This window comes from Nocardioides sp. W7, from assembly GCF_022919075.1.
Lineage (GTDB): Bacteria > Actinomycetota > Actinomycetes > Propionibacteriales > Nocardioidaceae > Nocardioides.
The window spans coordinates 3287973-3344293 of sequence record NZ_CP095078.1 but is presented as its reverse complement, the minus strand read 5'-3'; the positions used below and the strand labels follow the sequence as shown (position 1 = coordinate 3344293).

General features: G+C 69.0%; 51 protein-coding genes and 1 pseudogene (2 of these 52 cut by a window edge). 27 read left to right on the top strand and 25 right to left on the bottom strand.

Annotated elements, in window-relative coordinates:
* Positions 1 to 711 carry the 3' portion of a helix-turn-helix transcriptional regulator gene (locus MUB56_RS15855; protein WP_244927976.1) on the top strand. It extends 72 nt beyond the left edge of the window, so 711 of the gene's 783 nt are visible here — the last part of the coding sequence; the start codon falls outside the window, past its left edge; its stop codon occupies positions 709 to 711.
* Positions 712 to 765: 54 nt separating this feature from the next.
* Here the strand turns inward: MUB56_RS15855 and MUB56_RS15850 are convergent, their stop codons facing one another.
* From MUB56_RS15850 to MUB56_RS15840, 3 genes are all read right to left on the bottom strand, one after another.
* Positions 766 to 1623, bottom strand: coding sequence for a TIGR03620 family F420-dependent LLM class oxidoreductase (locus tag MUB56_RS15850; protein WP_244927975.1), 858 nt, complete (start codon positions 1621 to 1623; stop codon positions 766 to 768).
* Positions 1624 to 1886: 263 nt separating this feature from the next.
* Entirely contained in the window at positions 1887 to 3599 is a 1713-nt protein-coding gene (locus MUB56_RS15845) for a M28 family peptidase (protein ID WP_244927974.1), read from the bottom strand.
* Between the two features lie 209 nt (positions 3600 to 3808).
* Positions 3809 to 4378, bottom strand: coding sequence for a MarR family transcriptional regulator (locus MUB56_RS15840; protein ID WP_244927973.1), 570 nt, complete (start codon positions 4376 to 4378; stop codon positions 3809 to 3811).
* A gap of 81 nt (positions 4379 to 4459) precedes the next feature.
* On the opposite strand from MUB56_RS15840, the gene MUB56_RS15835 reads away from it, so the two are divergent.
* Positions 4460 to 4795: an SDR family NAD(P)-dependent oxidoreductase gene (locus MUB56_RS15835; RefSeq protein WP_244927972.1), complete on the top strand. Its 336-nt coding sequence runs from the start codon at positions 4460 to 4462 to the stop codon at positions 4793 to 4795.
* Positions 4796 to 5586: 791 nt separating this feature from the next.
* On the top strand, positions 5587 to 7641 hold the full coding sequence (locus MUB56_RS15830) for a phage holin family protein (RefSeq protein ID WP_244927971.1): 2055 nt from the start codon (positions 5587 to 5589) through the stop codon (positions 7639 to 7641).
* A 456-nt stretch (positions 7642 to 8097) separates the two neighbouring features.
* Here MUB56_RS15830 and MUB56_RS15825 read toward each other — a convergent pair whose 3' ends face one another.
* From MUB56_RS15825 to MUB56_RS15815, 3 genes are read right to left on the bottom strand one after another with little or no spacing between them, the layout of a single operon-like run.
* On the bottom strand, positions 8098 to 9741 hold the full coding sequence (locus MUB56_RS15825; protein WP_244927970.1) for a SulP family inorganic anion transporter: 1644 nt from the start codon (positions 9739 to 9741) through the stop codon (positions 8098 to 8100).
* 54 nt (positions 9742 to 9795) lie between these two features.
* Entirely contained in the window at positions 9796 to 10527 is a 732-nt protein-coding gene (locus MUB56_RS15820; RefSeq protein ID WP_244927969.1) for a ZIP family zinc transporter, read from the bottom strand.
* Positions 10528 to 10567: 40 nt separating this feature from the next.
* Entirely contained in the window at positions 10568 to 12094 is a 1527-nt protein-coding gene (locus MUB56_RS15815) for a DUF1254 domain-containing protein (protein ID WP_244932425.1), read from the bottom strand.
* Positions 12095 to 12349: 255 nt separating this feature from the next.
* On the opposite strand from MUB56_RS15815, the gene MUB56_RS15810 reads away from it, so the two are divergent.
* Positions 12350 to 12703: a carboxymuconolactone decarboxylase family protein gene (locus tag MUB56_RS15810; RefSeq protein ID WP_244927968.1), complete on the top strand. Its 354-nt coding sequence runs from the start codon at positions 12350 to 12352 to the stop codon at positions 12701 to 12703.
* A 5-nt stretch (positions 12704 to 12708) separates the two neighbouring features.
* Here the strand turns inward: MUB56_RS15810 and MUB56_RS15805 are convergent, their stop codons facing one another.
* On the bottom strand, positions 12709 to 14943 hold the full coding sequence (locus tag MUB56_RS15805; protein ID WP_244927967.1) for a LuxR C-terminal-related transcriptional regulator: 2235 nt from the start codon (positions 14941 to 14943) through the stop codon (positions 12709 to 12711).
* Between the two features lie 165 nt (positions 14944 to 15108).
* Here MUB56_RS15805 and MUB56_RS15800 point away from each other — a divergent pair, with 165 nt between their 5' ends.
* The 5 genes from MUB56_RS15800 to MUB56_RS15780 all read left to right on the top strand — a co-directional run bounded on the left by MUB56_RS15800 (position 15109) and on the right by MUB56_RS15780 (position 18627).
* The gene (locus MUB56_RS15800) at positions 15109 to 15648 is read left to right on the top strand and encodes a potassium channel family protein (protein WP_244927966.1); all 540 of its coding nucleotides are present in this window, start codon (positions 15109 to 15111) and stop codon (positions 15646 to 15648) included.
* A gap of 116 nt (positions 15649 to 15764) precedes the next feature.
* Complete coding sequence (locus MUB56_RS15795; RefSeq protein ID WP_244927965.1) at positions 15765 to 16202, top strand: hypothetical protein; 438 nt, start codon at positions 15765 to 15767, stop codon at positions 16200 to 16202.
* Between the two features lie 38 nt (positions 16203 to 16240).
* Positions 16241 to 17362, top strand: a complete 1122-nt coding sequence (locus MUB56_RS15790; RefSeq protein ID WP_244927964.1) for an AI-2E family transporter — start codon at positions 16241 to 16243, stop codon at positions 17360 to 17362.
* Positions 17359 to 18219, top strand: a complete 861-nt coding sequence (locus tag MUB56_RS15785) for a YhjD/YihY/BrkB family envelope integrity protein (RefSeq protein WP_244927963.1) — start codon at positions 17359 to 17361, stop codon at positions 18217 to 18219. Before MUB56_RS15790 ends, MUB56_RS15785 begins: the two co-directional genes overlap by 4 nt.
* A 78-nt stretch (positions 18220 to 18297) precedes the next feature.
* Positions 18298 to 18627, top strand: a complete 330-nt coding sequence (locus tag MUB56_RS15780) for a carboxymuconolactone decarboxylase family protein (RefSeq protein ID WP_244927962.1) — start codon at positions 18298 to 18300, stop codon at positions 18625 to 18627.
* A gap of 63 nt (positions 18628 to 18690) precedes the next feature.
* Here MUB56_RS15780 and MUB56_RS15775 read toward each other — a convergent pair whose 3' ends face one another.
* The 3 genes from MUB56_RS15775 to MUB56_RS15765 all read right to left on the bottom strand — a co-directional run bounded on the left by MUB56_RS15775 (position 18691) and on the right by MUB56_RS15765 (position 24188).
* The gene (locus tag MUB56_RS15775; protein WP_244927961.1) at positions 18691 to 20400 is read right to left on the bottom strand and encodes a SulP family inorganic anion transporter; all 1710 of its coding nucleotides are present in this window, start codon (positions 20398 to 20400) and stop codon (positions 18691 to 18693) included.
* Positions 20397 to 22769, bottom strand: coding sequence for an arylsulfatase (locus MUB56_RS15770; protein ID WP_280637291.1), 2373 nt, complete (start codon positions 22767 to 22769; stop codon positions 20397 to 20399). The genes MUB56_RS15775 and MUB56_RS15770 overlap by 4 nt, the downstream gene beginning before the upstream one ends.
* 120 nt (positions 22770 to 22889) lie before the next feature.
* Positions 22890 to 24188, bottom strand: a complete 1299-nt coding sequence (locus tag MUB56_RS15765; protein WP_244927960.1) for a cation:proton antiporter — start codon at positions 24186 to 24188, stop codon at positions 22890 to 22892.
* A 185-nt stretch (positions 24189 to 24373) separates the two neighbouring features.
* Between MUB56_RS15765 and MUB56_RS15760 the strand changes: the two genes are divergently transcribed.
* Complete coding sequence (locus MUB56_RS15760) at positions 24374 to 25477, top strand: AI-2E family transporter (protein ID WP_244927959.1); 1104 nt, start codon at positions 24374 to 24376, stop codon at positions 25475 to 25477.
* 41 nt (positions 25478 to 25518) lie between these two features.
* Here MUB56_RS15760 and MUB56_RS15755 read toward each other — a convergent pair whose 3' ends face one another.
* Together MUB56_RS15755 and cls are read right to left on the bottom strand one after the other, a co-directional pair.
* Positions 25519 to 25920, bottom strand: a complete 402-nt coding sequence (locus tag MUB56_RS15755) for a DUF2550 family protein (RefSeq protein ID WP_244927958.1) — start codon at positions 25918 to 25920, stop codon at positions 25519 to 25521.
* A 297-nt stretch (positions 25921 to 26217) separates the two neighbouring features.
* Positions 26218 to 27651 (bottom strand): cardiolipin synthase, encoded by a 1434-nt coding sequence (cls, locus tag MUB56_RS15750; RefSeq protein ID WP_244927957.1) that lies wholly within the window; start codon positions 27649 to 27651, stop codon positions 26218 to 26220.
* Between the two features lie 110 nt (positions 27652 to 27761).
* Here cls and MUB56_RS15745 point away from each other — a divergent pair, with 110 nt between their 5' ends.
* Positions 27762 to 28280 (top strand): LURP-one-related family protein, encoded by a 519-nt coding sequence (locus MUB56_RS15745; RefSeq protein ID WP_244927956.1) that lies wholly within the window; start codon positions 27762 to 27764, stop codon positions 28278 to 28280.
* Here the strand turns inward: MUB56_RS15745 and MUB56_RS15740 are convergent.
* Entirely contained in the window at positions 28277 to 28837 is a 561-nt protein-coding gene (locus MUB56_RS15740; RefSeq protein ID WP_244927955.1) for a DUF1269 domain-containing protein, read from the bottom strand. The genes MUB56_RS15745 and MUB56_RS15740 overlap by 4 nt on opposite strands.
* Before the next feature lie 240 nt (positions 28838 to 29077).
* On the opposite strand from MUB56_RS15740, the gene MUB56_RS15735 reads away from it, so the two are divergent.
* From MUB56_RS15735 to MUB56_RS15725, 3 genes are all read left to right on the top strand, one after another.
* Positions 29078 to 29485 (top strand): hypothetical protein, encoded by a 408-nt coding sequence (locus tag MUB56_RS15735; RefSeq protein ID WP_244927954.1) that lies wholly within the window; start codon positions 29078 to 29080, stop codon positions 29483 to 29485.
* A gap of 1196 nt (positions 29486 to 30681) precedes the next feature.
* Positions 30682 to 31914: a GAF domain-containing SpoIIE family protein phosphatase gene (locus MUB56_RS15730; RefSeq protein WP_244927953.1), complete on the top strand. Its 1233-nt coding sequence runs from the start codon at positions 30682 to 30684 to the stop codon at positions 31912 to 31914.
* Positions 31915 to 32429: 515 nt separating this feature from the next.
* Positions 32430 to 33479, top strand: coding sequence for an IS110 family transposase (locus MUB56_RS15725; protein ID WP_244927952.1), 1050 nt, complete (start codon positions 32430 to 32432; stop codon positions 33477 to 33479).
* Positions 33480 to 34868: 1389 nt separating this feature from the next.
* On the opposite strand, the gene MUB56_RS15720 is transcribed toward MUB56_RS15725, so the two are convergent.
* The 3 genes from MUB56_RS15720 to MUB56_RS15710 form a co-directional block, all read right to left on the bottom strand.
* Entirely contained in the window at positions 34869 to 35162 is a 294-nt protein-coding gene (locus tag MUB56_RS15720) for a hypothetical protein (RefSeq protein WP_244927951.1), read from the bottom strand.
* 318 nt (positions 35163 to 35480) lie between these two features.
* Positions 35481 to 36761, bottom strand: a complete 1281-nt coding sequence (locus MUB56_RS15715) for a PP2C family protein-serine/threonine phosphatase (RefSeq protein ID WP_244927950.1) — start codon at positions 36759 to 36761, stop codon at positions 35481 to 35483.
* Positions 36762 to 37191: 430 nt separating this feature from the next.
* The gene (locus MUB56_RS15710) at positions 37192 to 37920 is read right to left on the bottom strand and encodes an ANTAR domain-containing protein (RefSeq protein WP_244932424.1); all 729 of its coding nucleotides are present in this window, start codon (positions 37918 to 37920) and stop codon (positions 37192 to 37194) included.
* A 161-nt stretch (positions 37921 to 38081) separates the two neighbouring features.
* Between MUB56_RS15710 and MUB56_RS15705 the strand changes: the two genes are divergently transcribed.
* The gene (locus MUB56_RS15705) at positions 38082 to 38834 is read left to right on the top strand and encodes a response regulator transcription factor (RefSeq protein WP_244927949.1); all 753 of its coding nucleotides are present in this window, start codon (positions 38082 to 38084) and stop codon (positions 38832 to 38834) included.
* A 265-nt stretch (positions 38835 to 39099) separates the two neighbouring features.
* On the opposite strand, the gene MUB56_RS15700 is transcribed toward MUB56_RS15705, so the two are convergent.
* The 3 genes and pseudogenes from MUB56_RS15700 to MUB56_RS15690 form a co-directional block, all read right to left on the bottom strand.
* Positions 39100 to 39885, bottom strand: coding sequence for a PRC and DUF2382 domain-containing protein (locus tag MUB56_RS15700; RefSeq protein WP_244927948.1), 786 nt, complete (start codon positions 39883 to 39885; stop codon positions 39100 to 39102).
* 194 nt (positions 39886 to 40079) lie between these two features.
* Positions 40080 to 40466: pseudogene (locus tag MUB56_RS15695) on the bottom strand (DUF2382 domain-containing protein); the annotation flags it as partial.
* 47 nt (positions 40467 to 40513) lie between these two features.
* Positions 40514 to 41176: a YrzE family protein gene (locus tag MUB56_RS15690; protein WP_244927947.1), complete on the bottom strand. Its 663-nt coding sequence runs from the start codon at positions 41174 to 41176 to the stop codon at positions 40514 to 40516.
* A gap of 646 nt (positions 41177 to 41822) precedes the next feature.
* Between MUB56_RS15690 and MUB56_RS15685 the strand changes: the two genes are divergently transcribed.
* Positions 41823 to 42137 carry a VOC family protein gene (locus MUB56_RS15685; protein ID WP_244927946.1) on the top strand — a complete coding sequence of 105 codons (315 nt, stop codon included), beginning with the start codon at positions 41823 to 41825 and terminating at the stop codon, positions 42135 to 42137.
* Between the two features lie 1201 nt (positions 42138 to 43338).
* Here the strand turns inward: MUB56_RS15685 and MUB56_RS15680 are convergent.
* From MUB56_RS15680 to MUB56_RS15655, 6 genes are read right to left on the bottom strand one after another with little or no spacing between them, the layout of a single operon-like run.
* Positions 43339 to 45207: a choice-of-anchor M domain-containing protein gene (locus MUB56_RS15680; RefSeq protein ID WP_244927945.1), complete on the bottom strand. Its 1869-nt coding sequence runs from the start codon at positions 45205 to 45207 to the stop codon at positions 43339 to 43341.
* A gap of 59 nt (positions 45208 to 45266) precedes the next feature.
* A complete protein-coding gene (locus MUB56_RS15675; RefSeq protein WP_244932423.1) occupies positions 45267 to 46127 on the bottom strand; it encodes an anchored repeat-type ABC transporter permease subunit in 861 nt (286 codons plus the stop codon).
* Positions 46124 to 46879 carry an anchored repeat-type ABC transporter ATP-binding subunit gene (locus MUB56_RS15670; RefSeq protein ID WP_244927944.1) on the bottom strand — a complete coding sequence of 252 codons (756 nt, stop codon included), beginning with the start codon at positions 46877 to 46879 and terminating at the stop codon, positions 46124 to 46126. The genes MUB56_RS15675 and MUB56_RS15670 overlap by 4 nt, the downstream gene beginning before the upstream one ends.
* Positions 46876 to 47802 (bottom strand): choice-of-anchor M domain-containing protein, encoded by a 927-nt coding sequence (locus MUB56_RS15665; RefSeq protein WP_244927943.1) that lies wholly within the window; start codon positions 47800 to 47802, stop codon positions 46876 to 46878. The genes MUB56_RS15670 and MUB56_RS15665 overlap by 4 nt, the downstream gene beginning before the upstream one ends.
* A gap of 30 nt (positions 47803 to 47832) precedes the next feature.
* On the bottom strand, positions 47833 to 49389 hold the full coding sequence (locus tag MUB56_RS15660; protein ID WP_244927942.1) for an anchored repeat ABC transporter, substrate-binding protein: 1557 nt from the start codon (positions 49387 to 49389) through the stop codon (positions 47833 to 47835).
* Entirely contained in the window at positions 49382 to 52105 is a 2724-nt protein-coding gene (locus MUB56_RS15655) for a TIGR03773 family transporter-associated surface protein (protein WP_244927941.1), read from the bottom strand. Before MUB56_RS15655 ends, MUB56_RS15660 begins: the two co-directional genes overlap by 8 nt.
* Before the next feature lie 161 nt (positions 52106 to 52266).
* Here MUB56_RS15655 and MUB56_RS15650 point away from each other — a divergent pair, with 161 nt between their 5' ends.
* The 11 genes from MUB56_RS15650 to MUB56_RS15600 form a co-directional block, all read left to right on the top strand.
* Positions 52267 to 52860 carry a sortase gene (locus tag MUB56_RS15650; protein WP_244927940.1) on the top strand — a complete coding sequence of 198 codons (594 nt, stop codon included), beginning with the start codon at positions 52267 to 52269 and terminating at the stop codon, positions 52858 to 52860.
* A 124-nt stretch (positions 52861 to 52984) separates the two neighbouring features.
* The gene (locus MUB56_RS15645) at positions 52985 to 53518 is read left to right on the top strand and encodes a hypothetical protein (RefSeq protein WP_244927939.1); all 534 of its coding nucleotides are present in this window, start codon (positions 52985 to 52987) and stop codon (positions 53516 to 53518) included.
* A gap of 22 nt (positions 53519 to 53540) precedes the next feature.
* Positions 53541 to 54056, top strand: a complete 516-nt coding sequence (locus tag MUB56_RS15640) for a GTP-binding protein (protein ID WP_244927938.1) — start codon at positions 53541 to 53543, stop codon at positions 54054 to 54056.
* A gap of 50 nt (positions 54057 to 54106) precedes the next feature.
* Positions 54107 to 54289, top strand: a complete 183-nt coding sequence (gene rpmF, locus MUB56_RS15635) for a 50S ribosomal protein L32 (RefSeq protein WP_244927937.1) — start codon at positions 54107 to 54109, stop codon at positions 54287 to 54289.
* A complete protein-coding gene (gene rpsR / locus MUB56_RS15630; RefSeq protein WP_244927936.1) occupies positions 54286 to 54546 on the top strand; it encodes a 30S ribosomal protein S18 in 261 nt (86 codons plus the stop codon). The genes rpmF and rpsR overlap by 4 nt, the downstream gene beginning before the upstream one ends.
* Positions 54543 to 54665 (top strand): type B 50S ribosomal protein L36, encoded by a 123-nt coding sequence (gene ykgO, locus MUB56_RS15625; protein ID WP_244927935.1) that lies wholly within the window; start codon positions 54543 to 54545, stop codon positions 54663 to 54665. The genes rpsR and ykgO overlap by 4 nt, the downstream gene beginning before the upstream one ends.
* 24 nt (positions 54666 to 54689) lie before the next feature.
* On the top strand, positions 54690 to 54926 hold the full coding sequence (gene rpmB / locus MUB56_RS15620) for a 50S ribosomal protein L28 (RefSeq protein WP_244927934.1): 237 nt from the start codon (positions 54690 to 54692) through the stop codon (positions 54924 to 54926).
* Entirely contained in the window at positions 54926 to 55096 is a 171-nt protein-coding gene (gene rpmG, locus MUB56_RS15615) for a 50S ribosomal protein L33 (RefSeq protein WP_244927933.1), read from the top strand. Before rpmB ends, rpmG begins: the two co-directional genes overlap by 1 nt.
* The gene (gene rpsN, locus MUB56_RS15610) at positions 55096 to 55398 is read left to right on the top strand and encodes a 30S ribosomal protein S14 (RefSeq protein ID WP_244927932.1); all 303 of its coding nucleotides are present in this window, start codon (positions 55096 to 55098) and stop codon (positions 55396 to 55398) included. The genes rpmG and rpsN overlap by 1 nt, the downstream gene beginning before the upstream one ends.
* Positions 55399 to 55429: 31 nt before the next feature.
* The gene (locus MUB56_RS15605; protein ID WP_244927931.1) at positions 55430 to 55711 is read left to right on the top strand and encodes a DUF1490 family protein; all 282 of its coding nucleotides are present in this window, start codon (positions 55430 to 55432) and stop codon (positions 55709 to 55711) included.
* Positions 55695 to 56321: the beginning of an HAD-IC family P-type ATPase gene (locus MUB56_RS15600; RefSeq protein ID WP_280637290.1), read on the top strand. Its footprint extends 855 nt past the window's final position; 627 of the gene's 1482 nt are visible here — the first part of the coding sequence; it begins with the start codon at positions 55695 to 55697; its stop codon lies beyond the right edge, outside the window. Before MUB56_RS15605 ends, MUB56_RS15600 begins: the two co-directional genes overlap by 17 nt.

Here is a 56321-nt window from a genome sequence, read left to right as displayed (position 1 = left end):
AGTCAGCTGGAGCTCTCGGTCAGGGCCGACATCTCCACGCGCCACCTGAGCTTCGTCGAGACCGGGCGTTCCAAGCCGACGCCGCAGATGATTCTCAGGCTGACCGAGCACCTCGATGTGCCGCTCCGAGAGCGCAATGAACTGCTTCTCGCGGGTGGATTCGCGCCGGTGTACCCGCGACACGAACTGGACGCGCCCGAGCTTGCCAGCATCCAGGCCGCCCTGCGGCACGTGCTCGACGGCCACGATCCGTTTCCAGCGCTGGTCATCGACCGCTACTGGGATCTGCTCGACGCCAACTCTGCGGTCTCGATGCTCACTGCCGGATGCGCGGCGCATCTGCTGGAACCGCCGGTCAACGTGTTGCGGCTGAGCTTGCACCCCGAGGGAATGGCGCCGCGCATCCTCAATCTCGGCCAATGGCGTGCCCACGTCCTGGAACAGCTACGCCGGCGTTCCGAACAGACTGCCGATCCGCGCCTGGTCAGCCTGCACGCCGAGCTGCTGGCGATGCCGGGTGGAGTGGACCATACGCCTCCCACCTCGGTCGTCGTACCACTGCGGATCAGGAACGGGGACGGCGAACTGGCGTTCTTCTCGGTCACTTCGTACGTTCAGACCGCCGCCGACGTCACAGTGGAGGAGTTGGCGATCGAGTCCTTCTACCCAGCCGACGCCGCAACGGCCCGAGCCTTGCACGGCCGTACCTGACGTCGAGCGGGATCTCGACGACGCCGTCACCGAGGAGCCAGACCGACACCTCGGTCACCGCGAGCGGAGGGCCGTGGCGATCTGTCCCATGACGTCGACGACCTCGACAGCGTCGTGGATGGGGTGGAGGGGGACGTGGTCGGCGCCGGCGTCGAGGTGCCGATCGACCTCGGCGGCGATCGCGTCCGGTGTCCCTTGGGCGACCATGGCATCGAGGAGACGCTCGCTGCCGCCTGCTACGAAGTCAGCGTCCTCGAACCCGAGTCGACGGAAGTTGTTGAGATAGTTCTGCATCCCCATGTCGAGGTAGATGGCCAGGCCCTCACGAGCACGACGCAGACCTTCCCCGCGGTCGGAGACCAGCGCCACCTTGTGCTCGGGCGCCAGCAGAGGACCCTCGCCGAGGGTTGAGCGTGCGGACCGGGTGTAGTCGGGGTTCACCAGGTACGGATGGGCGCCAGCGGCCCGCTCCGCGGACAGCCGGAGCATCCGCGGCCCGAGCGCGGCGAGGACGCGCCGGTCGACGGGGACCCCTTCGCGGTCCAGCACATCGAGGTAGTCGTTCATGGCCTGGTACGGCTTGACGGCCTGCGCACCGTTGGCCTCGCGGTGACCGGCGCCGATCCCGAGCAGGAACCGACCGGGAGCCTGGTTCTCGAGGCGGTGGTACGCCGCGGCGGTGGCCTGGGCGTCCGAGGTCCAGATGTTCACGATGCCGGTGGCGACCGAGAGGGTCTGCGTCGCAGCAAGTGCGATCCGAGCGCCTTCGAGGACCTCGCCGTTCGCGCTTCCGAGCCACAGGGCACCGTAGCCGTGGGCCTCCAGGCCGCGGGCGATGTCGGCGGTCACCATCGTCTCGCTGAGCCACACGCCGTAGGTGCCGAGGGAGACTGGGGTTGCTTGGTCGCTCATGTGGTGAACAACTTCTTGCGTGGCCGATCTTGTTCCACCGACGGGCCTGCCACCGATCGCCGGGGTGGACCGCGCAGGACATCCCGCCTCCTCTGCGAGATGGACTCCTCGTACGTCGAGAACGTCATCGCGTTGCCTCACGGGTTCCGAGACCAGTACTTCTCCGGAACCCGACGACGGTGGTCCCGGCATCAACGGCGGCGCTCGCTGCTCGGTCACCGAGCAGCGAGCGCCCCAGTTGGTGCGGACGTGCGGTCAGCGGCTCACCGCCCGCGGGCCTTCAGACCGGCGACGTGGTGCCGGTCGTGGTCCTGGCGCTGCCAGGACTGCCACTTCTTGCCGTGGCCCTTCTTGCCGCCCTTGTGGTGGCCGTGGCCGGTGCCGGGCTTGGTCACCACGCCGTTGACCGTCGAGGTGTCCTTGGCGAAGGTCAGCACCGCCGTGGCGATCGCGTCGGAGTTCACGTCCAGCGCACCCACGTTGATGTTGCCCTTGAGCCAGTAGTCCTCGTCGAGCTGGTCGTAGAGCGCCTCGTCCTGGCCCTCTCCGGTGAGGTTGTCGCACGGCTGGTGGTAGCACGGGTCGTACGCCGCGCCCGCCACGCCGCCGTACAGCGCGGCCTCCTCGTCGGTCTTGACGCCCTCGGCGCCGGTGAACAGGCCACCGGCCGGGATCCCGACCGCGATGAACGGCCCGTAGTCGGAGCGACCGGAGAACTCGCTGTCCTGGAACGGCTCCCCGCGCCTGGCGTAGAACTTCTCGAAGACGTCCTCGATCTGCGCCGATCCCTCGGGGATGAAGCCCTCGGCCGCGGTGCCGCCGGAGTTGTCGCCGTCGTACACGCCGAACATGTAGTTGGGCGAGGCGACCATGTCGAAGTTGAGGTAGAGGGCGATCGCCTCGGCCTGCTCCTCGCTCAGCTCGGCGACGTAGTGCTCGGAGCCGAGCAGGCCGCTCTCCTCCGCGCCCCACCAGGCGAACCGGACCTTGTTGGCCGGCTTCACCTTCGCCATCTCCTCGGCGACCTCCAACAGCGCGGCGCTTCCCGAGCCGTTGTCGTTGATGCCCGCACCGTCCTGGACGCTGTCCAGGTGGGCTCCGGCCATCACGACGTTGTCCGAGCGGCCCTTGCGGGTCTCGGCCAGGACGTTCCAGCTGGTGCGCTCCTCGGTCGTGTACTCGACCGTCACGGTGACCGTGGCGCCCGGCGTGCCTGCCAGGTTGACCCCGGTGTCGTACGTCGCGAAGACCGCGGGGATCGTCAGCCCGGTCGCGTCGCCGATCATGCCGACCAGCCCGGTACGTCCCGGCTGGCCCTCGTTCATGATCACCACACCGGCCGCACCCGCCGCCTGGGCGTTGAGCGCCTTCACGGTGAAGCCACAGGTGCCGCGCTGGAGCAGCGCGATCGAGCCCGCGGCGAAGCCGGCGAAGTCCTCGACCTCACAACCGCTGGAGTTGGTGCCGATCGGCGCGGTCGGGTCGAGCACCAGGCCGACCGGGACCAGGGCGCCGGTGGCGGTGCCCTCCGGCGAGCCGGTGTCGAAGGTGTTGCGCAGGAAGTCCTGCTCGTCGACGAACTCGGTGGGATCCGGGCTGACCCGGATCAGCTCGGAGTTCTCCTCGAAGTAGTCGAAGGTGAACTCCTGAACCGTGGGCCGGTAGCCCGCGCGCCGCAGCTTCTTGACGACGTACTCGACGGAGGACTCGTAGCCCGGCCGTCCGGCCGCGCGGTCGCCGTCCTCGTCGGCGATGCCCTGGAGGGCTCGGAGATGCTTGAGCACTCCCTTGACCGTGACGGCCTTGGTGAGCTTGCGGACGGAGTCGTTGTTCGAGTGGTGACCCGAACCGTGTGAGTCGTGGCCGTGGTGGTGGCCGCCGCGTGATGGGTCGGCGTACACCGGGACGGTGGCGGCCGCGCCGAGCACGGCCAGCGTGACACCTGTCGCGGTGAGCGCCCTGAGGGATCTGGACATCGTTGTCGGTCTCCTTCGTCAGGCCCGGCGGGGGGTACCGGGTCCAGCGAGGCTAGGACGACGCGCCCCCGGTTGAACAGGGCGCCGAGCACCGCACCGCCCGCCACCGGGGGCGGACGAATCAGATATCCCCAGAATTGGGGACGCCGGGCCGTGGCCGGCACGCCGGTGGAATGGCTCCTCCCAGGCTGCCTGGGTCTCAAGAGGGGTCAATTGGAGCGCGCAGCGTTCGTGGGTGGCTGCCAACCGTCCTCGTCGCGGATCGATCGAGCGATACGTCGGCTGATCTCACGCAGTTGCCGCGTCTGCGCTTGCGTCAGCGGTTCGAGAACGAGTCGGTGGACGATGGCTGCGTGACCTGGGGTGGCATGGTCGACCTTCTGCAGTCCCTTGTCGGTGAGGATCGCCAGGGTGTATCGCCCGTCTGCGGGGTCGGTCTCGCGTCGTAGCCAGCCTTTGGTCTCCAGGCGCGACGCTGCGCGGGACAGTCGGGACAGCGAGCTGTTGGCGTGGCTGGCCAGAACACTCATCCGGAGCGTTCGGTCGGGCGTGTTGGCGAGCGCGTACAAGACGCCGTACTCGAAGTGCGTCACGTCGGCATCACGCTGCAACTGGGTGTCCAGCGCGGCTGGAAGCCACTCCAGAACGGTGGCCAGAGCGGCCCAGGTCTCGAGGTCTTCACCGCTGAGCTCTGCGGGGGCGCTGGGGTCCGACATGGCAGCAGAGTACTGGACCTCCCAGATCTCGCGTCGCCTCGATGACTTGATCAGGAAAGTCATCCCACCTAGCCTTCACTTGACGGAGCAAGTAACAAGGAGGTCGGGCGCAACGGCCTACTTCGACTGGATGATGAGGAAGACATGGATCTGCAACTGTCGAGCAAGACCGCCTTCGTGAGCGGCTCGACACAGGGAATCGGCTACGTGATCGCCGAGGCGCTCCTCGGAGAGGGGGCGTCGGTCATCATCAACGGACGCACTGTCGATCGGGTCGAAGCGGCCGTGGACGAGCATCCGGAAGCGCACTCCTGCTGCTGCCCCGAGCACGTCTCCGAGTCCGTCCGCAAGGTCACGAAAGGCGGGTCACACGTCTGCGCGCCGACGTACTGCCACCGCTACCGGCCGGCCGCCCGACAGGGGCACGGTGTGCGGTCCTCCACCAACCACCTGGGGTTCCGGTGCGTGCGAGACGCCTGACCTGACGATCAGGTGTCGTCGACCGTGAAGCGACCGGCCTGTTGATCGGTGGTCGCGGCGCCGGCCCGGCCGACAAGTGCGTTGACGCGATCGACTCGTCGCTGCGAGCGCGCTTGACCAGCGATTTGATCCAACGTCGACATCGAGAAGCTCCGCGGCTCCCGACGGCGGCGACTGGTCTGTCGGCCGTCCGACAATGGTCGAGAACGGGACCACTGTCGTCGAACGCCCCCGTACAGCGCGTGCTCACCGGCAACGGCAGCTCTAGTGGCCGCGCGTGTGGTGCGACACCTGCGCCGACGTCGGCAGCACGTCGAGGAGGTCCCCGCCCTACTGCCCCAAACCACCGGAATGATCGTTCGTGCACCTCACTCTGCGTGAGATCTGGGCGTCGAAAGAGCTCTCCAAATCCGAGTCAGCCATGCTTGCAGCTGCCAGCATGGGTCCACGAGTACAACCACTACCGGCCCCCGCTCAACCATCGGGAAAGCGCCCATCCACCAGATTGGACGACCTGGCTGGCATCACAGTTGGCTCTTGCTCGGGACGGGTGCACACCGTCCCCTGTCCGACACTCATGAGCCGACGGGCCGCGAAGCGAGCGTCGGTGTTGGAACGAAGGCTCGGCGATGTCAATTTGGCGACTGCGAGGTCACCACGTCGGGTCGACCCTGCGCCAGGGGGAAGGTTGTGAGCCCCAGAAATCGGGGACGTCCGCCAGTCGTCTTGGGCAGGCCAGTTCACGCAATGTGCGCGGAGCGCCAACCGCGCACCGTCGATAGCGTCACGGCATGGCAGAGGACGCACGACTACCACGAGAACGAGGTCTGCGATGGGGCGACGTCGGACGCGCCCTGATCAGCCTGGCCGGAGCCAGCATCGGGTTGATCATCGCGTCGTGGTTCATCCCGGGCTTCGACGTGGACAACCTCGAACAGGCGCTGGTCGCGGGGATCCTGATCACGGTCGTCGGTGCGGCTAGCCGGTTCCTGCTGGTACGGGGGGCCGTGTGGCTGGGCTGGGTCGGCGCAGTCCTGCTCGGCCTCTTCGCGCAGGCGTTCGCGATCTGGATCGTCGTCTACGCACCGCAGGGCGGCGGACTCGACGACCTGGGTTGGTCGCTCCTCGGGTCCTGGATCGTCGCTGCCGTCGCGACGCTGTTCGTGTGGGTGGCCACCGCCGGTACCGACGACGCGGTGACCGCGTCGCTGCTGCGCCGCAAACGTCTCCAGCGCAACCGCCGCCCCATCGACGACCCGGACCTCCCCGGCGTGGTCTTCGTCCAAGCCGACGGCGTGCCGTACCCGGTCCTCGAGTGGTGCGTGCGCGCCGGCACCCTGCCGACCCTCTCCCGGTGGATCCGCGGCGGGTCACACCAGATGGTCGAGTGGCGCCCGATGCTGCCCGCCACCACGCCGGCGAGCCAGATGGGCATCCTCCACGGCACGATCGACGGCATCCCGGCGTTCCGTTGGGTCGATCGGCCCACCGGCCGGGTGTTCGTCGCCAACAAGCCCGGCGACGCGAAGGACATCGAGGCGCTCCACTCCGACGGGCGCGGGCTGCTCGTCGACGACGGGGTGTCGGTCAGCAACCTGTTCACCGGCGATGCCCCTACCGCCTTCGCGACCATGAGCGCGGTCGACCGCACCCGCGAGACCAAGGAGGCGCGGCGCACGATCTCGGAGTTCCTGAGCCGACCGGCCGGGTTCGCCCGCAGCCTGTCCCGAACCGTCAGCGAGATTGGTCGCGAGCGCTTCCAGGCGAGCCGTTCGCGACGTCGGGACGTACGGCCCCGGGTGCACCGGGGTTGGGACTTCACCCTCGAGCGGGCCGGCATCAGCGGCGTGCTGCGCGACCTCAACACCACGCTGGTCACCGACGCGATGCTGCGCGGCCGGCGTGTGATCTACGTCGACTACGTGGACTACGACGCCGTCGCCCACCACGCCGGCATCCTCCAACCGGAGTCACTGTCCGCGCTCGAAGGCATCGACGCGGTCCTCGCACAGATCGAGAAGGTCGCCGCGGTCGCCGAACGGCACTACGAGATCGTCGTCCTCTCCGACCACGGACAGTCGCAGGGTGCGATCTTCGCCGATCGGTACGGCGAGGACCTGGCCACCCTGGTCGCCCGTCTGGCCGATGTCTCGGTCGTCGCCACCGAGAGCGACGAGGGCAGCGGAACGCTGAACTCGATGGTCGCCGGCTCGGCTGACACCGACACCGTCTTCGGGCGCGCCATGGACCGGGCCTCGGACCAACTGACGCCCGAACCGGTCAAGAACGTGGCTCCGGCCGAGGGCGACCGCTTCCTGGTCTTCGGCTCCGGCAACCTTGGGCTCGTCTACGTGGCGGGCGAGAAGCGTCGCCTGGCGCGCGACGAGCTGGACGCCCGGTTCCCCGCTCTCATCCCCGGGCTGGTCGCGCACCCAGGGGTCGGGTTCGTCGTCGTCGACACCGTCGAGCACGGGCCGGTCGCCCTCGGACCGGGCGGGGAGCACCGCGTCCGCGACGGGGTGGTGGTCGGCGTCGACCCGCTCGCCCGCTTCGGGCCTTACGCCGCGGCGTTCGTGCTCCGGGCCGCGAGCATGGCCGAGACTCCCGACCTCTACGTGAACAGCCTGCTCGACGAGCTCGGCGAGGTGGCGGCGTTCGAGGGACTCGTCGGCTGCCACGGCGGTCTCGGCGGGTGGCAGGATCGCGCCATGGTGGTGCACCCGGTCGGGTTCGAGGTGCCGGACGAGATGGTGGTCGGTGCCGACTCCCTGCACCGGGTGCTGGTCGGGTGGCTCGAGCGGCTCGGCCACCGCACCTCCCTGTCCCACACGGCCGACCATGCCTGAACAGCCGCAGCGGTGCCGCTCGTCGTGGTTCTTCGTCGAGGTGCACGGGTCTCGATCAGTCCGTTGATGGCACCGGACAAGGGTCCATCAGCAGCTCCGGGCGTGGCCGCTCGGTGATGACCCCGGAACACCTGGTCGAGGATCGCCTCGACGTCCATCTGCTCCTCGAGTGCGGTCGTCACCTTGGTCGCGATCGCGGCCTGTACCGCCGGGGAGTCGACAAGTGGTCCGACGGTGTCGACGTACCGTGCTGTGTCGTTGAGGGCGCGCTGTCCCTAGTACGAGACGACCGCAGGTGTGGTGAGGAGGCCGGCGAGCACGACGCACACGGCTGCTGCGAGGGCTCTGCCACTCCGAGCTGAGGATGTTCCTGCCGGCGTCGCGGGCGCCGGGTTGTGAGCGATGCTCATTCGGTCTCCTAGGTCGGATGCCGGTGCTGACAGACGGTGCGGGAAGTCAGGTGGTGGGCCGGACGACCCAGGCTTGGGCGTCATGAAGGGCTGCCCAGGTCGATTCACCGAGGACGGGTGTGGCACCGAAGGCCCGATCGGGGGGCGAGAGCGAGACCGGCACGGTCCGAGCGAGGAGCTCGGCCATGTGGGGGTCGAGTCCGGACACGTAGAGCCGACCTCCGGCGGCGCTCAGCTGCTCGGCGTAGGCGGCGACAACGCGGAAGAACGTCGCGCCGAGCGAGGTGCGCCCGCGCAGGCGAAGCACGACGGCGGGCGCCCGTGACTCCCCCACCTCCGGCAGCCGGGCCTGCAAGGTGCGCGCGCCGGCGTAGAAGAGGCTGCCGTAGACGTCGAGGACGGTCACCTGGTGGCTGGACAGGGTCGGCGGGTCGGGCTGCTCCGTGAACTGGTGGTCGTCGGTGGGGACGAGCTCGACGACGGTGAGGTCCATGGTCTCCCGGTTGAGCTGCAGCAGCAGTGAGATGACGACTCCGACGGCGACCGCGGTCGCTACGGGCAGGATCAGGGTCGCGGCGAAGGTGGCGGCCATCGCGATCTGGGACATCCGGCCGGTGCGCCAGATGGTTGCGACCTGATCCGGGCGGAGCGCCCCGACAGCGGCGAAGATCAGCACCGCGGCCAGGGTCGGCATGGCGACCAGCCCGACGACTCCGGCGAAGACGACCAGGATGACCCCCATCCACAGGCCCCCGAGGATGGACGCCCACCGGGTCCGCGCCCCGGCCGAGACGTTCAGGGCAGTTTGCCCCACCGATCCGCCCACGGGCAGACCACGGACGAGACCTGAGGCGAGGTTGGCCACGCCCTGAGCGAGGAAGTCCTGGTTCATGTTCGAGGGCCGACCGTCGGCGTTGGGCGCCGACTCACTCACGCCTGCCCCCTGGACCAGCACGATCACCGCGATGGCGAAGGCGTTGGCGACGAGATCGACCGAGATCAGGCCCAGGTCGGGAAAGGATGGCACCGGCAGCGACCGCGGGATCGCGCCCTGGTCCTCGACTCGGATCACGTCGGCGCTGGTGAGGATCACGACGAGGGTGGGGATGACGAGGGCGACCAGCGCGCTCACCGTGTTCAGGCGGGTCCGCGCCAGTCCGAAGAGGATGACCAGGGCACCGATCCCAGTCAGCAGCGACGCCACGTTGATGTTGCCAGGATGGGTGATGACGTCGAAGGCCTTGGCGAGCGAGTTCGCCCCTTCGGCGGCGTAACCGGACAGGTCACCGAGCTGCCCGCAGATGATGTTCACCGCCACGCCGGTGAGGAAGCCGGTCATCACCGAGTGCGAGACGAAGCGGGTGTAGCGCCCCAACCTCAACAGCCCCGCAGCAACCATGACCAGGCCGGTCATGACGGTGAGCAGGAACAACGCCTCCGGACGCTCCTCCCTATCCAGCCCCGACACCGCCGAGCCGGCGGCCAGTGCTGCGGCCGTTGTCGCCGTGATCACCATCAACCGTGTGCTCGACGTCAGTCCGCCGGCCACCGGACCCGCGAAGCTTGCGTAGAGACCGTAGACGGGGTTCACGCCGACCAACACGGCTGACGCCATGCCGTCGGGCACGCTGCTGATCGCGCCCGGGAGGCCGGCGAGGGCGTCCTTGCCGACGTACCGGCGTTCTGGCATGACGGACCGCACCCAGGACCGGAAACCCGCCGAGAACCCCGTGTCCACCGGACCTCAACCGATGCTGTGGATCGCGAACGCGACCGAGAAGCCGAGCGTGGTGACGACCCCGACCAGCTTGCCGCCACGCTCGTACGCCTCGGGCATCATCGTGTTGGCCAGCATGGTGAGGATCGCCCCCGCCGCGAACGCCAGGACGAAGGCGACCGTGCCGGGCGAGGAGTCCTGGAAGAGCCCATAGCCGGCCACCGAGGCCAGCCCCGAGACCCCGGCGATACCGACCCACATCCCCAGGATCCGCGAGTTCTTCCAGCCGCTGCTCGCCAGGCCCGTGGTCGAGGAGATCGCCTCGGGCAGGTTGGAGATGAACACCGCAGCCAGGTAGGCGGCACCGACCGCGCCGCCCTCGAAGATCGTCAGGCCGATCACCATCGACTCGGGGATGCCGTCCAGGACCGTGCCCAGCACGATGGCCAGCGGGGAGCCACCTTCCTGGTCCCCGTCGGCGTCCTTGCGGTCGGCCCCGCCGAGGCCGGAGATCAGCCGGTCACCGCCGAAGAAGACGCCGCAGCCGAGGAAGAGACCCATCGCGACCCAGCCGTCACCGGACGACTTCTCGGCGGCCTCCTCGATCAGGTCGAAGGCGACCGCGCTGATCAGGACCCCGGCTCCGAAGGCCATGATCAGCGCGATCAGCCGGAGGCTCAGGTGCAGCCAGATCGCGAGCAGCGCACCGATGACCAGCGAGGACGATGCCAGCAGTCCCCAACCCAGTGCCTCCAGCATCTCGGGCCTCGTCTTATCGTCGTCTTTCGCCGCTCGCCGGCTAGGTCGCCAGCTCGACTTCCCCGATCCGCCACGACTTGTCGAAGAAGGGCTGGAGCGGGCTGTAGAGCCGCAGGATGACGAACCAGCCTCGCTCGGGATCGGTCTGGATCCAGTTTCCGCGAGGAACGCCGTCGGGCTGAACGGGCGAGAAGTGGACGAGGGTGCTGCCGTCCGAATCAGCCTCGGCCGCCGGGGACGGGTACTCCTGGCTGCCGGCCCGGGGATAGAGCTGATCGGTCTGCAGCATGGAGCGGGTCTGGTTGTCGTAGAGCGTGAGCGACCAGAACCGGGCCGCCGGGATGTCCTTTGGCAGTCTCACCTGGTAGGTCTTCGCGCCGGCGAAGGGTTCTCCGGCTGCGTCGACGTTCGCGATGAGGTATTGCGACCCGACCCCGGTCAGCCGCATGCACATCGCTGGGGTGATCACGGTCGCGGTGTAGAACATCGAGGTGCGGGAGTGGAGCCTACGGGCGCCCTGGTTCGGGTAGGGCTTGACTCCTTCGGCAGTGATGTCGGGCGGCGGGTTGGTGAAGTCGAACCCGCCGACGAACAGCATGTTCCACCAGGAACTGTCATCGCTGTAGTAGCGGAAGCCATCGCTCGGATGGGCACCCATGCCCACCGTTCGTGACGCCGCATTTCCTACCGCCGCTGCCTCGTCGAGGATCTTGCGCAACCGAGCGTCGGGCGCGAACTTCTCGCCCTTGACGATCCCGATCGCGGCGAACTGACCGGCCAGCTCGGTGTCGAGGGCCTCGGCCGGCTCCAGTTGCACCAGCGCATCAAGCAGGTCGAAGTGGCCAGCATCCGCGGGGGGCAGGGTGTTCATCGCCAGACCAGTCCCCTCCACGAATCGAGGACTCCGTGGGGCCGCCGCTTGGCCGAGGGGACCCTTCCCCGTCAGGTAGGCGCCGATGCTGCTGCCTACGCCACCGGCGGCGTAGGGGTAGATCTTCAGCTGCTCCTTGATCTTGTCGACGGTCGGGGCAGGACTGTTGCCGGGGTTCTCGTTGATGAACGCCCGGCCCACCAGGTCCACGTGGTGGGTACGCGAGTGCCGGACGTAGTAGCCACCCTCAGGCAGTGGTCCGTCGTAGTCGGGCCCGACCAGGAGGTAGGTGCCGCCCTGGCCACGGTCCGCGCCGGGGAGGCCGAAGTCGGTGATCCAGCCGAACCACATGTCGTCGATCGCGCCGAGCGTGTCGGCCGGTGTCTCCACCACCAGCGGTCCCTGTGTGAGATCGAGGAATGTCCAGAAGTAGACCGTGTCCGCGTTCGGAGTCAGGAAGAGCGAACGCGAGTCCATCAGCTCCGAGCAGATGAGGACGTCGCCGTCCGAGATCCCGGCTGCGAGGAAGCCCTCCCGGATGGCGTAGGTCGACACTCCCTGAATGGTGTTCATGAACGCCTCGACGCCGTGCAGGTAGTCGAGGTGGTCGCGCAGCGTCTCCGCAGCCTTCGCGGTCGGATAGCCGTCGGTGAACTCCAACGCTCCGATCGCGGCCTCGACCTTCGACGGTGTCATCACGGTTTCAGGCACTGGCGTCCTGGTCACATCAGCGGGCATGGCGATCTCCTCCGGCTCGGTCTCTGCCAGGAACGTAGGTTCGTTCGGGGTCGAGGGGCATCACGCTGATCGCGTGAACCGGCGGACCGTGCGATTCACGTGATGTGCGTGACGCAGGCGAGAACGGTCCCGACTTCAATGGGGGGATCGGCACGGACCGACGCCGCGGCTTCACTGGACGGCCTCGGACGTGCTGCAGGGAAGGACAGGGTCTTGGACTACGACGACCTGCTGCGTCGGCTCTCCCTCCACGACGAGCGTGTGGTGTCGGATGCGGGGGCCGGCTCCGGCGCCGCCGTTCCCACCTCGGGCGCCGGCCTCGACCCGAAGACGCTCGCCCTGGTGCGGCTCGCCGCCCTGGTGACGATTGGTGGGTCGGTGCCCTCCTACGGCGCTCACGTTGATGCGGCGGTCGATGCGGGCGCGTCGGTTGCGGAGATCGTTGAGGTGCTGCTCGGGGTCGTACCGGTTATCGGGCTTCCCCGGGTCGTCACGGCGGCACCGCAGCTCGCCCTGGCGCTGGGTCACGATGTCGAGGACGACTTCGGGTCTCTGCCGAAGGGGTGAGGCGGTTAGCCGCCGAGGAGACCGATCGAGGTGGCGCGTTCCACTGCATCGTTGCGCGAGGTGACGCCGAGCTTGCGATAGATCGAGGTGACCTCGGAGCTGACGGTGTTGCGGCTGACGAAGAGGCGTTCCCCGATCTCTGCGATCGTGAGGTGGGTCTGCAGGTACGGCAGGACCCGGAGCTCTGCGCCGGTCAGCGGGGCTGCTCCGGTCGCCTCGATCAGGGCGTTCGCCGACAATGTCTCGCGAACCGCTGCCACCTCGTCGAGGAGCGTGCCCATGGCGGGGCGGCGCAACAGGATCTCGTCGATCTCCCTCACCAGGTGGCGAGCGGCCACCTGATCGCCCCGTGCCGCGTGGGCCCTGGCCAGCTGGACCCGGGCCCGCACGGCGTAGAACGGGAGGACGAACGAGCACGAGGGCCGTCCGCGCATGCCCCGCGTCAGCTGCCGGTCCGCCTCGGCCAGGTCCCCGCGACGGATCGCGAGGCGAGCCGCCACCGCGAAGGCGAGCACGCTGACGGCATAGTCCTGGAGCCGGTGCTCGTCGATGAGGGCGAGCGCCCGCTCGACGTGCTCGGTCGCCTGGTGCCACTCCCGGTCGTCGATCGCCAGCAGCGCGAGCTCGGCCTCACTGTCGACCACGGTGTCGGTGTTGCCCACCGCCCTTCCGGTTCCGGCCCCGTCGATGAACATCGCCCGCGCTCCGTCGACGTCACCGGCGAGCAGGTGGGCGTGCCCGAGCAGCACCAGGGCGTTGTCGCGCCACGGGCTCCAGGGCGGTTCCTGGGCCACGGCGAGGGTGGCGTCGGCCATCATCTGCTCCGGTCCTGCGGGGCACATGCAGGCGCGGAGCATCGCCCGCGCGGACTCGAACGACGCCGTGCCGTCCAGGGGCACCTCGTCGTACGTCGCCGCGTCCGCGGTCGCCGCCCACCTCTCCGCCGCCGTCTGCCCGGTCAACGCGGTGGCCCAGCCGGCCAGCACCGCCAGCGGTGGATGGCCCTCGATCGCGGTGTCCCCCAGGGCCGCGAGCCATCGCAGGACCGTCGACATCTGACCGGCGTTGTAGGTCGGCAGGATCAGCTCGGTCACCAACCGGACGCTGCGGTCCACCTCGCTGGTGTTCAGCAGGTGCTCGAGCGCGAGCGCGGGTGAGCCGTTCGACTCGTACCAGTCGGCGGCGCGCAGATGCAGCTTGGTGATCGCCTCCGGCTCGACGCGTCGGAGCTCGCTGAGGAGGAATTCGCGGTACATGCCGTGGTAGCGAAACCACTCGCGGTGCCGGTCGAGCGGGACCAGGAACGAGTTGGACGACTCCAGGACCTGCAGACGCTCCTGACTGTGGACGTCACCGAGGACGGCGTCGCACAACGGTGCAGACAGCTGGTCCAGCACCGCCGTACGCCGCAGGAACCGCTGGAGCTTCTTGGGCAGCAGCATCAACGACTCGCGGTACAGGTAGTCGGCGACATAGCGGTCGGCACCCGTGACGACGCCCCGCTCGAGGTCGTGGCGGGCGATCATCGCCGCGAGATGGAGGCCGGCGGGCCAGCCCTCGGTGCGCTCGGCCAGGTCGGCCACGACCTCGGTCGACACCTCCACGTTCGCCCCGGCGAAGACCTGTTGCGCGCCGGCAACATCGAGGACCAGGTCCGCGGCTCCGAGCTCGATCGCATCACCCGACGACCGCAGCCGGGCCAGGTGGGGTTGATCGGCCCGGCTGGCCGCGACCAGCTGGGATCCGTCGGGGATGCCGGCGACCACCACGCCCAGGGCGTCCTGGCAGGCAGGTGTGCGGAGCACGTGCAGGTCGTCGAGCATGAGCACGAACGGCTCGGAGCTCGACCGGAACGCCGACGCCAGGCGGGGCGCAGCTCGTCCCAGCACGTCCACGCACAGGCCGCCCATGTCGGCGACGAGGTCCGAGCTCGCCGGCGACACCCGGGTGAAGGCCGAGGCCAGCAGCGTCAGCAGGAGCGCCGGATCGTCGTCATAGCGGTCCAGGGACACCCAGCCGACTCGTCGCTCCTCGGTCTGCGCCCACTGCGCCAGCAGGGTCGTCTTGCCGTAGCCGGCAGGGGCCGTCACCCCGACCACACGGCAGTCGCTCGCCCGCGCGGGCTCGATGATCGGAGTGCGGCTGACCGCACCCGACCGTGGTCGAGGGACCTCGAACTTGACCTCGAGCAATGCACGTTCGAGGCCGAGCGCCACTGGCACCGCCGTGCGGTCCTCCACGGTGGCGAGCCTACGAAGCGGCACCGGAAGGCGCCCTCACCCGCAGGGGGTGAGCGCGCTGGAAGTTCACGTGATCGGCGTGATGCGGCGCGCCCGCGTCCCGGGTGCGATCGGGGTCAGCCGCACCCGGGAGGCAGGAACCGTCACGACCATGTGGAGCTGCAGATGGAGCACCTGACTGACCGTCGGCGCCGATGGCTGATCACCCGCGGCCTGCTCCACGCCCTTGCTAGCACGCTGGTCATGGTCGGGCTCTTCTACCTGCTCCCGCTCGATCGGCGCTCGGAGGGTTTGGTGTACGCCGTCCTCGTCATCGGGGTCATCCTGTTGACCGTGATGACCGCGTGGCAGGTGCGCGCCATCGAGAGCTCGCCGTTCCCTGCCATCCGCGCCGTGCAGGCTCTGGCGACCGCGGCACCCCTGTTCCTGCTGCTGTTCGCCTCGACCTACGTCGCCCTGAGCGCCGAGGACGAGGCGGCCTTCACCGAGCCGCTGTCCCGCTCCGATGCGCTCTACCTCACGGTCACCATCTTCGCCACGGTCGGCTTCGGCGACATCTCCGCCCAGAGCGAGACCGCCCGGCTCGTCGTGACTACCCAGATGCTGCTCGACCTCGTGGTCCTGGGGCTCGGCATCAACGTGATCCTCGGCGCCGTGAAACGTGGCAAGGCCACCCCCGAGACGGACCCCGCGACAGAGCCCTGACCGAAGGGTTTCACGCAATGAGCGTGATTCATCAGCGGGGGACGGCGGGTTCGATGAGGGATGCCCGTCGCCCCAATAGCGCGGCGACCACACATGCGAACCAAGGAGCCCCGGCCATGACCGGACAACAGCCTGCATCGACGTACCAGACGAGGCCCCATCGGGACGAGCCGCCCAGTGCCTTCGCGACCGGCCTCATCCTCTTCGCCGGCATCTTGATGATCCTGGCAGGGGGGTTCCAGACCCTCGCCGGCGTCGTCGCCGTCTTCCAGGACGAGTTTTACGTGACCACCCGCAACTACCTGTTGCAGTTCGACGCCACCAGCTGGGGCTGGATCCACCTGCTGATCGGTCTTGTGGTGCTCTTCGCCGGCTTCGCGGTGATGTCGGGGAAGACCTGGGGACGGGTCGTCGGCATCACCTTGGCGGTGCTCAGTGCCCTGTCGAACTTCGCCTTCATCCCGTACTACCCGTTCTGGTCGCTGGCGATCATCGCGCTCGACGTCTTCATCATCTGGGCCCTGGCCGCGCACGGACGCGACGTCACCCGCTGACCGGCGAACCCCCACCTGCAGGCATGACAGGAGATCCGATGACGACTGCAACGACGTCGGCCGCGGACGCCGTCCGACGATCCAGACCGTTCGCGCTGACTCTCCTGTTCGGGGTAGCCGCCTTCACGATCGTGTTGGCCGGCGCCAGGTCCGTCGCCGACATCTTCGGGCCGGTCTTCCTGGCACTGGTCATCACGATCAGCCTGCATCCGATCCGCCTCTGGCTCGAGCGCCGGGGCCGGCTTCCGGGATGGGCGACCTCGCTCGTGATGCTGGTCGCCGCCTACGCACTGCTCGTCGTCCTCACCCTGGCCCTGATCGTCGCGGTAGCTCGGCTGGCTGACCTTCTCCCGCAGTACACCGACCAGATGCAGGATCGCGTCGAGAGCGTGGGCAACAGCCTGCGGGACCTCGGTGTCAAGCAGGAACAGATCGACGCCGCGACCGGCTCGATCGACCCGGGACAGCTCGTCGACGCCGCCATGTCGGTGCTGTCCAGCACGCTGGGAGTGTTGAGCAACCTCTTCTTCGTGTTCACCGTCTTGCTGTTCGTGGCCTTCGACACCGACTCCACCCGCCGGAGCCTCAAGGCTGTCGGCAAGCGCTTCCCCGACCCGGTGGCTGCGCTGGACAACTTCGCACGAGGGTCCCGCAACTACATGGGTGTCTCGGCGGGGTTCGGGCTCGTCGTGGCGATCATCGACGGCGTCGTCCTGCAACTGATCGGCGTCCCAGGAGCGTTCGTGTGGGCGGTGCTCGCGTTCGTCACCAACTTCATCCCCAACATCGGCTTCGTCATCGGCCTGATCCCACCCGCCTTGATCGCACTCCTCGAGGGCGGACCCGACCTGATGATCGCGGTGATCGTGGTCTACAGCGTGATCAACTTCCTGATCCAGTCGGTCATCCAACCGCGTGTGGTCGGCGACGCCGTGGGACTCTCGGCGCTCCTCACCTTCCTGTCCCTGGTGTTCTGGACCTGGGTCATCGGTCCGCTCGGCGCCCTGCTCGCCGTGCCCCTCACGCTGCTCACCAAGGCCTTGCTGGTCGAGGCCGATCCGCGCACCTGGTGGGCGCTGCCCGTCATCTCCGGCAGACCGGAGGCCGAGGTCGAGCCCGAGGTCGAACCGGAACCAGTCGAGCAACCTTCGTCGAGATGATGTCGGAGCGACTGCACCGCGTGCAGACCTGGCTTCGCACGCGGTGGCTCGGCCGGATCGTCGTCAACGGACTCGACTCCTTCCTCAGGCTCGACATGTTCGACCGGTCCATGACGATCGCCGCCCAGTTCTTCACCTCGGTGTTCCCGATCCTCATCCTGCTCGCGACCTGGGCAGCCAGCCGGGACACCCACGAGATCGCGGACGCGATGGGGATCCCCGATGAGACGCGGTCGGTGCTCGAGGACGCGATCCAGGGCTCGGGCAGCGCCAGCTTCGGCGCCGTCGGCGTCGTCATCGTGCTCGCCTCGGCGACCAGCCTGTCCCGAGCCCTGATCCGCGCGTACATGGCGATCTGGGCAGCTCCGAAGCCCAAGAGCGGGTTGGGTTCGGCGTGGCGGTGGCTGGCCGCCGTCCTGGTGCTCACCCTCGCCCTCGTCGCCGTGCGCGCTGCGAGCGAGCCGTTCGACATCCACCCGCTCCGAGAGGCGCTCCCCCTGATCGCGACCGTGACCCTCAACCTCGCCGTCGCGCTGTTCGTCCCGTGGGTGCTGCTGGCCGGCGAGGTTCGTCCGCGGATGCTGGCGCCCGGGGCCGTGCTCTTTGCCTTGCTGATGCTCACCGTCCGCCCGGCAACCGCTGCCTGGCTGCCGAACGCGCTCGAGGTCAGCGCGGACCGCTACGGCCCGATCGGGGTCGCCTTCACCTACCTGGCCTGTCTCTACACCGCTTCTCTCTGCTTCCTGGCAACAGCCGTCCTCGGTCAGGTGATCGCCACGGACGAGGGCACGTTCGGCCAGTGGATCCGGCGTACGAGGGCCACGAAGACCGAGGACGGAATCGCGCACTCTGCGTGATGTCTCCGGCCGCCACGAGGCGAAAGGTAGGACCTGGCGTCGAACACGTCGCCGCCCCCGCCTTCACCAGGAGAAACCATGTCGGAGACCACGTCAGAAACCCCCATCGTCGACCTGCTGGCCAGCATGACCGCGGACTCGCTAGACGCTTCCAGCCTCGACGAGCAGGCGCTGATGCTCGTCCGGCTCGCCGCTCTGGTGGCGAGCGGTGCACCGTCGGCGTCCTACGCGCTGAACCTGGCCGCGGCCGGAGAGGCCGGCCTGGATGCCGAGGACGTGCGCGGCGTCCTCGCCGCCATCGCACCCATCGTCGGGACCTCGCGGGTCGTCGCGGCCACCGGTCGCATCGTGCTCGCGCTCGGTGTCGCCATCGAGGTGATCGCGGAGGAGCTGGAAGACGAGGCCTGAGAACGAACGACGACGGCCCGTGCACCCCAGACGGGCGCGCGGGCCGTTCGCTGCGTCAACCTGTCAACGGTCTGCCTGGTCGGTCTCGTGCATGGTCGGTTCACCGTGATCGCGGATCACCTCGTCGACCGTCGGGAAGATGGCGGGCTCTCCGTGGTCGCTGGCGCGTCGCAACACGTCTCTGACCTGGCCGACCTCTTGGGCCAGGACGAGATCGACACCCTGACGGGCCAGATCTGCCTTGAGCTGGACCAACATGTCGACGGCGGACACGTCGATCGCCGGCGACGTCCGCCCGTCGACGACCACGAGCGTGGTTGTCCCGTCCACCAGCGCCCGGATCTGGTCCTGCACGTAGTCGGCGTTTGCGAAGCACAGCGATGCCTCGACCCGGACCACGACGACGCCGTCCGGCCCTGCGAGCTCCGGGCGACCACGCGCGTCGACCCAGTTGTCCCCCTCCCCTGGCAGCCTCCGCAGCTGCGTCACGTGAGGACGGGAGGTCCGGGCCAGGAGGAGGACCAACGAGACGAAGATCCCGATGATCAGCCCTGGCAAGGTCTCGAAGAGCAGCACTCCGAACATGGCGGCCAACGCGGCCACGAAGTCGGCGCGGCTGGCGTAGCGATAGATGCGTGCCAGCCGCCCGGTCTGGACTCGGTACAGACGTCGCAGCGAGGCGAGGTCGATGAGCTCGATGACCGCGATGATCACGACAGCCGCGAGGGTCGGCTCGGGGAGCTTCTCGAAGAGACCGGTCAGGAACAACAGCGTCACCACAGTCAGCGCAGACACCGTGAGCGTCGACAGCTGCGACTTCGCCCCGGCGCCGCCGTTCACGGCCGTCTTGGAGAGGCTGCCGTTCACCACCATCCCCGAGCACAGTCCCGACCCGAGGTTGGCGGCACCGAGTCCGATCAACTCTCGGTCGCTGTCGATGTGGTAGCCACTCTTGGCGGCGTACTCCTTGGACGCAGCCAGTCCTTCGGCGAAACCGACCAGCATCACGCCGACGGCCAGACCCAGCAGCTCGAGGAACTGGTTGCCGGTCATGTCAGGGATCCCGAGGCTTGGCAGCCCCGACTCGATCTCCCCCACGACAGCGACCCCGTGCTCGGCCAGGTCGAACACGTAGACGGCCAGCACCCCGAGGCCGACCACGACCAACGACCCGGGTACCAGGGGCATCCAGCGCTTCAGCACCACGAGGACGACCAGGCTGGCCAACCCGACCGCCAGCGTGATCCCACTGGTGTCACCTAGGTGCGTCACCAGGTGCCAGAGCTGCTCGAAGAAGTTGCCGCCGCCCTTCTCGACGCCGAACAGCTTGGGCAGCTGTCCGATCATGATCGTCAGGGCGAGGCCGATGATGAAGCCCTTCAGCACCGGCCCGGAGATGAACGAGGCGAGGAACCCCAGCTTCAGGAAACCTGCCCCCAGTGCCAGCGCTCCCACCGCCAGGGCGAGGCCGGCCGAGAGCGCAATGTAGTCGTCGCTACCACCGGCGGCGACGGTTGCCACCGCGCCTGCCGAGAGCGCGGCGGTCGCCGACATCGGCGCCACGACCAGGTGGCGGGAGCTCCCGAACAGCGCGTACAGCGCGAGCGCCGGGACCGCGGCGTACAGGCCGACGACCGGTGGAAGTCCAGCGATCGTCGCGTAGGCGAGCGACTCCGGGATCAGGACTGCCCAGACCGTGAGGCCGGCGACGATGTCACCTCGCACCCAGCCGCGTTGGTAGCCGGCGAACGACGTGAGGACGGGCCAGCTCACTGGCGGGCCATCGCGATGCGGAACCGTTCCTCGGGCGAGATGAAGTGATCGTGGTCGTCGCCCTCGAGGTCGATCTGGACCCAATGGATCTTGCCGGTGAACTTGCTGGTCGCCGCCGTGTAGTCAGCGGTGACGGTGGTCCCGGACTCGTAGCCGATGTCCGTCGTCTCGTCGGCAGAGAAGACGATCGCCTGGGTGCCGTCGACCCGCCCTGTGCCGACGGACGTGCCGTCGTAGTACAAGGTGACCTCTCCGCCCTTGCCGATCCCGCCTCCGTCGTACTTGAACTCCATGCGAACCTGTTGGGCCCCCGACGGAATCGGCGAATCGGCGACAGCGGTGAACTCCTGGATGCCGAGCAGGTTGTACGAGAACCTCAGCACGCCGTTCTTGACATGCATGCCCCAACCGCCGAACCGGCCGCCCTGCGCGATGATCACGCCCTCGGCGCCACCCTCGGGGACATCGAGGTTCGCTGTGACCGAGAAGGACTTGTTCTTGATGCTGACCACGCTGTTCTCGGACAGCCGGCCCATCCCGGCGAAGAGCAGCTGCGTGTTGCCTTGGATGAGGGTGGGCCGACCCGCGATGTCAGGGTTGCCGCGCTCGATGAGGCGGTCGTCGATGGGCAGCACGTTGTACTTGGTGGCCTCGATCAGCCAGAGCCGTTGCAGCTTGGCGAGCCGCTCAGGGTCGTCGGCGGCCAGGTCGCGGGCCTGGCTGTAGTCGACGCTGCCGTCGTAGAGCTCCCAGACGTCGTCGTCCAGTGCCACCAGCTCGCCGCCGACCATCACCCACGGGGTGCGGTGCTTGGTCACCGCGCTCCAGCCCTTGTGGTAGATCCCGCGGTTGCCGCACATCTCGAAGTACTGCAGGTCGTGACGCTCGGGCGACTCAGCCTCGTTGAAGCTGTACAACATGCTCGTGCCCTCCATCGGCGACTGCATCACGCCGTTGACCATGGTGGGCTCCGGCAGCCCCGCTGCTTCGAGGACAGTGGGCGCGACGTCGATGACGTGGGCGAACTGCGACCTCAGTCCGCCCTTCTCCTCGATCCCGGTCGGCCAGTGCACGATGGTGCCGTTGCGGGTGCCGCCCCAGTGCGACGCGACCTGCTTGGTCCACTGGAACGGGGTGTTCATGGCCCACGCCCAACCGACCGAGTAGTGGTTGTACGACGACGGCGAGCCGAACTCCTCCATCTTGGACAGCATGAACTCGGGGGTCTCGAGGTCGGCCATCCCGTTGAAGTTCGCCATCTCGTTGAACGCGCCGTTCATCGTGCCCTCGGCCGAGGCACCGTTGTCACCGATGATGTAGTAGATCAGCGTGTCGTCGAGGACCTCCAGGTCCTCCAACGCGTCGATGATCCGCCCGACGTGGTGGTCGGTGTGCTCGAGGAAGCCGGCGTAGACCTCCATCTCACGTGCCAGCACCGGCTTCATCTCGTCGGGCATGTCCTCCCACGCCGTGATCTCGTCGTGGCGGGCCGGCAGCTCGGCCTCGGCGGGGATGATCCCCAGCTCCTTCTGCTTGGCGAAGGTCCGCTCACGCTGAGCGTCCCAGCCGTCGTCGAACATCCCGGCGTACTTGTCGGCCCACTCCTTGGGCACGTGGTGCGGGGCGTGGGTCGCACCCGGTGCGAAGTAGACGAAGAACGGCTTGTCGGGCATCAGCGCCTTCTGCTGCCGTACCCAGTTCACCGCGTGGTCGGCCAGGTCCTCGGTCAGGTGGTAGCCCTCCTCGGGGGTCGCCGGCGGCTCGACCGGCGTGGTGCCCTCGTAGAGCGCGGGGTCCCACTGGTTGTTCTCACCTCCGATGAAGCCGTAGAAGGTCTCGAACCCACCGCCACCCGAGGGCCAGGCGTCGAAGGGACCCATCGGGGAGGTCTGCCACACCGGCACCTCGTGGCACTTGCCGAACTGGGCGGTCGAGTAGCCGTTGAGCTTCAGCGTCGTCGCGAGTGGAGCTTTCGTGTTCGGCCGCAGCGAGTTCTGCCCAGGCGCCGAGGTCGCCGTCTCGGTGATGCTGCCCATGCCGACCGAGTGGTGGTTGCGACCGGTCAGCAGCGCCTGCCGCGTCGGGGCGCAGAGCGCGGTCGTGTGGAAGCGGTTGTAGCGCAGACCGCCCGCCGCCAACCGTTCGGCGTTCGGCGTGTGACACGGCCCGCCGAACGCGCTGCTGGCGCCGAAGCCGACGTCGTCGATCAAGACGACCAGGACGTTCGGTGCACCCTTCGGCGGGAGCAGCGGCTCGATCGGAGGGTACGCCGTGTCGGGGTCCTTCGCGTCGTACGTGGTCAAGCCCGGCGCCGGACGGTCCGGGATCGGCAGCATCGAACGGGCGTGGCGGTCGGGTGAACTGGTCATCAGGAGATCTCCGTTCCGTGCCTGGCTTGCGGTCACCAGCAATCGTGGACGTGACCGGCGCGAAGAACGTCACGCAGGCTGCGTGAACTTCTCGGCTCCGCGCCGGACCATCGACACCGCTCACGAGGCGTTGGCGGACGGGGTCTCCGGCGAACCCTGCTCATGGGCGAGGCGGCGCGAGCGGATGATCGCTCCTCGAACGTTCTCGGCCTCGGCCTGTGACAGCCGCACGTACCGGCGTCCCAGCGGACCTGCCGTCACCCCGTGCAGCACGACGCTCAACATCACTGTGAGAGCCACGGTGGCGACGGCCCGCTCCACCAGCGCTCCCTCGCCCAGCTCCTCGACGGCCAGGAGGGCGAACACGATCGAGGCGAGACCGCGTGGACCGAACCAGCCCATGAAGACGATGGTCCGGCTGGTCAGCCCGGTCCCCAGGAGCGCGAGCGCGACCGGCAGCATGCGCACGACCGTGAGGCTCAGCACCGCGTAGACGGTCGTCTCGAGGTCGAGGTTGTCGAGGACCACCGGGACCAGTGCCGCACCGAAGATGAACCAGACCACCAGCGCCATGACCTCGCCGAGGAGCTCGGGCAGCTCGGTTGCGACATGGACCGGTGTGACCTCGCGCTGGAGCGTGGCGCCGAAGCTGATGCCGGCGACGAACGCCGCGATGAAGCCGTTGCCGTCGAGCGACACCGCCAGGGCGAAGCTGCAGAAGGCGGCAGCGAGGGTGGCGATGCGGCGCCCGCCGTTCTCCACCCATCCGCGCCGCGCCGCCAGGTTGATCAGGAGGGTGCTCACGACCCCGACCACCAGGCCGACCAGCAGGCCGATGACCAGCTGCTGCAGCGCTCCCCCGGACTCGCCGTTCCCAGCAGCACCCATCTCCGTTGCCACCGCGGCCAGGGCGAGGCCGACAACGGGCGTGGCGATCCCGTCGTTGAGACCGCTCTCCACGTTCAGCGCGCGTCGCAGCCGGATCGGGACCTTCTCGTCGTTGATGACCTGGGCGCTCAGCGCGGCGTCGGTGGGGGCCAGGGTGGCGGCGACGAACAGGGCGAGCGCCCACGAGTAGCCATCGAGGAACCACGCGGCCAGCACCGTGCCCATCGCGATCGACAGAGGAAGCCCGATGGCCAACAGGCGGGTGGGGACTCCGAGGTCCTGTCGCAGGGTGGCCACGTTGACCCGCGCCGCGTCCGAGAACAGGAGGAGGGCCAGCGTCAGTTCCGTGATCAGGTGCAGTGCGGGCGTCTCGACGCTGAGCTGCAGCACGCCCCAGTCGGGGTTGGCCAGGAGGAAGCCGGCAACGGTGAAGACCAGCGGACTCGTGAGGTTCGCCCGGGTCAACAGGTCCGACACCACGGCCCAGCCGAGCACGAGAAGGGTCAGCACCGCGAAGGTGGTCTCCGACATGCACCTCACCTCGCCGAGCCCGGCGGCCGCGCCGACCGCTGGCCGCTCCTCCTGGACCATCGCCCCGACGCTCCCTCGTCGCCTCACCCAGGCTGCGTGATCTTGCGGGGACCGCTGGTCGATTCACTCGATCTGCGCGATGCGACCGCCCGTGCCGCCCCGTTGAATCGGACCGGAGGTGGGTCATGGAGGATCTGGAGGCCGCACCCGGCGATCGCTCCGTCTTCAGCTGGGTCCCCCAGGTCGGGATCGGCGCGTGGAGCTTCGTCGGGTTCGTGGTGGCGACGACGATCGTGGTGTGCGCGATGGCCGCGGTGAGCGAGATCGTGCTCCCGCTGACGTTCGCGGCCGTGCTGGCGGTGGTCTTCAAGCCGATGGCGCGTCGTCTCGAGCGCTACGGCTTCAACCCGGTCTTCGCCGCCGGCGTGATCGTGCTCGGCCTGCTAGCGCTGACGGCCGGCGTGGTCGTCGCGACTGTTCGCGGCATCGTGCAGCAGACGGCCGAGATCGGCGCGTCGGTGGACGACGCCGCGGCGAACGCGGCCGCCGCCTTCGAGATCGACGAGGCGATGGTCGAACACGCCCGCCAGGCTGTGGAGGAGATGGCACCCCTCGCGACCGGTGGGTTCGTCACCGAGATCCTGTCCGGCGTCAGCACGGGGGTCGGCCTGGCCAGCGGGCTGATCCTCGGCGCGCTGATCATGTACTACCTGCTCAAGGACGGCTCGCAGCTCCGGCGTTCCGTCATCGCCCGACTCGACCCGGTGATCAGGGAAGAGGCCGACGGCTTCGTCGGCTACAGCTGCCGGACCCTCCGTGACTATGGGCGTGGTCGCACCGCGCTGTCCGCGGTCGTGGCTGTGGTCATCGGCGTCGCAGCTTTCCTGCTCGGGCTTCCGCTCGTGTTCACCATCGCCGTGGCCAACTTCATCGGCGGCTACATTCCGTACGTCGGCGCCTTCCTCGGCGGTGGACTGGCCGTGATCGTCGCGCTCGGTGACGGAGGGCTCGACGTGGCCGCCGTGATGCTCGTGCTCGTACTGGCAGCCAACCTGATGCTGGAGAACTTCGTGGAGCCGAAGGTCATGGGTCGCACCCTCGACATCCACCCGCTCGTCGTCCTGGTCGTCACCGCTCTGGGTGGTCTCGTCGGCGGCATCGTCGGCCTCATCCTGGCGGTGCCCTTCACCGTGATCGCCGCGGACGGCATCTCACGGCTCCGCTCCAGGGGGACCCTGGACAAGGTCGCCGACGCCGCCCAGCCGACCTTGAAGCGGATGCTCGACTGACGGTGGATCTAGGCCTTCCCGTTCAATGAGCACCGGAGGAGCTACCGGTACGGCTCCAGCAAGCGTTCCGTGTCACTCGCCTGGGCGGCCACCTCGAGGATGGCCCCGCCAGCTCGCAGACGGATCAGGGTTGGCTTGTCGCCGAGGTGTTTGACTTCGCCGGGTAGACCATGCCGCTTCTCTTCGAGATCGTCAGCGGGTATCAGCTCATTGCGCAGCAGGAAGGGTGCCTTGGTCCACACCAGGACGTCTCGCACCCAGTGGCCGTAGCCGCGGCGCCATTTCGGCGCGAAGCCGTCCAGGTCTCCGTCGGCGAGGCGAATGGCCCCCTTGAAAGCGCCGGGACGCTTCTTGACCCAGCGCTCACGCGCCAACACGAAGGCGAGGAACACCAGGAGGACGGCCAGATCTACCCCGAGCAGCGCCAGGAGCGCGATCAGCATGGCTCGTCCGACGAGTTCACAGGTACTTGACGACTGGGCCGCCGATGCCCTGGCTCGGATGAGTTCGCCATCTGTACCTCCGGCTCCTGGAAGCTGCTCTGGATCTACTGCTCACAAGATTGCTGATGACTGCCGGTTGTGACGTCACGCAGGGTGCGTGAACCTCACAGGGGCACCGGTAGTCGCGATGGGCGGTCGCCCACCCGCGGTGCCCGAAGCACTGGCACCGCGATCACCTCCGTATCGCGCAACTCCACAACCACCGGCTCCCAACGCAGGCGCCGGTTCTGGCGGGCGCTACTGCAGGGCAGCGGTCAGCCGCATCACGTTGTCCCAGTACGACGCCTTGCGGGGGCGGGCCAGCCAGTCCTCGAGGAGCAACTCCCGGGAGATCGCCCGGTAGTGGTCCTCCACCTTGCGCATCTCGGTGACGACCTCGGGTCCGAGGAGCATGACGGATACCTCGTAGTTCAGGCCGAAGGAGCGCATGTCCATGTTGCTCGATCCCAGCACCGCGACGTCGTCGTCGACGCTGAAGCACTTCGTGTGCAGGATCGCCGGCGCCGGGTACATGTAGATCCGCACGCCGGCGCGCAGCAGTGCCTCGTAGTAGGAGCACTGGGCGTGGTAGACCATGAACTGGTCCCCAGCCTCGCTCACGAACAACTCGACGTCGACGCCGCGCTGCGCCGCCGTGGTGATGGCGTAGAGGAGTGACTCGTCCGGCACGAAGTACGGGCTGGTGATCGACAGCCGGCTCTGTGCCGAGTACAGCAGGGTCGTGAACGCACGCAAGTTGTTCTCGGTCGAGAAGCCCGGGCCGCTGGGGATCACCTGCCCCTCGATCTCACCGGCCGGTACGGGTGCCGTGACGAGCTCGTCAACCAGCTTGACCTCTGTCTCGCTGTACCAGTCGGTGCAGAAGAGCAGGTTGAGGGCGCTCACCGTCGGACCCTCGATGCGGGCCACCAGCTCCACCCACTCTCGGCCGAGCTTGTGGTTCGCTGGTTTGTTGTAGCCGGGCTCGATCAGGTTCTGCGAACCGGCGAACGCGACCATCCCGTCGATCACCAGGATCTTGCGGTGGTTGCGCAGGTCGATGCGGCGCTTGAACGGCGCGACCGGCAGCATCGGGTGCCACTCGATGCCGGACGCGTCCAGCTTGGCGGTGAACTCCTTGTACCCGGGGATGCCCTTGGAGCCGAGATGGTCGAAGAGCAGGCGGACCGTCACGCCGCGCTCGACGGCCCGCGCCAGCGCCTCGTAGAACGGCCCGGTGACGTCGTCCCAGGCGGTGATGTAGAACTCGACGTGCACCCAGTTGGTGGCCTTGTCGATCTCCGCGGTCATCGCAGCGATCGACTCGCGGTAGACCGAAAACAGGTCGACCCGGTTGCCGGGCATCGCCGGCTGCGCCCCCAGGTTGCGGTTCAGGGTGGCCACCGACCGCACGTACGCCGGTCCGGGGAAGTCCTCCTCCATGGTGGGTACGTCGGCCGTCCGCTCCGCCACGAGCTCGTTGACCTCAGCCTGCTGCTCGTTGCGGCGGCGCCCGATCTTGGTCCGCCCCAGGACGAGGAAGATCACCCACCCGACGACGGGCAGGACCAGGATCAGGAGCAACCAGGCCATGCCGCTGGACGGCCGCCGGTTCTTCGGCACCACTCCCAGCGCAACGATCTTCAACACCAGGTCGAGCAGGTACGCGGCAGCTGCGATCCAGGGAGCCATGACCGGAAGTCTGGTGTCGGCGCGACCCCGCGTCCTCACGCAACGTGCGTGAAGACGGAGGAGTCACGGCAGACCTACGCTGCCGAGACACCATCCGCGAAGGGACGACCATGGGCATCTTGCGAAACCGGGGAAACGACGACGACAACGACCTTCGCCGCTTCCAGATGAGGGAGAAGCTGTTCTCCATCGGCGACGACTACTGGATCGAGGACGACCAGGGCAACCGTGCGTTCCGCGTCAACGGGAAGGCGCTGCGGGCGCGCAGCACCTTCAAGCTCGAGGACACCTCCGGCCAGGAGGTGGCGAGCATCCAGGAGCGCAAGCTCAGCGTCCGCGACAAGATCGCGATCGAGCGGGACGGACGCTCGGTCGCGACCATCCACAAGGCCCTCGTGGGCATCCGCGACCGGTTCGCGATCGACGTCGACGACGGAGCCGACCTGAAGGTGCGCGGCAACGTCGTCGACCACGAGTACGAGATCGAGCGCAACGGAGACAGGGTCGCCCAGATCTCGAAGCGGTGGTTCCGGGTCCGAGACACCTACGGCGTCGAGGTCGAGCCAGGCGAGGACGTGGGCCTCGTGCTGGCGGTGACCGTCGCGCTGGAATCGATGACCGAGGACTAGGCGCGCGCGCCGTACGCGACGAAGCCGGAGATCATCGGCGGCGAGGCGCTCCGCATGATCACGCCTTGTCGTCCGACGAAGTTGTCGTCCGACGAAGCATCGTCGGAGGCGTCCTTGGCTGCGGCCTTGATCTCGTCGGCCGCCACGTCGTCGACGGCGCTCTGGACGATCGCGCCCGCCTGCGCGAGAGCCTCACGGATCCTCACCGCTCCGGGATCGGAGACCAGCGCAACGATGCCCGAGTGGCCGACGGCGATGGCGTCCCCCAGCTCAGTGGCGAGCTCCTTGCGGTGGTGCCGCTCGCGCAGCTTGCCGATACCGGCGCCGGCAGCACCCACGGCCGCCGTACTCCCCAGGACGGAGGGCGGGAAGATGACGCCGAGCGCGATGCCGCCGACGACGCCCCACCGGAGGCCGGACCGGGTGCTGTGGTCGGTGGCCTTCTGAACCTCGACCTTGCCGTCGTCACCTCTCTTGTCCACGACGACACCCTCGATGTCGACGGTCTGCCCGCTCTCGACGGCCTTGAGGTCCTCGTACCCTCGTACGCCTGCCATGCGGACTCGGTGTCCGCGAAGTCCGCGACGAGGAGCGTGTACGCACCGTCCGTGACCCCTGCGACCACGTCGTCGTCGGAGGTGCTGGTGTTCTGGTTGTCCGATATTTGCCTGGCTCCCTGCCTGGTTCCGAGGCGACCCGGTCGGGTCTCCTTCAACGACGATCGCAACCGCACCTGACCTCCGAATCACGCAGTGTGCGTGAAGACCCATGGTTGTCGTCCGAGCAGGCTGTCGGGCATGAACCGCACACGACTTCTCTGGGGCCTGCCCGCTGGAACGCTCCTGCTGGCGGCGACGCTGACCGGCTGCGGCGAGGACGATCCCGCCGTCTGCTCCTCCGTCGACGCACTCAGGTCGTCGGTCGCGGACATGACGGACCTCGACATCGACCAGGACACGCTGACGACCCTGCAGGACGACGTCAGCGAGGTGCAGGCGGATCTGAAGCAAGTTAGGAGTGACGCCAAGGACGAGTACGCGACTGAGATCGAGGCGGTCGACCAGGCCGCAACGTCTGTCACCACCACCCTCGAGACCGCAACCGCCACACCGTCCCCCGCGGCCGTCGTCGACGTCGGGACCGCAGTTCAGGCACTCGGTACCGCCCTGAAAGACCTCAACGACGCCGTCGAGAGCACGTGCTGACCAGGATCCGTCCGGCTGGGTCGGCGGCTCTCCATTCAGCAGGGCTGAGGCGGCACGGGGAAGTCTGCTTCTCGGCGCGGACGTCTGCGTGTTGCTCGTCGCACGCGGCGGGACGTCCGACCGACCCTCCGGCGGCGACACGCACGCCGTCGACCATCCCCGGGTGTGACGCTCCCCAGCCCGACGCGGTCGCTTGACCGTCCCGAGACGTCGGCTGACGGCCCGGAGCCGACCTCTGATGTGAGCGTGGCGCCGACTCCGACGCGAGATCTGCGAACTGCCGCCCCCGCACCTACGGAGCAGCCCACCCCGAAGCCCTCCCGTGAGCCCAAGCCGACTCCTGCACCCACGGCCACGTGAAGTGGCCCCGGCTTCTCGGCGGACTGGTCGACGACCGTCAGCTGCCAGCGATAGGGCCCGGCCGCTCGCGCCTCAGGAGCGCCGGCCGCCTGCTTCTGCTCGAGTGCCAAGCCCAACTCCGGCGACCCGAGAATGAGACCCGGAACCCGCGCCACGCTGCGGCCCTCCGCGTTTCCCGCGTTCAGGGGGCCCCCTCGTTGCCCGGCCGAGCCAGCCGCACTCCGAGCGACACGAGGTGCTTGCGGGCATCGTTTACAGCTGAACGTTCCCGTCGACCGGGGAGCCATCCTTGGCGTCTTTCGACGCGTGCGCCGACGATGCCAGTCAGATCTACGACATCTGTTCAGCGCGGCCTCATGGCCGTCTGGTAGGTGCCTGAAACGGCCCCTGACCTGAACAAACGTCTTCCGACGTCTGTCAGCGTCAGCGGCCGTCTTTCGTTGGCGCGTGTCCCCAGTGTGTCCCAGCGGCTCAGGCCCTCTCCGTGCCCCAACAACCCGTCGAGATCGAACTCGCTCGTTCTTGGTACAAGCAGCTGCCGTAGTCAGGCGCGATCTCCTCTCCCCGGGCTGACCCGGGTCCGGGTCGACACCGTCGGGCAGGCAGGTCTTTGGGGCACGTGACGGCGACCCACGCCGGCACCTCTCCCCTCGTGACGCACCTGAGCGAGAACCAGCAAAGTTGACATGGCACGTCTTGGGCCGTGCCGGTGGCACGGCACACGAGTGTGGAAGACTATTGCGTTTCTGGACGAGGGGTTCCGCATCGAACAAGGGAGACGTGGCGACGTGGAGCCTTGGCGCAGTGTCGGGGCCGCTTGGCGCGGAGGCGGGAGCATGAGGACCGGCGGCGTTGACCGCGGTCCGGTCTCGGCCCACCCTGTCGCTCAGACGGCGAGTGGGGATCGCGCCGAGACGATCGGCGGTCTCAGCGACGTGCTGGACGGCGTACGTGCTGCGCTCGGGGCCGACACGGCGACGGTGCTGGTCCTGGACGGCACCCGGTCGTTCCTGGAGCCGCTCGCGACGGTCGGCCTCGGCCGGATGCTGCACGCGGCGCGGCGAGTGCCGTTCGGACACGGGTTCGCCGGTCGCATCGCGCAGAGCCGGCAGCCCGTCGTTCTCTCCCAGGTCGACAGGTCGACGGTCATCAACCCCGTGCTGCTCGACCACGGCGTGCAGTCCCTGCTCGGCGTGCCGGTCATGGACGGCAGCGAACTGTTGGGCGTGCTGCACGTCGGCTACCTGCACGGCCACGTCGCGACCGAGGCCGAGACGAGGCTGCTCAGCCAGCACGCCGCCACACTGGGCGCCGGCCTCCACGACCGGTTCGCCGACGACGCCCACACGGCGGCGCTCACGCTCCAGCGCAGCCTCCTGCCTACCACCGTGACGGCGCCGGAGGGAATCTCGATCGCGGCACGCTACGTCCCGGCCCACGGCGACCTGGGCGGGGACTGGTACGACGTCTTCGAGCTGCCCGGCGACCGTCTCGCCATCGTGATGGGCGATGTCGCGGGCCACGGCCTGGAGGCGGCGGTCGTGATGGGCCGGCTCCGCAGCGCGCTGCGGGCCTACGCCCTGGAGCATGACGACCCCGCCGAGGTGCTCATGCGACTGGACCGCAAGATCTGCCACTTCGAGCAGGAGGTCTTCGCGACGGTCGTGCTCGGGATCGCCCACGCTCCCTACACCGAGTGGTGCCTCAGCACGGCGGGTCACCACCCTCCGGTCGTGGGCAGTCCCGGGGCGCAACCCGTGGTGGCCGCGATCCCGCAGGACCCGTTGCTGGGCTTCCAGCCCGAGACGGCTCGGCGCAGCGTGGTCATCGAGGTGCCGGCGGGCGGGTTCCTGTGCCTCTACACAGACGGGCTGGTCGAGCGCCGGCCTACCCGGGACCGCACCGTCGTCGGGGCCCTGGACGAGAACATGGTCCGGCTCGTCGACGTGCTGGGCCAGCCGGGCGACCCGGAGATGCGCTGCATCCGCGCCCTTTCAGAAGTCGTAGGCGACCAGACTGCCGAGGACGACATCGCCATCCTGGTGGCGCAGGTCGAGAAACGCGCGTGACTGGAGCGAGCCGCTTGGTTACGACATCTAGTCACGCGCGACTGACGCCCAACATGTAGGTGCCTGAAAAGCGCCCCTGCCCCACCCTGCGAAGACACGTTCCAACGTCTTCCAGCGTCAGGGATCGGAACTCGTTCGTCGGCGGCACCCGTGCGACCCACGCCATCCACCGCGCCGCTGCGACCCCCAGCACGGCGGGTCAGGGCGGGGTCCCTCGCGTGCCATCAGACATCCGACATGGTGCGCCATCGGGAAGACGCCGATGACCCTGACGGGGCTCAACCTGCGCCGACGCATCCGGCTCACCAAACCTCATCCGCGACGGGGAGGCCCGGGGCGGTGTTGCCCAGCACACTGACTAGACGGTATGACGTGACCCGGTCGCAGTGACGGGGTTGCGGGCCGGGGCCTCACTCACAAGATTCGTGGGTTACCGAGCAGGGGCCGCCTGCTCGGCCTATCCGACATTGTGGGAGGCCCCGGTGTTTACCGAGCGTACGAGCGTTGGGCTCGACGTGCACGCACGATCTGTCGCGGCAGCGGCGATCGATGGCGTCACGGGCGAGCTCGTCCAAGCGAAGCTGACCCCGTCTCATGACCACATCAGGTCCTGGGTCCAGGACCTTCCGGGGCCGGTCGCGGTGGCCTACGAGGCTGGCCCGACGGGATTCGGCCTGTCGCGGGCACTGGCCGCGGCCGGGATCCGGTGCGAGGTCGTCGCTCCGTCGAAACTGCAGCGACCTTCGGGCGATCGGGTCAAGACCGACGCCAAGGACGCGGTGCACCTGGCCCGATTGCTGCGACTCGACGAGTACGTCGCGGTGTCGGTGCCGAGCGTGGGACAGGAGAACGCCCGCGACCTGGTCCGCGCTCGGGAGGACGCTCGCGGTGACCTGATGCGGGCCCGGCACCGGTTGTCGAAACTTCTGCTGCGCCAAGGGATCGTCTACTCCGGCGGTCACGCCTGGACCACCACCCACGACGCCTGGCTACGCCGACAGCGCTTCGATGCGCCCGCGCTGCAGCTGACGTTCGAGTCCGACTACGACGCCGTGCTCGCCGTGAAAGCGCGCCGCGACCGGCTCGATGACGCGATCGCCGTGATGGCGGCGGACTCCGAGTTCACCCCGATCGTGCGCCGACTCGGCTGCCTGCGCGGGGTCAGCACCCTGACCGGGTTCGCGTTGGCCGTTGAGGTCGGTGACTGGCACCGGTTCACCGGCAACACCATCGGCTCGTTCGTCGGTCTGGTGCCGTCGGAGTACTCCTCCGGGGCGAGCCGGGTCCAGGGCTCGATCACCAAGACCGGCAACACCCACCTGCGTCGGCTGCTGGTCGAGGCCGCCTGGCACCACCGGGCCCACTATCGGCCGGGAAAGACCATGCGTGATCGCTGGGAGCTCGCATCACCAGCAGCCCGGGCCCGCGGTGACGCCGGCAACCGGCGGCTGAACGCCCGCTGGGACACCTTCCGGGCCCGTCGCAAGCGGCACGTGGTCGCCAACGTCGCGATCGCCCGCGAGCTGGCCGGCTGGTGCTGGTCCCTGGCCGTCCTCGAGGACTGACCCGAGCCCGGCCAACCCTGACTGCTTCATCGACCAACGTGGTGGAAGCAGCGCGTGGAGCGACCCGCGAAACAGCTATGAGCAGTCCGGACCAGCACAGCTGATCCGGACGACGCTCGGTCCTAGACAAGCGGTCCGCTCCTGCCGAACACCCCGTCCTGCGGTAACCAACCCGCGCATATCAGCCTGACCGCGCGTCGCCAATGACACGCTCACCACCGACGATATCGACGAAGCACGAGGCGCCCGCCCCGAACAACCGGGACGGGCGCCTCCCCCTGCCTCTTGACAGGAAGGCCCTACATATCAGCTGTGGCCCACGCGCCATGAACGACCCCACTTGGAGGCTCGCGTGTCGCGAGACGTGCTCGTCGCCGTGACGAGACCGACGAGAACAGGCGACGAGGCACGGTCCCCCTTGCGGCGGTGGTTGGCCGATCGGGCTCCGCGGCGCGAGAGTCTCAAACGGGATCTGGTCGCTGCGATACCTGACGCCATCAGCAGCGTCCCGGACGGCATGGCTGCCGGTGTCCTCGCGGGCGTCAGCCCCGTCCACGGGCCGTTCGCCAGCATCTCCGGTCCGGCCGGTGACGGGCGCCGGCCCGGGGGTGGTCACGGCCTCTGGTGAGGACCTGGAGCGCGACCTGATCTTGACCGCCACGGCGATCACGCAGACGAGCAACCGGCATGGTCAGGGTCGCGCGTGCGGCGGTGACCGCGTCCATGGCGTCGGTCTTCCCGCGACCTCGCTCACGGCGTGGCGTCGGTGCCTCGACCACTCGGTAACCGAACTCGGCGAGGGTCTCGGCGAGCACGGCCCCGTAGGAGCCGGTGCTTTCCGCAGCGACCAAGACACCGTCGAGCTCGCCGTCGGTACGCCGAGCGATCCAGTCGCGTGCACGGCCGAGGCCGTCGGCAGTCGTTGGGAACGTGGCTCATCGACCAAGGCGCCGGCCGCATCGAGGACGGCGTAGCTGTGGGCCGCGGCGTGGGTGTCGACTCCGACCACGAACCGGTAGCGCTGCCCACCGTTCAGGGGCATGATCGGCGCGCTCATGTTTGTCACTCTTGGCACTGCGATGTCTCCTTCACCTCAACCGGGGGGAAAGCGTCGTTGCCGACGTCGGCCCAGGAATGAAGTCACTACGAGGCAGGCCTGTAGCGGATCACAGCCAGCGTTTGTTTCAGCTGCACTGGTTGGACATGCTTCTCATCAAGCCATCGTGGTGGGCCAGGGCCGTCGACACCGGCCCCCGGACCTGACGGACAGATCCCAGGCAAGACACTCCGAAGAGGTCAGGCGCTTCGCGAGTCACCCCCGGTCCGGAGGACCGCCGTCAACCCTGCCAGCCAGCCCCAGGCCAGCCACCACGAACACTTACAGGCGCTTCACTCGCCCGTCTTCGTAACGCCGAACATCAACACCCGGCGGTCGATGTCGTAGAACACACTGCCGGTGTTCTTCAGGATGTCCTGGAGATTGTCTGCGTCGTCGGCACTGACGGTCAGAACCTCCTCCCACGCTCCCTGATCGAGCACGAGTTGCAGGGTCCAGATGCCGCTCTCGCCACCCTCCCCCGCCGTCCAGCTGAACTGGTAGTGCGTGAGCTGACGCACCCGCAGGCTGTCATCGGTCATCCGAACACCGTCACCACGGTCCGAGACCTTCTTCTTCGGAGGCATGACTTCTCCTGACTCTTGCGCCGTAGCGCCCGTCGCGCCGCGACTCGGTGGTGATCGGTATCCACCCGCACGGACCCCACGCCTCTCCCCCGGAAACCGACGCACTATCAGGGAAAAGCCGCCATCCCTGGCCATGTGCAATCCCCGCCCAACTGCGGCCCACCATGGCCTGCCGGACGTGCGGAATCACCATCTACCGCGCACCCCTCGAGGGCACTCGGTCGGGTCCGTCCCGGACCGGGCGTAGTGAGAAGTCGTGCTGCTCGTCTCCTCGCTTCGGTCATGGGGGCTCTCCTCCCGCAGCTTTGCCCCGTCTGCTCAACGGCCGCTGGTCTGCTTTCGACGTGTGACTGCGCCAGGCAAATGGGCCGGCAGATCCGTGGGTCGGTACTGCACGAGCAGCAGGCTTGCGTCGTCGTCGAGCTGTCCCCCCTGGTGCTGCATCAGTGACCGAATGACGCGACGCATCGTCTCCGGGGCGGGCAAGCCCGTGGCCAGGTGACGTGTCACCACCTCGACGAGTCGATCCGCACCGAAGAACTCCCCCGCTGGCGAACGCGCGTCGACCACACCGTCGGTGTAGAAGAGCACCATGTCACCGGGCTGGAGAGGCTCTGCACCCAACTGCATGCCCGTTTCGCCTAGCAGGTCGCCGAACCCGATCGGAAGCGCAGGCTCCACGTGCAACTCCTTGACCAGCCGCCCGTCGCGTAGCAGCAGCGGGCTGGGGTGTCCGGCGTTGATCCATCTGAACCCACCGGAATCGGTGTCGAGCTCAGCGATGAGACCGGTCAGGAACGCCTCACTATCGAACGCAGCGGCGATCGCAGCGTCGAGGAGACGCACCGTGCGGGTCAGACTCAGGCGGCTACGTCGGGCGTTGCGGTACGCCGCGAGGGCCAACGCGGTGAGTTGCGCGCTCGGCAGGCCGTGGCCCATGCCGTCGACGATCGCCACCTGCACGGCGTGGGAATCCACGGCGTAATCAAAGGTGTCGCCACCGACCGTGTACGCCGGTTCGAGACCGCCGCTGATCGTGACACGGGGGTTGCCGAACGAGAGCGGCGGCAGCATCGACCACTGCATCTCCGCTGCCAGACCCATCTCGCCAGTGCGACGCAGCCGCACGATCGTGTCGCCGTACAGAGACTTGGCCGTCACCAACCCCGCGGCGACGGCGGAGAACAGCTGCAGCCGCTCGCGCAACGCCCCACCGTCGGCCTCTAGCGAACCGGGACTGGACACCGTGACCGAGACCAGTCCGAGACGCTCCATGCCATCAATCAACGGCAGCCACACCCGCCAGCGTGAGTCCCCCTCGACAAGTTGCTGGGTGATCATCTCGACGTGCTGGTACGCCCGACCAGCCAACGTCGAATCCACCGCGAGCGACTCGACATGATGGTCGAGGCCCGCACCGTTCGAGCTGAGGAATGGATTCAGGACACGCTGCTGCAGGTCAGCCAGATACACCACGACGGGCGCCACCCCGAGGGCCAGCCCGTACTCCTCGAACAGGTCCGGGAGCTGGTAGTCGCCAGCCAGGAGTGCATCCTGCAGCAACCGAGTTGACGCTCGCTCACCGTCGTTCAGACTCATCTGAACTCCTCAGCCGTCTAGATCATCCCAAACCGGTACCCGAGCACGCTCCAACCACGTTGCTTGGCCGTCGCGGATCGACAACACTCAACTCCGCCCCTCGAAAGGCCGGTTTGACTACGTGTCGCCGCGGAGCGCGGCGGACACCGTCTCGGGCACGTCAGCTGGAAACGGGAGAAGGATGGCGCCGCGATCGGTGTCTGCGCTGCCCGACGGCTGATCGGTTCCCGACGACTGCCAGGTCTCGCACCTATCGCTCGGATGGTTCCTCTAGCGCGGACTCGTGAACTGCTGCGGTCGTCGCGCAGGACGTTTCCCGGGTTGGGCCTTCGGCTCGTTAGTCGAACACATCGCAGCAGACGTCGATGTCGGCCAGAGTCTTCAGGCTCCAGGCCGGCGCTGCGCGCATGTCAACGAGTCGGCCAGCCGGTCATGATTCGCCCGGGTCTCTGCCTTCGCGGGCGCGGATGATCTCCCGGGCCAGCTCGACGGCGCTGACTCCCGCTCGGGCTGCTGCCTCCCGCAGCCGTGCCTCAGCGGTGTCGACATCCAGTCCGAGTTGAGCGGCGAGAATGCCCTTGGCTACTTCGACGATGCTCTGCTCCCGCACCAGACGCGGCGCCGCTTGGGCTTCGCTCCGCGTCGTGAAGGGAAGGTCAACGTTGGTCATCGCCCCCGTGGCCCAGGCACCGAAGATTCCGGCCAGCTCGTCGTGGAGTCCGACGAAGGCGCGGGGAGACGCCGCGTAGAGGTTCACCGTTCCGACAACCCGACCGTCTCCCGGATCGAGGCCGACGACCGGCAACGTCAGCGTGGTCCGTACGCCGTGTGCGGCGGTAGCAGCGGCGAACAGGTGCCAGCGTTCTTCGTCCAACACATCGTCGTTGTCGAACTCATGGACCTGCTCGTCGTAAGCGCCGGCCACGCACGGTCCACCCGCGACGTACTGGACGGCGTCGAGGACGGCGACCTCCTCGTCGCTCGCGACCAGGGTGAAGGTCACCCCCTGATCGAGTCGGGCGACGCTCAGGCCGACCAGACTGGGTACGACCCCCTTCGCTCGACTCGCCAACCGGGCGAGATGGTCGAGCGGCTCCACAGCGTCAAGGGACGGATCGAGTTCGTTGGCCGCCTCGACCGTCTCGCGAATCGGCTCCATCGGTGCCACGGCAGTGCATCTCCCATTCACAGTCCGCTTGCACACGTTCTTCGCTCGTGCGGTCAAGCAGTACCCAGGTCTGCCGCAAAGATGACGACAGGCCGCGCCAATATCACGCGCACATCGGTCGCACTTCCGTGACGGGTGTCTATGCTGTCAAGATGTCCGGGGAACCGGTGCGCCCGCTGCGCATCGCGATCGCCGCCGACCACGAAATCACCGTGGCCGGCCTAGCCGCAGTGCTCGCACCGTACGGGGACCGAGTACACACCTTGGAGATCGACTGGTCGAAGGCGACACACGACCACCTCATGAACCGCGACCTCGACATCGTTCTCTACGACCCCTTCAGCCACACCCACGCCTTCGACGCCGACGTCCGAGTGACGGTGGGAACCACGGTCAAGCGCGTGGTCTTCAGCTGGAGTCTCGAAGCCGAACTCATCTCCCGTGTCCTCAGCACCGGTGCAGCCGGCTTTATCGCCAAGTCGCTGAGCGCGGAGGAGATCGTCGACGCATTGGAGCGGATCCATGCGGGAGAGACGGTCGTGGCTCCGGCGGGCCTCGTCCCAGCCGGCCCCGTGAACCGAACTGGAGAAGCCTGTCTACTCAGTCAACGCGAGGCCGAGGTCGTAGCTCTCATCGCGCTAGGGCTGAGCAACCAGCAGATCGCCGACCGGCTCTACCTCAGCATCAATTCGGTGAAGACCCACATCCGGCTCGCCTACAAGAAGATCGGTGTGTCCCGACGGTCGCACGCCGTCGCCTGGGCGCTGTCGAACGGTGTCGTCTCCGGCGACACCGTTCGACACGTCGTCCAGTCCGCCAGCGACCTTGGCGGCACCGGCACGCCAAGCCAAACGGTGCGACACGGCCGCAGGCCAACGGCCGACTCAGGTCCCACAGTGCACTAGTCACTTGGCGACTCCAGGTCCGCGGCCGCCCGGACCGCACCGTGGTGACACCGGGATTCTCGGTACCGGTCCTGTTCCCCGAATCTATCCCGAGGCCGCGCTTGGCGGGATCGACGGCGCTGGTGCAAGTTCCGGACCGGGCGAGTGACTCCGTGGTGCACCGGCTGGGGCAGAGCTCCTCGAAGCGCCACTGCGCAGGTGACCGCGGCTATGGGACGGCCGCCCAACCTCGCAAGGACGAGCGGCCTGATCCATCGCCGGTGAGTCAGGGGCGACGGTCTTGGACATCACCCTCGACCTCGATCTGCTCCTTCCGCACGTCCTCGCTCACGGTCTCCTCGTCGACCGTCGTCTCGGTGCCGAGGCGGACTCGCTCCACCGGCTCGGTCACCTTCTGGGCCACGACCTTCTCCTCGTGTAGCACGACCTCGTGCTCCTCCTCGGAAATCTCAGGGCCGTCGAGGGCGTCGCCGCGGTTCGCGTCGGTGATCGGCTCTCGCTCGACGACGGCGTGCTCCTTGGTGACGGGCACGGTGCGCGTCTCGGTTTCGGTGGTGACGTACTTGCGCAGTCGAGCTCGGCCGGCCTCACGTTCCGAGGTGCCAACTTCGAGATGCTCTTCGGAACGGGTCAGGGCTGCATCGGTTTCCGGACCAGAGGTGTCGTGCCCGCCCGAGGCCACCCCGGGAGAGGCGACGTCGTCGTAGGTGCCGGTCGTCTGGGTGCCGGTCGTCTGGGTGCCCAGCCCGTAGTAGGCGTAGAGCCGCTCCTCGTCGCCCTGATCGAGGTGCCCGCTGTCCAGGTCGACGGTCGGGGCGTCCTTGACCTTGTCCTTGCTGAAGGGGACCTTCAGGTCGGATCCGACCAGCTCGGCGTCCGACACGGGGACGAACGATTCGCTCGTCCCGAAGAAGCCGGTGTTGACGGTGATGAACTCGGGCCGGCCCGTCTGGTCGTCGAGGAAGAGTTGCCCCACCTTGCCGATCTTGTTGCCGTCGACATCGTAGGCGGTTGAGCCGACGATGTCGCGGCTCTGAGTCTCGGTGATCATCTGTGTGTCCTCTCCTAGTGCGAGTCGTTCACGTGACCCCGAATCGGTAGCCGTGGCCCTGCGTCGTATGCACGACACGCCCGGGCTCAGAAGAATGACCCGAACAGGTGACGCTGGTCCTGCCCCGTCGCCAGTGCCGCCGTTCGAGCATCAGACAGAGGCCGTGGAACGGGCGGCCGACGAGTCGTGCAGGGTCAAGTGGTGGCGGAGTCGTCTCGATCCGTCACTTCGACACCGTCATCACCCTCGACGGTGACGTGCTCGCGACGCAGCTCGGTGCGCAGCGTGTGCTCATCGATGACGGTGTGCTTGCGGACGATGACCCGCTCCCGGACGACCAGCTTCTTGGTCACCACCAGGACCTCCTCGAAGACAGGGATCGACACCGAGCCGTCCGCCAGGGTCTCGACCTCGCCCGAGTCCTCCACCGCGGCCGGCACCCGTTCGGAGGCGCCTGCATGCTCCACACCGCGGGTGACGACCTGCTCGACCGGGAGCGTCTCGACGTGCTTGCGCACCCGGACCCGGCCGCCCTCCTGCAGCTCTGTCCCGGTCTCGAGTCGCTCCTCGTGGCGGACGACGTCGGCCTCGCTCGCGTCGCTCTGCTCGGGCTGGCCAGCCTGGTCGGTCATCGTGCCTCCTCCGCAGTGATTCCTCCGTCGTGACGGCGGACCTCTCGCCGGGTCTGGACTACCTCGACCGTGTCTGAGTCGTGGCTTCGCTGGCCGAGTCGGCCCCCCAGCCACCCGCCGAGCAGCATGAGCGCGAGGGCGATCACGCCGGTGATGATTGCGGCAGCGCTGGTGGCGTCGGATCTGAACCAATCTGGCAATCCGACCTGGTCCCGAACGTCGGCCTTGTCGCCGACCGCCGCCAAGGCCGTCAGCAGGGCGGCGAGCACGACCAGCCACACGGCGGCGAGCAAGCCGTGCAGGGCTCCCCGGCGCCGGGCAATCCTGCCGGCGACCCACCCGCCGACGAGGCAGGAGAGGAACAGCACAACCAGGCCGGCGACCAGGCCGGCGATGGAGAGGTCCTGGCCATCGACGCCGCGCTGGAAGCCGATGCTGCCCACGGCACCGACCAGGCTCGACAGCAGGGCGAAGGTGCCGAGGGCGGCAAGAGCGCCGGCCAGGGTCGCAGGTACGTCAAGGCTCCGGGGCCGTGAGGCACCGACGACGTCCTGATGCTCTGCGCTGCGGTAGACCACCTGCTCGTCGGCCGGTCGGGAAATGGTGCCCGGGGTCCTGGGCGGGGCACTCCGGGCGCTGCTGCCGTCGTTGTCGGTCATGGTGTGCTCCTCGGTAGGCGTGCTGCGCGGTACCCGCCCAGGGCGGCGCCAAGCGCACGATCCAGCCGGAGGAATCGAGGGCAGAACCGCTCTCCTTGCCCCTGGACCACCATCTCGGCCCATCTGGCGAACGCCTCACCGCGCTCGCCTCGGCTGGATTGCGATATTCGTGAGACTCGTGGGCGGGACCGGCATCGGTTCGCCCACCGGCGCGAGGTCCACCGTTCTGAGGAAAGGGACGTTGCGTTTCCTGCCACGGGGTACCACTTCAGCCCTTGCCAGGGAGGAAGCTCATGAGAGAGCGGGCGAATAGCGGGTCTCGGCGTGATGGTGAGACCGAAGCCGATGCGGTGCGAGTTCGCCCGTGGGGTGCGGTCGAGCCTCCTGACTCGGGGCTCGCTCGCGGCGCGGATGACCCACCTCCGAGACGGTCGACAGCCGACAACACTCCGTTGTCTCGGCACTGGCCGACGTCGCGCGCAACCTCCCCGACGGCCAGATCGCCCAGCTCGTCGAGGCCATCTCCACCGCCCCCGCCAACAACTGAGCCAGCGGCCCTATCGCGGCGCTGCGCAACCGGCCCGCCCGGACAGCCCGGCGAGAACCCGCACCAGCCGGCCGCGCTCTACGGATCGAGGCGGACGAGATGGCCGTCGCCACGGTGTTTCCCTGCTTGTGGTTCAACAGCACCGCAAAGGAGGCAGCCGACTTCTACGTGACGCTGATGCCGCACAGCCATGTGGACAGGGTGTGGCGCTCACCGACACACAAGGCCGGACCGGAGGCCACGGTGCTGACCGTCGACTTCACCGTCGCAGGGCAGCGGCTCCCAGGGCTGAACGGTGGACCGCACTTCTCGCTCAGCGAAGCCGTCGTGCACGTCTTGCAGTTCGACGTCGTGATGAGCCTTGGCCCAGTCGTCGCCCTAGGCCCGCCCAGACCCGCAAGGTCACCGAATTGATGGTGAAATTGTGGCTAATACGGCTATCCCACTTCAAATGCAGAACCGCCCCTGACCTGCGTTTCCGCAGGTCAGGGGCGGTTTGTCGGTCGGGATGACAGGATTTGAACCTGCGACCTCTGGAGGAATCGAGGCGCTACCGAACAGTCACGATCACGACCGGAAACAGCGGATTCCCTTGAACGATAGGGAATCTGGGGTCTCGGACGGTGCTCATCATACTCGTCAGATGACGAATTCTCACGACCAATTGTGGAGGGTAAGTGGAGGATCGTGAAGTCCTCGGACTCCCCCGCCCCAGTGAATGCGACCATCGCCGTCGCCCGACACAGCAGTGCCTACAACGTCCGGCGGGCACACGTCTAGGTCATGCTCCCATGGGCCTACTGAGTTGTGACCATCTTGGCCACCGACACGTGGTGACCATGAGGCACAGTGAATCTCAGGAGGCGGACGACGCTGTGCTGTCTGTGTTGGACTACGGCCTCCCGACGATGGTCTGTTTTGAAGCGTTGCCGACAGCTGAGGCGACTGCCGAGTTTCCCCACTTTCCAGTGCCGTCGCCTGCTGTCTCGACACGGGCGATATGACGCGGGCATGGACGATCTCTTGCGACTTGGGATCTCAGCAACACGGAGCGCGTGTCACCCAACGTCCCTCGACTGCCGCCCAGGCGGGGGCTTCCGGACGAGGTTGGATCAGGCACGCCCCCACGGTGCGCGGAACGAGATCAGGTGAGCTCGTGCCGCAGCGTCACCGGTGCCGCAGGAACCAGTATCCGCGCAGCCAAGTCCGCACGGTGCGAGCACAGGCGGCCGGCTCCCCTGCCGCCAGTTCGGTGGCAGAGCCGACAGGACGCAAGGCGCTGGTGCACCGCTGAACGACCACGAGGCACCCTGACTCGTGCCAACAGGATCCGCGGAGGGGGCAGCCAGTCATGCGGAGAAGCAACGCGTCGGGCGTACTCAGCACGGGCTCGCGCAGCGCCGCGACGATCTGGTCAGCAGCGGTGGCACAGCGACTGACGCCACACACCGCCACTACGGTCAGATCGCTCCCTGTCATGAGACCTCCTGGATGTAAGACCTCGAGGTCACTCGACCCGATGTCCTGGTGGAGACAAAGGCGACCGTCTCGCAAGCCGCGCCCCGACGCCCCCGGATGAGCAACACCCAGGGTCGCCGGAGCGCGATTGATGCGGTCAGCGGCGGGTGACCCGCAGCTTCCGTAACTTACTGGTCGAGGCCGCGTGGTGCTCGTCCCCGCCGAACCGGATCCGGACGCTGTGCCGTCCGGCGCTCAGCCGGGGCAGGCGGACGACGACGCGCCCGTTGCGAAGCGAGGCGGCGGCGACCTTCTTGCCGTCCACGAGCACCCGGACCTTGCCGGTCGGCGTGCCGACGCCCGCGACCTTCACCATCGCGCGGGCCCGCACCGTGGTCCGGACCCGCTTCTTCAGCGTCAGCGCGACCCGAGCGCGGGCTTTGGCGATCGTGACGCGCGCGGCTGCCGAGGACGACGGCGCCTGGGCGGCGTCGTCGGCCGGGACGAAGCTGGCCACGACCTGGTGGGCCCCCGGGGCAAGTCGAGCCGGGAGTGCGACGCTGGCGCGGCCCTGGCCATCGAGGGTGTGCGCACCGAGCCCGGTGCCGTCCACGGAGACCGACACCCGCCCGGCGGCCGCGCCGGACGCGGTGGTGACGGTGACGTCGGCGCGACTCGGAGTGGCGCCGTACCGCTGGCTGGTCTGGCTGAGCCGGACGACGGTGCTCGTCGCAGCCACCGGTGCCGCCGGCCCGACCGACAAGACGATCGGAGCCGACTCGGCCAGGACGGCGTGGTCGGCATTGAACAGTCGGGCGACGACCTCGGCGCCCTGCAGGTCGGCGGTGATCGGCAAGGTCGCGTCGGCGGCCCGCGTGCCGTCGATCCAGGTGTAGAACTCCTCGCCCGGCTTCCGCACGTACCAGTGGTAGTGGTCGTCGGCGGTCTGCGGGCTCTGGGTCGAGGTCAGCGCGGCCGTCTCACCCACCTGGTACGACGCCCGGTCGGTCGTCGCGGTGAGCACGGTCGTCGGCTCGAGCGTGTCGACGCTGAGGGTGACTGGGGCTGACTCCGCCACCACCTCGTGGTCATCGCCGTAGAGCTTGGCGACGACCTGGGCGCCGTCCCAGACGGTCGAGGTGGGCAGCTTCAGCTCGTTGGTCGCCGAGCGGTTGCTGATGACGTACTCGGCCTGGCCGGCCCCCTTGACGAACCAGTGATAGTGGTCGAGGTCGGTGGCGGCGTCCGGGGTCGCGGTCAGGGTGATGCCCTGGCCGTACAGGTACTCCGCGCTCGGCTTGTTGGCGGTGACGCCGAGGCCGAGGCCGGGCGCGACGACCGGGTCGCCGACGCGGAGGTGATAGGTCGCCGTGTCGCCGCTCAGGGTGCCGCCGGTCGTCGTGGCGGCCGTCGGCGTGACGGAGAACGTGTACTCACCAAGCTCGGAGAAGGACCACTCCGTGTGCACGTGGGCGTTGCGGGCGATCGGGATGGTGTCCGGCCCCGCGTCACTCGTGTCGATGTAGTGGTTGATGGGAGAGCCGAAGGCGTTCGACTGATACGAGTGCACCTCGCCCGGACCCTCGATCGCGACGTCGAGCTTGACAGCGTCGGCAGCGGTCGAGACCTGGGTGCCTGCGGGCAGGGTGCCCACCAGGCGCTCGGTGCTCCACCCCGGCCAGGGCAGATCAGGGTTCTGGCTGAACGGGAGCAGGTAGACGGTGTCCCCGGGCTCGCCGAGGAACGAGTAGGCCGGGATGTCGGGCACGGTGGTGGCGGAGAGCTCCTCGTCCACCGCGACCGTGACCGTGCTCGGGTCGCGGAAGACCTTCGCGGCGCCGGTGTCGTCGCCGACCGCGAGCCTCAGCTTGCCGGCGACCTGGTCGTAGGTGACGTCGAAGAGGTCGATGTGGCCCTGGGTCAGCACGACCTCGCGGTCGGCTGCGGAAGCAGCAGAGCCGGAGGCCGCGAGCACCGTGGCCGCCCCGACCACGCTGGCCAGGGAGGTGATGAGCAGACGCTTCACAGGTTTCCTTTCACGGAGTGGAGACCCCACCTCAGCATAATTGAGAATGATATTCAATCTCAATAACCGAATCGGAGGACGCGGAGGAGCACTCCGTGTCGCGGCGCGAGCAACCAGGCGACGAGGAACGCGCCGGTCAGCACGAGCACGATGGTCGCGCCGACTGGGAGGTCCCAGGACCAGGACAGGTAGAGCCCTACGAACGCGGCCACACTGCCGATGACGGGCGCGAGGCTCATCATCACGGTGAGCCGGTCGGTGAGCAGCCGAGCGGTCGCGGCAGGCGCGACGAGCAGGGCGAGCACGAGGACGTTGCCGATGGTCTGCACCGAGATGACCACGGCGAGCGTCACCAGGACGTAGAGCGTCAGGTCGTACCAGAAGACGCGCAGGCCGAGCGCGCGCGCCATCTCCCGGTCCAGGGTGACGGCGACCAGCTGCGGGTGCAGCGCGAGTACGACGGCCAGCACCCCGAGTCCGGCGAGCGCAACGACGACCAGGTCGCGGTCGGGGATGCCGGCGATGGAGCCGAAGAGGAACTGCTCGAGCGACCCGGCGTACCCGGGCGCCCGGGAGATGATCACGACGCCGAGGGCGAACGCGCCGACGAAGAAGATCCCGATGACGGAGTCCTCCCGCAGTCGGCGCGTCTGCGAGAACACCGCGATGAGTACGGCGGTGACGACCCCGGCCACGGTCCCGCCGACGATCAGGTTGCCGGACACGACGAAGGCCACCGCCAGGCCCGGGAAGACGGCGTGCGCGACGGCGTCGCCGATGAACGCCATGCCGCGCAGGACGACGTAGCAGCCCACGACACCGCAGACGATCGACGACATGACGGCGACGGCCAGCGCCTTGGGCAGGAACCGCAGGTCGGGGTTGAACAGGTCGGAGAGGAAGTCCTGGATCGGCATCAGGCCGCCCCCAGCACCCGCAGCAGCGGACTGCCCTCGGCTATACCGAACGTGCTGGTCCACAGCGTCGGGTCCCGCAGCTCGGACGCGGGTCCGGCAGCGACGACGCGCCGGTTGAGCAGCGCCACTCGATCACAGGAGTACAACGCGGACACGATGTCGTGGGTGGTCATCAGCACTGCCCGGTCCTGCCGGGCGAGGTCGGTGAACAGCTCCAGGAGGATGTCCTGGGTCGGCATGTCGAGGCCGGTGAACGGCTCGTCGAGCAGCAGCACGCTCGGCTCCAGGACCAGCGCCCGGGCCACGAGCACCCGCTGCCGCTGGCCGCCGGACAGCTCACCGACCGGCCGCTCGCGCAGGTCGGTCATCCGCACCAGGTCCAGCACCCGGCCGACCGTCCGCCAGGCCTCCACCCCCGGTCGGTGCAGCAGTCCGTGCCGGGCGACCAGCCCGGACATCACCACTCGCTCCACCGAGATCGGGAAGTCCCAGGCGAACTCGGTGCGCTGGGGCACGTAGCCGATCCCGGCCTGGCGCGGCCGGACGACCCGCCCGTCCACGCGCACCGATCCGGCCCGCGTCCGGAGCAGCCCGAGCACGCTGCGCACGAGGGTGGTCTTGCCGGCGCCGTTGGGACCGATCAGGCCCACGAGCTCTCCGCGGTCCACGCTCAGGTCGACCCCCTCGAGGACCGGCCGGCCCCCGAGGTCGACGTGCAGGCCCGCGATCTCCAGCGCCGTCGGACGGGTGCTCACCTCTCCCCCGGCTCGGTCAGTGCCCGCCGCCGTGCGGCGCGACCGCGGACGGCGACCACCACGACCGCCAGGACCAGCAGGAGGGCGACGCCGACGCCGGCGAGCAGGACTGGGGTCGCCGAGTCGTCCTCCTCGGTCGTGTCACCGGCGTCCTCGCTCGCGGTCGCCGCGGCGGCCGGCGTCGGGGCGGCGGTCACCGGGACCGCGTCGTAGGCCTCGTCGACGGAGACGTCGTCGCCCACGGCCAGGCGGATGGTGCCGGTCGCCGACGCAGTGGTGCCGTCGACGAGGTCGGCGCTGGCCTCGACGGTCACGAGGTAGACGCCGGGTCGGGTGAAGACCCAGTTGGCGTGGGTGTGGGTGTTGACGTCGACCCACAGGGGCTGTGCCTCGGCGAGCGTCGAGTCCCAGAGGACGTCGGGCTCGCCGAAACCGCCGTCTTGGAGGTAGACCACCAGCTCGCCGGGGCCCTCCGCGTCGACGAGGCTGAGCTTCACGCCCCGGTCGACGGTCTCCATGACCTGCGGGTCCTGGGTGTTCCAGCCGATCCAGACGATCTCCTGGTCCTGGGTCTGCGGGACGACGTACACCTCCTGACCGGGCTCGGCACCCAGGAAGGAGTACGCCGGGTCGTCCGGCACCTGCTGGACCGCCGCGTCGTGCACCCGCAGCACGGTGCGGTCGAGGGCGCGCCAGACCGATCCCGCCGTCGCGGTGTCGTCGTGGACCATCAGCGACCAGGCTCCGCCTTCGTCGTAGCGCGGTCCGAGGTCGACGTGACCGAGGCCGAGCTCGGCCCGGTCGGTGGCCACCCGCTGCTCCTCGTCGATCTGCTGGTTCAACTCGTCACCCGCCGCCGCCGGAGCGGCGGTCAGGGCGAGCAGGACGGCGGCGGCAGCGCTCGCCCGGGTGGTTCGTCTCATCGGGGTTCCTTGTCGGCGGATCAGAGGGGGTCAGCGGGCGAGGCAGTCGTGGAGGGAGTCGGCGTTGAAGGTCATCAGCTCGACGTAGGTGCGCACGTCGTCGTCGAGGACGTCGCCGTAGATGGCGCAGACCGCGATGTTCTCCTCGGCGGCGACCTGTGTCAGCGTCGAGGAGCGGGCCTGCAGACCGGGCTCGAGGAACACCGCGGGCACGTCGAGCGAGCGGATGGTCTCGGTGAGCTTGCGCCGGTCGGACAGGGACGGCTCGACCGCCGGGTTGGGCGAGACGAACCCGGCGACCTGCAGGTCGTAGGCCTTGGCGAGGTAGGCGAAGGCGTCGTGGGTCGTGATCAGGTAGCGGCGCTCCCCCGGGATCGCCGCCAGCCGCTCACGTACCAGGTCGTCGAGGGCCTGCAGCTCGGCCAGGTAGGTCTCCGCACGCTCGCGGTAGTCGAGTGCGTGCTCGGGGTCGGCCTCGACGAGCGTGTCGCGGATCAGCTCGACGTAGGCCATCACGTTGCCGACGTCCTGCCACAGGTGCGGGTCGATCTCGCCGTGCACGTGCTTGCCCAGGACCGCCTGGGGCAGCTGGTGGATCGCGGTGCCGGGACGGCCCAGGAACCCGAGCCGTCGGTCGTTCGGCACCTCCGAGAGGGCCTTCGCCGGCACGTCGATGACGACGTCCTCCGCGGCGAGCTCGCGCTGGGTGTGCTCGCCCCCGCCCTCGGGGTCGTGGAGGAGTCCGATGGTGCCGGCGTCCAGATCGACAGTGAGGTCGGCGTGACCCTCGTCGAGGACCTCCTGGCCGGGCTCGGCCACGTCGACCGCGGGCACTCCGACGGCGAAGGTGAAGGTGGCCTCGCCCAGCGGCACCAAGGCCGACTCGTCGTCGGCTTGCAGGCGGGCGGACATGCTGAGCGTGTAGACCCCCGGTTCGCTGAACGCCCACGACATGTGGGTGTGCGCGTCGACCGGCAGCAGCGCGGTGTCGTCGCGGTAGCCGTCCGACGCGTCGAAGCCGTCGGTGCTGTCGTAGTAGATCTCCGGGTCGCCGAATGACCCGGTGAGGTAGCCGTGCAGGTCCCCGGGACCGGTCATCGCCGTCGCGCTGAGGAGTACGTCGGAGGCGCGGTCGGCGCCGTACTGGTCCCCGTCGCCGCGCGCTCGAAGCCCCAGCCAGATGGTGTCGAGGTTGACGTTCTCGACCAGCGGGATGATCTCGGCGGCGTACTTCACGGCGTCCTCGGCCAGCGAGATGTTGAGGGCGTCCTCGGGGAGGTTGGCGTCGAGCGCCTTGATGATGCCGTGCTGCTCCAACAGCATGTAGTTGCTGAAGGCGACGTCGGCATAGACGACGTCGCGCACGCGCCTCAGCGAGGGCTCGTAGCTGTGCGGGTCGGCCCCGTCCGGGACCAGCGAGGTGACGTTGACGTCGGGGCCGCCGACGTTCGCCACGAGGTCGCGCAGCAGACCCGTGGTCGTGATCACCTGAAGGCGGTCGTCGTTCTCCGACAGCCCGACCGGGCTCGCGCAGGCCGACGCGGCCAGCGCGAGCGTCGCCACGGCGACCGACAGGCCCCTACGCACGGCGGCGGGACCTGACCAGCACCGTCGCGCCGGCGAGCACCAGGAGCCCGCCCAGCGCGAGCAACGGCGCGGAGTGCCGAGGCGCCCCGGTCTCCGGCAGCACGCAGTCGGCAAGGCTCGCGGCGGTGGGCGCCGTGGGTGCCGTCGGTGCCGCCGGCTGGGAGGGCTGCGCCGTCGCGAACCCCGGCGCCAGGCGCGGCAGGACCCGGCTCGCGCCGCTCCCGCCCACGGTGAATGCGAGCGTCGCCGTGCCGGACACGGACGCGCCCGACGTCAGCTTCGCCGTCTGGGTGATGGTCACGGCATACGTGCCCGCAGCGGTGAACACCCAGTTGCCGTGGGCGTGCACGTTGACCGGTACGTCGAACGACGAGGGGAAGCCCGCCGCGTTGCCGAACGTCTTCTCGCCGATCCCCCCGAAGGAGTCGGTGAGGTAGACGGCCAGCTTGCCGGGGCCGGAGACGCTGTCGAGGGTGAAGCGGACCGACCCGTCGACCTGCGAGCGCACGGACTCGTCCTGGGTGTTCCAGCCCAGCCACGGCACGTCGGCGACCTGGGTCTGCGGCATCATCCACACCGTGTCGCCCGGCTTGCCCATGAAGGAGTACGACGGGTCGCCGGGGACCTGCTGCTCCGCGGAGGAACCCAGGACCAGGCGCACGCTCGCGGGGTCGACCCACGCCGAGGGCTGCTGCCGGTCGTCCTTGACCTTCGGCACCAGGGCACCGCCGACGACGTGGGCACCGAAGTCGAGGTGGCCGTCGGTCACCTTCTCCGCGTTCGCGGCCGCGGGGGCACCGACGCCGGGCGCGGTGCCGGGCGGTTCTGCGCCGCTCGGAGCGGTCGGTGTCGCGGGGGCCGGGACGCAGGCGGCCGCCGCTCGCAGGGAGGTGCCGCCCGTGCCGCTGAGCCCCGAGCCGGTCGCGGACGGGGCGGCCGGCGCGGGGTCGACGGTCTCGCCGCCATCGGCCGGGGTCACGGGGTTGGGGTCGGCCTCGTCCTCAGCGGCGGTCACGACGACGGGAGCCCATCCCTGCACGGCGCCGCTCGCGTCGTAGACCGCGACCCGGTGCCGGCCCTCGGCCAACCTGGCGGGCAGGGTGACCGTCGGGAGCTCGCGGGTCGCGCTCACCTGGGCCCAGCCCAGCTGCTTCGGTGCCGAGTAGGCCACCGGCATCAGCCAGCTGCCGGGCTGCAGCTCCGGCACGCGGAGGCTGACGGTGGCGCCGGCCGTCGTACGGCGAGGTTCGACGACCACCCCGTGGCGGGGAGTCTTCGCGAGCGCGCCCTCCGCGAGCAGCTGGCCGGCCGCCAGCGGCGAGTCCGGCCGCGGGTCGGCCTCCGCGCACGGGCCGACCTGGACGAGGAGCGTCGCGGTGCTGCTGACCTGGCGCCCGGACGTGAGAGTCGCCGCGTGGGTGGTGGTGATGCGGTAGATGCCCGGCCGGGTGAAGGACCAGTTGCCGTGCCCGTGCACGTTGGCCGGGACCCGCCGCGAGCGTGGCCAGCCGTCGCCTGTGCCGAACACGCGCGTCAGCGCGCCGAAGGAGCCGGTCTGGTAGACGAAGACGTCGCCGGGCCCGTCGACCGCGTCGAGGGTCCAGGTCGTCGGTCCGTCGATGGCCTGCACGGCGCTGGCGTGCTGGGTGTTCCAGCCCAGCCACGGGACACCGTCCTGCTGGGTCTGCCCGATCGTCCACACCGTGGCGTCAGGCTCACCCAGGAACGCGTAGGCATCGCCCGGCGGGACGGTCGTCCGGGCGGTGTCGCCGAGCTGGAAGAGCACGCTGGACGGGTCGCGCCACGTGGCCGGCGACGTCTGGTCGTCCTTCACGCGCGAGCGGAGCGTCCCTCCGTCGACCTGGACCCCGAAGTCGAAGTGCCCGGTCGTGGCGGTCATCGCCCCGGCCGCCAGACCGGGGACGGCGCAGCGATCGGCCGCGGTCGCCGCGGACGGTGCGGCAGCCGCAGCCGCAGCTGCGACCGGGTCCGGGGTCGGCGCGGGCGGAGGCGTCGGCGTGGGCGACGGCGAGGGAACGGGGGTGGCCGTCGGCGTCGGCGTGACCGGCTCGCTCACGTCGAGGCGGTACGACGCGGTCGCACCCTCGACCACCGAGCCGTCCGGCGCGGCGACGACCGGGGTCGCGGTAAACGTGTAGGCGCCCGGTCGGTCGACGATCCAGGTTGGCGTGGCGACGGTCCCGGAGGGCAACACGATGACGGCCGGCTCGGGACGACTGCTGTCGAGGTGAACGTCGAGCGGTCGCCTCTCTCCGTGATCGGTCGCCACGAGCACGCGGCCCGGGCCGGTGACGGCCAGCCGGAGCGTCGCCGAGGCGCCGGCGCCAAGCACCGGGGCTCCCCAGCCCAGGCTAGGCAGGTCCGCCGTGGGCGTCCCGGGCATCTCGTAGACAGTGCTGCCGGGCGTGAGAAGACCGCTGTATCGAGAGGGCAGCGAGCTGGGCAGGGCGAGCGCAGCGCGCTCGCCGTCCGCACGCAGGACGACGTCGGCGGGGTCCCAAACCTGCTCGCCCTGGCGGACCCGCAGGACGGGGACGCCCTCGTCGACGGACAGGTCGAAGGCGGTGACCGGCCCGGGCCCCGGCCCCTGGCCCGCGACCGCGTCCGTCGCACCGACGGCCGTTCCAGGAGCGACTAGAGCGAGCCCCACGAGCACGACGCTCAGCATCGGGACAAAGGCGGAACGGATCCTCATGCGGCTGGACCTCCGGTCGGGGACGATGGCGAGCAGACCATATACTGCAAATGAGAATCATTCCTAATGACAGGACCCCCGTGCCTCACCTCATCCCTCGACGGCGACGACCTCGCATCGGCGTGCTGGTCGGCGCGAGTCTGCTCCTGGCCGGATCGGCCGTGCTGGGACATGTCGGTTGGCAGACCTACGGCACCACCTGGTTGGCCGAGGGCCGGCACGCGGCCACGGTCGCCGACCTCACCGCGGCCTGGCGCACGGGCGAGGACACCGTCGCCACCGATGCCGGCCCGTCGCGGGCGGTCGTCCGCATCCCGCGGTTCGGCGCCTCCTACGCCGTCCCGGTCGTCGAGGGCACGGCCGACGACGCGCTGTCCTCCGGCTTCGGGCACTTCGTCGGGTCCGCCGGTCCCGGCGGGGTGGGCAACTACGCGCTCGCGGGCCACCGCATCACCCGCGGCGAGCCGCTGCGGCGGATGGCCGAGCTGCGGCGCGGCGACGAGGTGGTCGTCAGCACCCGCGACGCCGACCTCGTCTACGAGCTCCTCACGGACGGCGACGAACTGGAGCTGCCCCTCGCCGAGACCTGGGTGCTCGACGACACACCGACCAACCCCGACGGCGGGCCCCAACCGCCTCGGGGCGTCGGCCAGCGGCTGCTCACCCTCACGACGTGCGCCGACCTCTTCCACTCCGAGGACCGCTTCGTGGCGTTCGCCGTCCTCACCGAGACCCGACCCGTCGACGCGCGGTGACGAGGCGGTCGCTCGCCGTCGCCCGACGACGGCATCTCACGCCCCTCACCGCCCCTCCGGCTTGACCTGCGGCATCACACATGACAGGTTATTGATAACGATTCTCATTCTTGAGAGGCTGATCGTGGACCTCCTTGTCGTCACCGGCGTCGACCCCGCCCTCGTCGACCGCGCCATGATGAGCCTGTCGTGGGACTCGCCGCGGGCCGTCGCGGTCCGCCACCGGATCGATCCCGAGTCCCAGCAGCTGACCCGTGTGGTGAGCCACGCCGGCGGGATCCTGGAGCACGAGGGCATCGCCCTGGAGCACGCCTGCATCTCGTGCGCGCTCCGCAAGGACGTCGTACCGACCCTGGAGCGCCTGGCGCGCGACGGACAGTGGGCCACGGCCGTAGTGGCACTGCCCACCTCGACCGAGGCCGTCCAGCTCGACACCGTCCTGGCGTCCGACCTCCGCCTGGCCCGTCGTCTGCGACGCCGGACCACCGTGGCGGTTCTCGGAGCCGAGCATCTCGGGGCCGACCTTCTCTCAGCCGTCCCGCTCCGCGACCGGCGCTGGCACACCGGCCCCGACGACGAGCGCGGGACCGGCGAGACCCTCAACGCCCCTGATCGAGTACGCCGACGCCGTCGTCCTCGACCAGGACCCGAACCCTGAGGACCGGGACCTTCTCGCCGCCTTGGCCCGCCCGGACGCCCACCTGCTCGTCGGCTTCGAACGCCTCGACGGCGCGGAACTCGTCTCGCGACGCTTCAGCCAGGCCCGTCGCGACACCTGGCGCTACCCGGCGCACGAGCAGCAGCTGCCCGACCTCGGCGCCGGGCACGCCTGGCGGATCGACCTGTCCTCCCCCCGCCCGTTCCACCCCGAGCGACTGCTCGACCACATCGAGACCCTCGCCGACGGCCCCTTCCGATCCCGTGGCTGCTTCTGGGTCCCCACCCGCCCGCAGGATGCTCTCGAATGGTCGGGGGCCGGCGGGCAGCTCAGCATCGGGGCCTACAGCACCTGGGGCCGCCGCACTCCCCGGACCCGACTGATCTTCACCGGGACCGGCGCGCCGCCCGCTGGCCTGGAGGGGGCGTTCGAGCGGCTTCTCCTCGCACCGGAGGAAGCGCTCCTGCGACGCCGCTCGTGGGACGTGCTGGAGGACGGTCTCGAGCCCTGGCTCGGCGACATCCACGACCTCGCCTGACTTCAACCCGCCCGGCGCCTGGCGCCGACCCCCACGGAAGGAGGCGGCTGGTGGCCGTCCCGAAGCGCAAGACCTCACGCAGCAACACCCGACACCGCCGCTCGCAATGGAAGGCCACGCCCGTCGATCTGGTGCCCGTCACGGTCGACGGCCTGGTCCATCATGTCCCGCGCCCGCTCGTCCGTGCCGTCGAGCGCGGGTACGTCGACCCGACGACCGGGGCACGCCGATGAGCGCGCGGTCGGTGCCGCGGTCGCGCCCAGGCGGCACGAAGCGGCGCAAGCCGCTCCTGGCCCCCGACGTCGCGCACGTCGACTACAAGGACACCGCGCTCCTGCGCACGTTCATCTCCGACCGGGGCAAGATCCGCTCCCGCCGCGTCACCGGTCTCACTCCACAGCAGCAACGTGCCGTCACTCGGGCGATCAAGAACGCCCGCGAGCTGGCCCTCCTCCCCTACACCCACCTCCGACCGGAAGGCACGACATGAAGGTCCGCAACTCGATCCGCTCCCTGAAGAACCAGCCCGGCTCCCAGGTCGTCCGCAGACGAGGCCGCATCTACGTCATCAACAAGCAGAACCCCCGTCTCAAGGCCCGCCAGGGCTGACGGCCCGATCCGAGAGGAACGTCCATGGCTCGCGTCTGCCAGGTCACCGGAGCCACCCCCGGCTTCGGGCACCATGTCTCGCACTCCCACCGCCGCACGAAGCGACGCTTCGACGTCAACATCCAGTCCAAGCGCTACTGGGTCCCCAGCCTGGGCCACCAGGTCACCCTGACCCTGAGCGCCCGGGGCATCAAGACGGTCGACCAGCGCGGCATCGAGGCCGTCGTCGCCCAGCTGCGCTCCCGAGGGGTCAGGCTCTGATGTCCAGGAAGGGCAGCGACCTCCGACCCATCGTGAAGCTCCGTTCCACCGCCGGCACGGGCTACACCTACGTCACCAAGAAGAACCGGCGCAACGACCCCGAGCGACTCGTGCTGCGCAGGTACGACCCCCGGGTCCGCCGGCACGTCGATTTCCGCGAGGAGCGCTGATGGCCAAGAAGTCCAAGATCGTCGCCAACGAGCGACGCAAGCAGATCGTCGCCCGGTACGCCGAGCGCCGGGCCGGGCTGAAGGAACGGGTGCGCACCGCCGCCACCGCCGAGGAACGCGACGCCGCCGTACGAGCGCTCGGCCGGATGCCGCGAGACGCCAGCCCGGTCCGGGTCCGCAACCGCGACCAGGTCGACGGCCGACCACGCGGCTACGTCGGCAAGGTCGGGCTCTCACGCATCAACCTGCGCACGCTCGCCCACCGTGGCGAGCTGCCCGGCATGACCAAGTCGTCCTGGTGACCTCCCAGTCATCGGGTGAGAGGACTCCGACATGATGACCGGCTTCGTAGCCAAGGCCGGCTCCACCATTCTCACCGGGCTCGTCGGCGCGGCGACCTACGACGGCGCGAAGAAGGCGCTGTCCGGCGGGACCGCTCGTGAGGGCGCGGTCGTTGCGCTCGCTTGGGGTCTGCGCGGCCAGCGCCGCGCCGAGGTCGGCGCCGAGCAGGTCCGCCTGGTCACCGGCGACCTGGTCGCCGAGGCCCGGGCCCGGGTCGGCGAACAGGCACCGCCCCCGGGCGCGGCCGACCTCGTCCATGACCACGACCACTGAACCGGTGACCGGCGTACGGCTCGTCGCCCGCAGTGAGGCAGCGGGCCGCGCTCGCCACTTCGCACCCGGCCTCGTCGGGTCGACGGCTCGGGCCGTCCAGGTCGAGGACGCGGTCGCCCAGGTTCACGGCGTCCGCGCGGTCCACGCCTACCCCCGCACCGGTGCGCTCGTCGTCTGGTTCCGCCCCGGTGCCAGCGACCATGGTGTGGTGACCGAGGCTGTCACGGCGGGCCTGTGCACGTCGTCCGTCGTCGTCCCCTCGCGACGGCCACGGTCCGAGGACGTGAGCAACGGCGACCTGGCGCGGATGTCCGTCGGGGGCGCCGCCCTGGTCCTCCTCGGCATACGCCGCTACGTCGCCCGGCGACCGCCGGTGCTGGGCCCCACCGCGCGCACCGCAGCAGCTGGCGTCACCCTCTTCACCGGCTACCCGTTCCTCCGTGGCGCCCTGCGCGGGCTCGCCGGCCTGGCCACCCCCACCGCGATCAGTGCGGCCATCGGCAACGGCGCCCGGCGCGGGATCCTCGTCAAGGGCGGATCCCACCTGGAGGCCGCGGCCCGAGTCGATGCCGTGGTGTTCGACAAGACCGGCACCCTCACCGTGGGCCGT

What these genes read in the sequence shown, in the direction of transcription:
- MUB56_RS15850 (WP_244927975.1), bottom strand. Translation starts at nt 1,623, where the DNA reads ATGAGCGACCAAGCAACCCCAGTCTCCCTCGGCACCTACGGCGTGTGG.
- MUB56_RS15845 (WP_244927974.1), bottom strand. Translation starts at nt 3,599, where the DNA reads ATGTCCAGATCCCTCAGGGCGCTCACCGCGACAGGTGTCACGCTGGCC.
- MUB56_RS15840 (WP_244927973.1), bottom strand. Translation starts at nt 4,378, where the DNA reads ATGACTTTCCTGATCAAGTCATCGAGGCGACGCGAGATCTGGGAGGTC.
- MUB56_RS15835 (WP_244927972.1), top strand. Translation starts at nt 4,460, where the DNA reads ATGGATCTGCAACTGTCGAGCAAGACCGCCTTCGTGAGCGGCTCGACA.
- MUB56_RS15830 (WP_244927971.1), top strand. Translation starts at nt 5,587, where the DNA reads ATGGCAGAGGACGCACGACTACCACGAGAACGAGGTCTGCGATGGGGC.
- MUB56_RS15825 (WP_244927970.1), bottom strand. Translation starts at nt 9,741, where the DNA reads ATGCCAGAACGCCGGTACGTCGGCAAGGACGCCCTCGCCGGCCTCCCG.
- MUB56_RS15820 (WP_244927969.1), bottom strand. Translation starts at nt 10,527, where the DNA reads ATGCTGGAGGCACTGGGTTGGGGACTGCTGGCATCGTCCTCGCTGGTC.
- MUB56_RS15815 (WP_244932425.1), bottom strand. Translation starts at nt 12,094, where the DNA reads ATGACACCGTCGAAGGTCGAGGCCGCGATCGGAGCGTTGGAGTTCACC.
- MUB56_RS15800 (WP_244927966.1), top strand. Translation starts at nt 15,109, where the DNA reads ATGGAGCACCTGACTGACCGTCGGCGCCGATGGCTGATCACCCGCGGC.
- MUB56_RS15795 (WP_244927965.1), top strand. Translation starts at nt 15,765, where the DNA reads ATGACCGGACAACAGCCTGCATCGACGTACCAGACGAGGCCCCATCGG.
- MUB56_RS15790 (WP_244927964.1), top strand. Translation starts at nt 16,241, where the DNA reads ATGACGACTGCAACGACGTCGGCCGCGGACGCCGTCCGACGATCCAGA.
- MUB56_RS15785 (WP_244927963.1), top strand. Translation starts at nt 17,359, where the DNA reads ATGATGTCGGAGCGACTGCACCGCGTGCAGACCTGGCTTCGCACGCGG.
- MUB56_RS15780 (WP_244927962.1), top strand. Translation starts at nt 18,298, where the DNA reads ATGTCGGAGACCACGTCAGAAACCCCCATCGTCGACCTGCTGGCCAGC.
- MUB56_RS15770 (WP_280637291.1), bottom strand. Translation starts at nt 22,769, where the DNA reads ATGACCAGTTCACCCGACCGCCACGCCCGTTCGATGCTGCCGATCCCG.
- MUB56_RS15765 (WP_244927960.1), bottom strand. Translation starts at nt 24,188, where the DNA reads ATGTCGGAGACCACCTTCGCGGTGCTGACCCTTCTCGTGCTCGGCTGG.
- MUB56_RS15760 (WP_244927959.1), top strand. Translation starts at nt 24,374, where the DNA reads ATGGAGGATCTGGAGGCCGCACCCGGCGATCGCTCCGTCTTCAGCTGG.
- MUB56_RS15755 (WP_244927958.1), bottom strand. Translation starts at nt 25,920, where the DNA reads ATGCTGATCGCGCTCCTGGCGCTGCTCGGGGTAGATCTGGCCGTCCTC.
- cls (WP_244927957.1), bottom strand. Translation starts at nt 27,651, where the DNA reads ATGGCTCCCTGGATCGCAGCTGCCGCGTACCTGCTCGACCTGGTGTTG.
- MUB56_RS15745 (WP_244927956.1), top strand. Translation starts at nt 27,762, where the DNA reads ATGGGCATCTTGCGAAACCGGGGAAACGACGACGACAACGACCTTCGC.
- MUB56_RS15740 (WP_244927955.1), bottom strand. Translation starts at nt 28,837, where the DNA reads ATGGCAGGCGTACGAGGGTACGAGGACCTCAAGGCCGTCGAGAGCGGG.
- MUB56_RS15735 (WP_244927954.1), top strand. Translation starts at nt 29,078, where the DNA reads ATGAACCGCACACGACTTCTCTGGGGCCTGCCCGCTGGAACGCTCCTG.
- MUB56_RS15730 (WP_244927953.1), top strand. Translation starts at nt 30,682, where the DNA reads ATGAGGACCGGCGGCGTTGACCGCGGTCCGGTCTCGGCCCACCCTGTC.
- MUB56_RS15720 (WP_244927951.1), bottom strand. Translation starts at nt 35,162, where the DNA reads ATGCCTCCGAAGAAGAAGGTCTCGGACCGTGGTGACGGTGTTCGGATG.
- MUB56_RS15715 (WP_244927950.1), bottom strand. Translation starts at nt 36,761, where the DNA reads ATGAGTCTGAACGACGGTGAGCGAGCGTCAACTCGGTTGCTGCAGGAT.
- MUB56_RS15710 (WP_244932424.1), bottom strand. Translation starts at nt 37,920, where the DNA reads ATGGAGCCGATTCGCGAGACGGTCGAGGCGGCCAACGAACTCGATCCG.
- MUB56_RS15705 (WP_244927949.1), top strand. Translation starts at nt 38,082, where the DNA reads ATGTCCGGGGAACCGGTGCGCCCGCTGCGCATCGCGATCGCCGCCGAC.
- MUB56_RS15700 (WP_244927948.1), bottom strand. Translation starts at nt 39,885, where the DNA reads ATGATCACCGAGACTCAGAGCCGCGACATCGTCGGCTCAACCGCCTAC.
- MUB56_RS15690 (WP_244927947.1), bottom strand. Translation starts at nt 41,176, where the DNA reads ATGACCGACAACGACGGCAGCAGCGCCCGGAGTGCCCCGCCCAGGACC.
- MUB56_RS15685 (WP_244927946.1), top strand. Translation starts at nt 41,823, where the DNA reads ATGGCCGTCGCCACGGTGTTTCCCTGCTTGTGGTTCAACAGCACCGCA.
- MUB56_RS15665 (WP_244927943.1), bottom strand. Translation starts at nt 47,802, where the DNA reads ATGAGACGAACCACCCGGGCGAGCGCTGCCGCCGCCGTCCTGCTCGCC.
- MUB56_RS15655 (WP_244927941.1), bottom strand. Translation starts at nt 52,105, where the DNA reads ATGAGGATCCGTTCCGCCTTTGTCCCGATGCTGAGCGTCGTGCTCGTG.
- rpsR (WP_244927936.1), top strand. Translation starts at nt 54,286, where the DNA reads ATGAGCGCGCGGTCGGTGCCGCGGTCGCGCCCAGGCGGCACGAAGCGG.
- ykgO (WP_244927935.1), top strand. Translation starts at nt 54,543, where the DNA reads ATGAAGGTCCGCAACTCGATCCGCTCCCTGAAGAACCAGCCCGGCTCC.
- rpmB (WP_244927934.1), top strand. Translation starts at nt 54,690, where the DNA reads ATGGCTCGCGTCTGCCAGGTCACCGGAGCCACCCCCGGCTTCGGGCAC.
- rpmG (WP_244927933.1), top strand. Translation starts at nt 54,926, where the DNA reads ATGTCCAGGAAGGGCAGCGACCTCCGACCCATCGTGAAGCTCCGTTCC.
- rpsN (WP_244927932.1), top strand. Translation starts at nt 55,096, where the DNA reads ATGGCCAAGAAGTCCAAGATCGTCGCCAACGAGCGACGCAAGCAGATC.
- MUB56_RS15605 (WP_244927931.1), top strand. Translation starts at nt 55,430, where the DNA reads ATGATGACCGGCTTCGTAGCCAAGGCCGGCTCCACCATTCTCACCGGG.